General features: G+C 67.4%; 40 protein-coding genes and 4 pseudogenes. 14 read left to right on the plus strand and 30 right to left on the minus strand.

Going from position 1 to position 40,997, the window contains the following annotated elements; translation table 11 throughout:
- Positions 1-568: 568 nt before the first annotated feature.
- From MOQ72_RS45840 to MOQ72_RS36370, 3 genes are all read right to left on the minus strand, one after another.
- On the minus strand, positions 569-754 hold the full coding sequence (locus MOQ72_RS45840; protein ID WP_372495622.1) for an alpha/beta fold hydrolase: 186 nt from the start codon (positions 752-754) through the stop codon (positions 569-571).
- The gene (locus tag MOQ72_RS36365; RefSeq protein WP_242190378.1) at positions 685-1,404 is read right to left on the minus strand and encodes an NAD(+)/NADH kinase; all 720 of its coding nucleotides are present in this window, start codon (positions 1,402-1,404) and stop codon (positions 685-687) included. The genes MOQ72_RS45840 and MOQ72_RS36365 overlap by 70 nt, the downstream gene beginning before the upstream one ends.
- 202 nt (positions 1,405-1,606) lie before the next feature.
- The gene (locus MOQ72_RS36370; RefSeq protein ID WP_242190379.1) at positions 1,607-3,124 is read right to left on the minus strand and encodes an MFS transporter; all 1,518 of its coding nucleotides are present in this window, start codon (positions 3,122-3,124) and stop codon (positions 1,607-1,609) included.
- Positions 3,125-3,310: 186 nt separating this feature from the next.
- On the opposite strand from MOQ72_RS36370, the gene MOQ72_RS36375 reads away from it, so the two are divergent.
- Positions 3,311-3,697 carry a response regulator transcription factor gene (locus MOQ72_RS36375; RefSeq protein WP_242190380.1) on the plus strand — a complete coding sequence of 129 codons (387 nt, stop codon included), beginning with the start codon at positions 3,311-3,313 and terminating at the stop codon, positions 3,695-3,697.
- Here the strand turns inward: MOQ72_RS36375 and MOQ72_RS36380 are convergent.
- From MOQ72_RS36380 to MOQ72_RS36400, 5 genes are all read right to left on the minus strand, one after another.
- The gene (locus tag MOQ72_RS36380) at positions 3,675-4,328 is read right to left on the minus strand and encodes a response regulator (RefSeq protein ID WP_242190381.1); all 654 of its coding nucleotides are present in this window, start codon (positions 4,326-4,328) and stop codon (positions 3,675-3,677) included. The two genes, MOQ72_RS36375 and MOQ72_RS36380, sit on opposite strands and share 23 nt — an antisense overlap.
- Positions 4,329-4,486: 158 nt before the next feature.
- Complete coding sequence (locus tag MOQ72_RS36385; RefSeq protein WP_242190382.1) at positions 4,487-5,968, minus strand: sensor histidine kinase; 1,482 nt, start codon at positions 5,966-5,968, stop codon at positions 4,487-4,489.
- 395 nt (positions 5,969-6,363) lie between these two features.
- Positions 6,364-7,284: a serine/threonine-protein kinase gene (locus MOQ72_RS36390; RefSeq protein WP_277955226.1), complete on the minus strand. Its 921-nt coding sequence runs from the start codon at positions 7,282-7,284 to the stop codon at positions 6,364-6,366.
- Positions 7,285-7,703: 419 nt separating this feature from the next.
- A complete protein-coding gene (locus tag MOQ72_RS36395; protein ID WP_242190384.1) occupies positions 7,704-7,865 on the minus strand; it encodes a hypothetical protein in 162 nt (53 codons plus the stop codon).
- A gap of 42 nt (positions 7,866-7,907) precedes the next feature.
- Positions 7,908-8,060 (minus strand): DUF1275 family protein, encoded by a 153-nt coding sequence (locus tag MOQ72_RS36400; RefSeq protein ID WP_277955227.1) that lies wholly within the window; start codon positions 8,058-8,060, stop codon positions 7,908-7,910.
- A 244-nt stretch (positions 8,061-8,304) separates the two neighbouring features.
- Between MOQ72_RS36400 and MOQ72_RS45410 the strand changes: the two are divergent.
- From MOQ72_RS45410 to MOQ72_RS36430, 5 genes and pseudogenes are all read left to right on the plus strand, one after another.
- Positions 8,305-8,634, plus strand: a pseudogene (locus MOQ72_RS45410) (hypothetical protein); the annotation flags it as partial.
- 38 nt (positions 8,635-8,672) lie between these two features.
- Entirely contained in the window at positions 8,673-8,939 is a 267-nt protein-coding gene (locus MOQ72_RS45415; RefSeq protein WP_242190420.1) for an NAD(+)/NADH kinase, read from the plus strand.
- A gap of 389 nt (positions 8,940-9,328) precedes the next feature.
- Entirely contained in the window at positions 9,329-10,300 is a 972-nt protein-coding gene (locus tag MOQ72_RS36420; protein ID WP_242190386.1) for an aldo/keto reductase, read from the plus strand.
- Positions 10,301-10,469: 169 nt separating this feature from the next.
- A complete protein-coding gene (locus MOQ72_RS36425) occupies positions 10,470-11,033 on the plus strand; it encodes a type 1 glutamine amidotransferase domain-containing protein (RefSeq protein ID WP_242190387.1) in 564 nt (187 codons plus the stop codon).
- A 439-nt stretch (positions 11,034-11,472) separates the two neighbouring features.
- Complete coding sequence (locus MOQ72_RS36430) at positions 11,473-11,919, plus strand: cupin domain-containing protein (protein WP_242190388.1); 447 nt, start codon at positions 11,473-11,475, stop codon at positions 11,917-11,919.
- Positions 11,920-12,074: 155 nt separating this feature from the next.
- Here the strand turns inward: MOQ72_RS36430 and MOQ72_RS36435 are convergent, their stop codons facing one another.
- The gene (locus MOQ72_RS36435) at positions 12,075-13,400 is read right to left on the minus strand and encodes an MFS transporter (RefSeq protein ID WP_242190389.1); all 1,326 of its coding nucleotides are present in this window, start codon (positions 13,398-13,400) and stop codon (positions 12,075-12,077) included.
- A gap of 674 nt (positions 13,401-14,074) precedes the next feature.
- Here MOQ72_RS36435 and MOQ72_RS36440 point away from each other — a divergent pair.
- Positions 14,075-14,824, plus strand: coding sequence for an HAD family hydrolase (locus MOQ72_RS36440; protein ID WP_242190390.1), 750 nt, complete (start codon positions 14,075-14,077; stop codon positions 14,822-14,824).
- 10 nt (positions 14,825-14,834) lie between these two features.
- The gene (locus tag MOQ72_RS36445; RefSeq protein WP_242190391.1) at positions 14,835-17,240 is read left to right on the plus strand and encodes a glycoside hydrolase family 65 protein; all 2,406 of its coding nucleotides are present in this window, start codon (positions 14,835-14,837) and stop codon (positions 17,238-17,240) included.
- A 77-nt stretch (positions 17,241-17,317) separates the two neighbouring features.
- Here MOQ72_RS36445 and MOQ72_RS45420 read toward each other — a convergent pair.
- From MOQ72_RS45420 to MOQ72_RS36465, 4 genes and pseudogenes are all read right to left on the minus strand, one after another.
- A pseudogene (locus tag MOQ72_RS45420) lies at positions 17,318-17,983 on the minus strand (hypothetical protein); the annotation flags it as partial.
- Positions 17,895-20,042 (minus strand): xanthine dehydrogenase family protein molybdopterin-binding subunit, encoded by a 2,148-nt coding sequence (locus MOQ72_RS36455; protein ID WP_242190392.1) that lies wholly within the window; start codon positions 20,040-20,042, stop codon positions 17,895-17,897. The gene MOQ72_RS36455 and the pseudogene MOQ72_RS45420, both read right to left, overlap by 89 nt.
- A complete protein-coding gene (locus tag MOQ72_RS36460; RefSeq protein ID WP_242190393.1) occupies positions 20,039-21,016 on the minus strand; it encodes an FAD binding domain-containing protein in 978 nt (325 codons plus the stop codon). The genes MOQ72_RS36455 and MOQ72_RS36460 overlap by 4 nt, the downstream gene beginning before the upstream one ends.
- A gap of 3 nt (positions 21,017-21,019) precedes the next feature.
- Positions 21,020-21,622 (minus strand): (2Fe-2S)-binding protein, encoded by a 603-nt coding sequence (locus MOQ72_RS36465; protein ID WP_242190394.1) that lies wholly within the window; start codon positions 21,620-21,622, stop codon positions 21,020-21,022.
- A gap of 246 nt (positions 21,623-21,868) precedes the next feature.
- Between MOQ72_RS36465 and MOQ72_RS36470 the strand changes: the two genes are divergently transcribed.
- Complete coding sequence (locus tag MOQ72_RS36470; RefSeq protein ID WP_242190395.1) at positions 21,869-22,027, plus strand: hypothetical protein; 159 nt, start codon at positions 21,869-21,871, stop codon at positions 22,025-22,027.
- A gap of 14 nt (positions 22,028-22,041) precedes the next feature.
- On the opposite strand, the gene MOQ72_RS36475 is transcribed toward MOQ72_RS36470, so the two are convergent.
- Positions 22,042-23,259: a lactonase family protein gene (locus MOQ72_RS36475; protein ID WP_242190396.1), complete on the minus strand. Its 1,218-nt coding sequence runs from the start codon at positions 23,257-23,259 to the stop codon at positions 22,042-22,044.
- A gap of 110 nt (positions 23,260-23,369) precedes the next feature.
- Positions 23,370-24,611, minus strand: a complete 1,242-nt coding sequence (locus MOQ72_RS36480) for an SLC13 family permease (RefSeq protein WP_242190397.1) — start codon at positions 24,609-24,611, stop codon at positions 23,370-23,372.
- Between the two features lie 136 nt (positions 24,612-24,747).
- Here MOQ72_RS36480 and MOQ72_RS36485 point away from each other — a divergent pair, with 136 nt between their 5' ends.
- Genes MOQ72_RS36485 through MOQ72_RS36495 form a run of 3 tightly spaced genes read left to right on the plus strand, consistent with a single transcriptional unit; the run spans position 24,748 to position 27,374 of the window.
- Positions 24,748-25,848 carry a CaiB/BaiF CoA transferase family protein gene (locus tag MOQ72_RS36485; protein WP_242190398.1) on the plus strand — a complete coding sequence of 367 codons (1,101 nt, stop codon included), beginning with the start codon at positions 24,748-24,750 and terminating at the stop codon, positions 25,846-25,848.
- Positions 25,845-26,615: an enoyl-CoA hydratase/isomerase family protein gene (locus MOQ72_RS36490; RefSeq protein WP_242190399.1), complete on the plus strand. Its 771-nt coding sequence runs from the start codon at positions 25,845-25,847 to the stop codon at positions 26,613-26,615. Before MOQ72_RS36485 ends, MOQ72_RS36490 begins: the two co-directional genes overlap by 4 nt.
- Positions 26,616-26,624: 9 nt before the next feature.
- Entirely contained in the window at positions 26,625-27,374 is a 750-nt protein-coding gene (locus MOQ72_RS36495; protein ID WP_242190400.1) for a short-chain dehydrogenase/reductase, read from the plus strand.
- Here MOQ72_RS36495 and MOQ72_RS36500 read toward each other — a convergent pair.
- The 10 genes and pseudogenes from MOQ72_RS36500 to MOQ72_RS36540 form a co-directional block, all read right to left on the minus strand.
- Positions 27,371-28,105: an IclR family transcriptional regulator gene (locus tag MOQ72_RS36500; protein WP_242190402.1), complete on the minus strand. Its 735-nt coding sequence runs from the start codon at positions 28,103-28,105 to the stop codon at positions 27,371-27,373. The two genes, MOQ72_RS36495 and MOQ72_RS36500, sit on opposite strands and share 4 nt — an antisense overlap.
- Positions 28,106-28,400: 295 nt before the next feature.
- The gene (locus tag MOQ72_RS36505; RefSeq protein ID WP_242190403.1) at positions 28,401-28,634 is read right to left on the minus strand and encodes a helix-turn-helix domain-containing protein; all 234 of its coding nucleotides are present in this window, start codon (positions 28,632-28,634) and stop codon (positions 28,401-28,403) included.
- Positions 28,635-29,134: 500 nt separating this feature from the next.
- Positions 29,135-29,716, minus strand: coding sequence for a phage integrase central domain-containing protein (locus tag MOQ72_RS36510; RefSeq protein ID WP_242190404.1), 582 nt, complete (start codon positions 29,714-29,716; stop codon positions 29,135-29,137).
- A gap of 311 nt (positions 29,717-30,027) precedes the next feature.
- A pseudogene (locus MOQ72_RS45425) lies at positions 30,028-30,123 on the minus strand (IS481 family transposase); the annotation flags it as partial.
- A 309-nt stretch (positions 30,124-30,432) separates the two neighbouring features.
- On the minus strand, positions 30,433-30,576 hold the full coding sequence (locus tag MOQ72_RS36520) for a hypothetical protein (protein WP_242190406.1): 144 nt from the start codon (positions 30,574-30,576) through the stop codon (positions 30,433-30,435).
- A 302-nt stretch (positions 30,577-30,878) separates the two neighbouring features.
- Positions 30,879-32,111, minus strand: a complete 1,233-nt coding sequence (locus tag MOQ72_RS36525; RefSeq protein ID WP_242190407.1) for an epoxide hydrolase family protein — start codon at positions 32,109-32,111, stop codon at positions 30,879-30,881.
- A 17-nt stretch (positions 32,112-32,128) separates the two neighbouring features.
- Complete coding sequence (locus MOQ72_RS36530) at positions 32,129-32,566, minus strand: nuclear transport factor 2 family protein (RefSeq protein WP_242190408.1); 438 nt, start codon at positions 32,564-32,566, stop codon at positions 32,129-32,131.
- Positions 32,566-33,672, minus strand: coding sequence for an MFS transporter (locus MOQ72_RS36535; RefSeq protein ID WP_372495623.1), 1,107 nt, complete (start codon positions 33,670-33,672; stop codon positions 32,566-32,568). Before MOQ72_RS36535 ends, MOQ72_RS36530 begins: the two co-directional genes overlap by 1 nt.
- A pseudogene (locus MOQ72_RS45845) lies at positions 33,659-33,865 on the minus strand (MFS transporter); the annotation flags it as partial. The pseudogene MOQ72_RS45845 and the gene MOQ72_RS36535, both read right to left, overlap by 14 nt.
- Before the next feature lie 166 nt (positions 33,866-34,031).
- Positions 34,032-34,616, minus strand: coding sequence for a TetR/AcrR family transcriptional regulator (locus tag MOQ72_RS36540; protein ID WP_242190409.1), 585 nt, complete (start codon positions 34,614-34,616; stop codon positions 34,032-34,034).
- A 904-nt stretch (positions 34,617-35,520) separates the two neighbouring features.
- Here MOQ72_RS36540 and MOQ72_RS36550 point away from each other — a divergent pair.
- On the plus strand, positions 35,521-36,069 hold the full coding sequence (locus tag MOQ72_RS36550; RefSeq protein WP_242190410.1) for a GNAT family N-acetyltransferase: 549 nt from the start codon (positions 35,521-35,523) through the stop codon (positions 36,067-36,069).
- A 135-nt stretch (positions 36,070-36,204) separates the two neighbouring features.
- Here MOQ72_RS36550 and MOQ72_RS36555 read toward each other — a convergent pair whose 3' ends face one another.
- The 3 genes from MOQ72_RS36555 to MOQ72_RS36565 all read right to left on the minus strand — a co-directional run bounded on the left by MOQ72_RS36555 (position 36,205) and on the right by MOQ72_RS36565 (position 38,065).
- Entirely contained in the window at positions 36,205-37,056 is an 852-nt protein-coding gene (locus MOQ72_RS36555) for an alpha/beta fold hydrolase (RefSeq protein ID WP_242190411.1), read from the minus strand.
- Positions 37,057-37,190: 134 nt separating this feature from the next.
- Complete coding sequence (locus tag MOQ72_RS36560; RefSeq protein ID WP_242190412.1) at positions 37,191-37,373, minus strand: hypothetical protein; 183 nt, start codon at positions 37,371-37,373, stop codon at positions 37,191-37,193.
- A 440-nt stretch (positions 37,374-37,813) separates the two neighbouring features.
- Positions 37,814-38,065, minus strand: coding sequence for a hypothetical protein (locus tag MOQ72_RS36565; RefSeq protein WP_242190413.1), 252 nt, complete (start codon positions 38,063-38,065; stop codon positions 37,814-37,816).
- 8 nt (positions 38,066-38,073) lie between these two features.
- Between MOQ72_RS36565 and MOQ72_RS36570 the strand changes: the two genes are divergently transcribed.
- The gene (locus tag MOQ72_RS36570) at positions 38,074-39,228 is read left to right on the plus strand and encodes an AraC-like ligand-binding domain-containing protein (protein ID WP_242190414.1); all 1,155 of its coding nucleotides are present in this window, start codon (positions 38,074-38,076) and stop codon (positions 39,226-39,228) included.
- Positions 39,229-39,295: 67 nt separating this feature from the next.
- On the opposite strand, the gene MOQ72_RS36575 is transcribed toward MOQ72_RS36570, so the two are convergent.
- Entirely contained in the window at positions 39,296-40,510 is a 1,215-nt protein-coding gene (locus tag MOQ72_RS36575; protein WP_242190416.1) for an acyl-CoA dehydrogenase family protein, read from the minus strand.
- 246 nt (positions 40,511-40,756) lie between these two features.
- On the minus strand, positions 40,757-40,997 hold a 241-nt coding region (locus MOQ72_RS36580; protein WP_242190418.1), incomplete at its 5' end, for a hypothetical protein.

Below are 40,997 nucleotides of genomic sequence, written 5' to 3' on the forward strand. Positions count from 1 at the left end.
AGCCATGGCCCGTCCCCGCAGCCGGGGACACGGGGACGGGCCATACCCACAACCCAACACCGAAAACGCCGCCGTCCGGCCAGGAGCACGGCCCTCACCGACGGCGGCGCGGCGAAAGAGGTGACGATCGGAAAGGGCGGAGGCGCCGTGCTATTCGCCCCGGCATCTCGTGTCCGGTCACCGACTCTGACGCCGCACCATCGAACCAAGGACCCAAGCTCTCGACCGACGCCGCATGTTTCTGGTCGCCCTGACAGCATTCCGTCTGGGTAGTTTGAGGTTCCGGCCGGTTGAGTCGCAGTTCGCTGGGATGCGGGTGCTCGCAGTGGCCTCGGGCAGCCGGGTCCACGGCTTGCATGCTGGGGCGTTGATGACGCGGTTGCGCAAGGTGATCACGCGGCGGGTGCCGGAGCCGGTCCCGCCGGGAGGTCGCTGGGCACGGCGCGAACGGCCGATCTGGTGCAGCCGCAGCTGTACTCCGTCCTCGTCCCCCACACGAAAGACCAAGCCCGGACCCGTGAACCCGGCGCCCACCCGACGTGACAACCGGGCCGAAACCCAATCGATGTCACTTCCGTGATCGGGATTCGGAGACAGCGTGTCCGAGGACGACGGCGGGTCCGTGGCCGAGTTCGTTGATGACGTGCGCGATGTCGGCACCGAGGTCGTCGATGGTGACGCCGGTCATCGGTCCGGTCGATCGTCCGATGCCGCGCGGTTGGGGACGTAGGACGCGGTAACCCGCGCTGGCCAAGGCGGCGGTGAACGCGTTGAAGTCCTCGCCGCCGTCCCGGCCGTAGACGGCAGGATCACCACGTCGGGTCCGGCGCCGTCGACGTCGGTCTCGATCAACGCACCATCCGCGGCAACGAGTTCCTGTGCCGGTTCATGACTCGGCCCGCCGGCGGCGAAGCTGTAGGCGGTGGACCCGGTCGGGGTCGCGACGACGACGGCGTCGGCGGCGTAGCGGACGAACGGGTGCCCTTCGATGTGGATCTCGACCGCCGCCATCGGGCGGCCAGGAGCGCGCACCAGAGCGATGTCGTTGAACGCGACCGCACAACCATCCGCGCTGGTGATCTGCAACCCGGATCGCTCCTCGACGGTGAAGCGGTTCTCGTCCACAGCGCACAGCGCCGAATCCAGGTCCGAAGGGTCGATCTCGGGCAGGAAACCCAGCCGCCCGAGGTTCACCCCGAGCACTGGCACCCGGTGTGCCTGGGCAAGCGCAAGAGCGCGAAGCATCGTGCCGTCACCACCGAGGCTGACCAGGAGATCGGCGCGCTGGCCCACCAGGGCGGTCTCCAGGGGCGTGATCGGGTACTGGTAGGCGGCGACCTCCTCGGCCAAACCGCAGACCTCGATTCCTCGGGCGACCGCCCACGCCCCGATCGTCTCGAGCACCTCGGAACACCGCCGACTGGGATGCAGAACGAGACCAACGCTCTTGACCAATCCCATGACCGGCCCCCTTTCACGCCACCGGCCCCGACCAACTCGAACACAAGACGCCGGTCGGCCGGAACATTCGGGCGAACTCGGCGAGAGCGGACTCCATGGGTCTGCGCGGGGTTCGGGGATGTGGCAGGAGGCGGCGGCATCTTTGTTAGAGATGGTGGCTGGCGCGTTCCGATGATCGTGTCGGCGCGGCGGTGGACCCCTCTCGTGATCGATGCATCACCGTCTCGATGATCGCCATTACCAGAGCCAGCAGCATGAATCCCGCTGCGCACAACAGCGCACTGGATATCGCCACGGCGTAGTGGCGTCCGGTCGCGGACAGCACCGTGTAGAAGACGCTGGCCAGCGCGGCGGTCCCGATCGCCGCACCGATGCGTTGCGCGGTCTGGAGCGCCCCACCGGCCGCGCCCGCCATCCGCACCGGCACCCGCTCCAGTGTCAGGGTGATGTTCGGCGAGGTCACCGCGCCACTGCCGAGCCCGGCCACCAGCAGTAACACCGACGTCAGCCACACCACCGGACCGCCGTCGGCAAGGCGCAGGGTCAGCGCGGTTCCCACCAGCCCGGACACAGCTGCCACCAGACCGATCACCGTCAACCAGCGTCCCAGCCGGGCCACGAGCCCTCCGGCGACCACTGCGGAGACCGCGACGCCCAACGCGAACGGAGTGACCATCAGCCCCGAACGCAGCGGCGAGTAGCCCTGTCCGTTCTGGAAGAACAGCGCGAATACCAGCCAGATGCCGGTGAATCCCATGTAGTAGGTCAACGCGATGCCCACCCCGGGTGGATAGCCCGGCGTGCGGGCCAGCCGCGGATCCAGCAGGGGCTGCATACCCCGGTGCATGGTCCTGTGTTCCCACCACAGGAACGCGGCGAACAACACCGCAGCCACCAAGAACGACCACCACAACTTGCTCAGTCCACCGCTTTCGGAACTGTCCACCAGTGGCAGCAGCAGACCGAGGACTCCGCCGCCGAGCAGTAGCGAGCCAACCAGGTCAAAGTGCGCCGAACCCCAACCGGAGCGCGGTGTCACGGGCACGAGTCGGCTGGCGAGAACGAGCGCCAACAACCCGATCGGCACGTTGACGTAGAAGATCAAACGCCAGTCACTCGGCCCCGGGACCGCGGCCAGGATAAGACCGCCGACCACCGGACCAACTGCGGTGGCCAGCCCGGTGGTGGAGCCGAAAACACCGAACGCCTTCCCGCGCTCGGCACCACGGAACAGCTCCTGGATCAGGCCCGAGGTTTGCGGGGCCAGCAGCCCGGCGGCGACGCCCTGCAGCAGCCGCGCTACCACCAACAACTCGTGACTCGGCGCCGCCCCGCACAACGCGCTCGTGGCCACGAATGCCACCAGCGCGATCAAGAACATCCTGCGCCGCCCTACCGTGTCACCCAACCGTCCCGACGGCACCAGCACGAGACCGAACGTCAGGGCGTATCCGGAAACCACCCACTGCGCAGCGCCCGGTGATGCACCCAGATCGCGCTGAATAGACGGCAGCGACACGTTGACGATGCTGACGTCGAGCAGGCTCATGAACACTGCCGCCTGGGTCACCGCCAGCGCCCACCACCGCCGCCGATCGGGGACGTAATCCTCATCCGACGCTCCCGCCGCCGACCGTGGTGGGCGCGCAGCTTCGGATGTCATCGGATGCCCCTCGTCTGCGGTGTCCAAATCCGGCCAGTCACCTTGGAGAGCATGCGCCCGCCACAGACGGGAAGTCCTCGGCGCCAGCACCCGTCCTCGCTGGGGGCTAGCTGCAAACCAGACCCACGAACCGTGCGGTTCCAGTTAGCAGGGATGCGTGCGGCGGGCCGCGGTTGCCATGCTCAGGTGGTGGTGGTGCGTTGTGTGATCGTCGATGACAGCCCCGGCTTCCTGGCCGCGGCTCGCCGGCTGTTGGCGGCGCAGGGGATCACGGTCGCCGCCGTGGCGTCCAACGGTGAGGAGGCGCTGCAGCGGGTCGAGGAGCTGCGACCGGATGTGGTGCTGGTCGACATCAATCTCGGCGAGGAGAGCGGTCTGGAGCTAGCCGGTCAGCTGTCCCGTCGGACAGATCCGGCGCCGTGGATCATTCTGATTTCCGCCCACGCCGAGCAGAACTATCGCGACCTGGTCACTGACAGCCCGGCCATCGGGTTCCTACCCAAGGTCGCCCTGTCCGCCCGCGCCATCGACGACCTGCTCGGCGATGCGGCTACCGGGCCTCGAGAAAGGTGACCACGGCCAGCACCCGGCGGTGGTCGTCCTCGGTCTCCGGCAAGCTCAGTTTGGTCAGGATGCTGCGGACGTGTTTCTCGACCGTCCCCTCGGTGACCCAGAGCTGGTGGGCGATGCCGACGTTGGACCTGCCCTCGGCCATCAACGCCAGCACCTCCCGCTCCCGACTGCTCAGCACGGCCAGGGGGTCCTCGCGGCGCCGGGCCGACACCAGCTCCTGCACCAGCGCCGGGTCGACCACCGTGCCCCCCTCGGCGATCCGCTGGAGCGTGTCGAGGAACTCGGCGACATCGGCAACCCGGCTCTTCAGCAGATACCCCACCCCGGAGCCGCTGGCCAGCAGTTCCATCGCGTGCTCGACCTCGGCGTAGGCGGAGAGCACCAGGATGCCCGCGGAGGGGAGTTCCTGGCGGATCACCCGAGCTGCCTCCAGGCCTTCCGCGGTATGGGTCGGGGGCATCCGAATGTCCACCACCACCAGATCGGGGCGGTGATCCCGAACCAACGTGAGGAGTACGGAGGCGTCGTCGGCCTGCCCCACCACCTCGAAACCCGACCGATCGAGCAGGCTGGCCAGACCCTCGCGGAGCAGGACGTCGTCTTCAGCCAAAATCACCCGGGTGCCGGTCATGGCCGCGCCTCCACCCAGTCGCGGTTTCGCGCCCCCGTCACGCCACCAGTATCGGCCAACCTGCGCCTTTATACGGACCGGAGGCTGTATGGGGAGCGGACTCACCCTTCGCCTGGTGGCCGCTAGCTGGCATTCGGGGCTAGCTGACCGGCGTCGCCTCAGGACGGTCTGCTGTTCGCTTGCTCGACGGGAAGCGACACCTCGATCACCGTGCCTTGGCCGACGGGGCTGGTGATGTCGACAGATCCGCCGATTGCCTCGACCCTGTCCCGCAATCCGATCAGACCCGATCCCCCTCGCGGTTCCGCCCCGCCGGCACCGTCGTCACGGACGCACAGCCGCAGTGTGCTGTCGTGCCGCTCGACGGTTACCTCCACGTGTGATGCGTCGGCATGCTTGATCGTATTGGTGAGCGCCTCGGACACGACGTAGTACGCCGTCACCTCCACCGGAGGTGCATACCGACAGCTGGTGTCGACGTGCAGCTCGACCGGGACAGCGCTTCGCCGGGCGAGTGCACGCAGTGCCGGGCCGAGGCCGCCCTCGGACAGGATCGCGGGGTGCAGACCGCGCGAGATCTCGCGTAGCTCCTCCAGCGCTTCGGCGAGTCTCCCGGTGATGCGGCCGATGTGGGCGTATAGCTCCGGTACCTCCTCGGACACCGCATCCTGGACCATGCGCAGCTCGAGCGCCAGCGAGATGAGCCGTTGTTGCGCACCATCGTGCAGATCCCGCTCCAGTCGCCGCCGCGCCTCGTCCGCGGCGGCGACCACCCGCGCGCGTGACGCGGCGAGCTCAGCCCGGGCCTCCGCGTTCTCGATGGAGACGGCGATGAGCTCGCTGAAGCTCGCGAGCTGTGCCTCCGTGTTCGCCGGGAAGGGTTCGTCGTGCTTCCGCGAGGCCGCGATCACCCCCCACGGCCGCCCGGCCACGAGGATCGGGCAGCCAACCGACGAGCGGATACCCAGCTCACGCGCTTCTCGGGCGATCGCACCTGTGGCGTCGGCGAAGCTCTCGACCCGAACCGGACCACCGCTGTGGCCCGCGTAGCGGGCGATGCTCGGCCCGTCGAGGGTCCACCGCGTGCCGACGGCCGGTTGGACTTGCACCCTGCTCCAGACGGCCACGCCGGTCACGGTCCCGTCCGCTTCGAAGTGCTCTAGGCGCGCGAGATCGGCACCTGCGAGCAGGCCGACCTCGCGAGTCACGGCCTCGAAAACCTCTGACGGCGGGGCCGACCGCGCGATCAGTGTCGCGATTCGGCGTAACGCGGACTGCTCCTCCGACAAGCGGGCCGACTCCAGCGCCGCCCGCCGCTGCCGGGACGCGAGCCGGCCCACGACGACCGCCGTGACGAGGAAGACGCCCAACGCGGCGAGGCTCTGCGACTCCGCAACGCTGAACGAATAGCCGGGGGAAAAGAACGCATACGCGTAGACCGCGGTGCCCAGGAGCGCGGTGATCGCCGCAAGCACGGTATCCCACAGGATCGCCACTGACATGACCGCCAGCAGGTAGAGCACCAGCAGGTAAGGCGCCGGAACGATCGGATCGAGGAGCGCGACCACGCCGGTCACCGCCGCGACCATCGCCACGCTGGCGAGCAGCCCGTACAACCAGCGTGCGACGGGCGACCTCATTCGCCGCCGCGCTCTCATCACTACCCGCGCGGCACCCCAATGGATCACGCGGCACCCCAATGGATATCGCCTGCGATGCGCACCACCATACGCACGGGATGCCACTACGGCCTCCGCGGAAGTGGGGAGCGTGGCTGGCCGCAGTGCACCTCTCCGGTCAGGAACTGGGCTTGGCCCGAAGGGCCGGTCTTTCGCGTCGTTCTTGCTCATCGAGACGACCAGATCGGCCGGGACAGCGCGCAGTCACTCGTTCGCCGAGGTTCTCGGCCTGAGTCTGCCCGGTCACGCGGCCATTGCCTTCATCTACGAGATGCCGCCGCGACCTTCGTGGGTGATTTTCATGCGCACGAGCTCTTTCGTGGCTGGCTTCCCGGCTCGCCACGGTCACCTGGTGGTCATGTTGGGCTCCTCCGGAGGGCGGCCTCGGCCTGATCGGCCGTCAGCCGCTGGTGCGGCTGCTTGGCCAGCAGGCCTTCGATGACCGGGCGCAACGGGCCCGCAGGCAGCAACGGTGCGGGCTCGTGCTCGTCCTCGGTCATGTCGGTGATGGTGGCCACGAGGTCGTCCTTGTTGAAGGGCGTTCTGCCCTCGACGGCCGCGAACAGTGTCGCGCCGAGTGAGTACAGGTCGGACGCCGGCCTGGCTGGATCCTTGTGGAGCTGCTCGGGCGAGGCGTAGGCCGGGCTGCCAGCGAACATGTGCGGACAGTCGGCGCCGTCGGCCGCGGCGCACGCGATGCCGAAGTCGGTGAGAACCACACGCCCGCCATCGCAGAGGTACACGTTGCCCGGCTTGACGTCGCAGTGGACGATGCCCGCCCGGTGTGTCGCCCGCAGCGCCTTCAACAACGACAGTCCGACACGGGCCACCTGCTCGACCGGGAGCGGCCCGTCAGCCTGAATCGCCTCGGCAAGCGTTCGCCCCGACAGCAACTCCATGACGATCCAGGGGTGCCCGTTCTCCATGACCAGGTCATAGATCCGGATCACGCCGTCGTGTTTGACACGCGCGGCCGCACGTGCCTCGCCGAGCGCCCGCACCAAGGCCGCCTTGCGGCACTTCTCGGAAACGGGATCGCTCACAGTGAGCTGCTTTAGCGCCACAGACCGGTGCAGCAGCTCATCCACGGCGGCCCAAACCAGTCCCATTCCCCCGCGACCCAGTACCGACCGCAAGGTGTAACGGTTGGCCACGAGCCGCCCGGCAGGCCCTGACACGTGACCTGCTGCGGGAGCGGTCTCGGCACACGTGGTCGCCGGTCGCTCCGCGAGCGTCGGACGTAAGTCCGTATCGGGTGGGTCCGCGAGCGCCTTCATAGGGGTAACGATGCGCTGGTGTCCGCCTGATGTCGTCACGGCGAGCGCCCAACCTCGCTACCGGCTAGCCGGAATCCTGCCGTGCACACGAGTCGGCATCGATGGTGCGTCGAGTGGCGCCTTTTCCTGAACCTCGTTGTACCGTACTGAACTGCACGGGTTTGTCCCGAGCTTCGTCTAGCTTTTTCGCAGGTGAACGTCCTTTGTGGACAGCACTGGCGTCAATGGGTCGTGGGTGCGATCTCGCCGTCCCTACCGCGAGTTGACCCAGTGCGTGGGGCGCCACCCCGGACATCTCCGGCGTGGCGCTGGTGGTGACATGGTCGTCGGGAAGGGCTTCGTTGCCGTTCTCGCAATAGCGTCCGCTGACTCTCCCTCGACCAGCGGTGACGCGGCCAGAAGCACCGACGTCGCCGCTGCTAGGCCGCCACCCGCGCGAACAACGCGAAGCGCGAGCCCAACTCGCCGGCGCGGGCGATCCCGCCCAGCAGACTCCACGGCAGGAACGCGATGTCCATTTCCGCGCACAGGTCGCGCTCCGACTCGCTGAACCGAAAAGCCGGTGAGAACTGGTTTTGCACGCTGACCAGACGACCGCGGCAGCGGGCATCGAACGGCAGGTTTCACTTGAGGTGACAGACGTGCGAGCACCGCGCCGGAGAGGAACCGACGATCGCGACCGCGGATACCGCTGGGGACAGTCCGGTTCCCTGTTGCAGGGCGAAGCCCAGGAACACCACGTTGCCGGTCATATCGGCGACGAACACGTGCCCCAACGACAGCTAGCTCACCGCATCGATGAGCCCGGTGGCCGCGGTCAGCACTAGGAGGAACGGGGCCAGCACGCGGTGGTCGAACGGGCTTGAGCGCCAATCCCTGCCCGTTCGAACCGACGCGCGTCGGCGTGCCGAGGTAGGGGTTGCCGCGGCCGGTGAGGTCGCCGCTGTCCGAAAGCCCTTCGGAGAACGCCATGCTGACGCCTGCCCCGATCGCTGTCGCCAGCCCCGCCAATAACGCGTAATGCGGGCGGTGCGTGGCGAAAGCGACGGAGAAGATCGGCGCCAGGGTCGACAGCGAGCCGTCGATCAGCCCGGTCATCGCGGGCTGCACCCGTTGCAGAAGGACGGACCTGGCTGTTGTCGAATCGTCAAGCAGCATGGGAACCTCCGCCGTGGATCTGGTCTTGTCCAGCTTCGCGACGCGCCAGGGTTCTGTCGTCACGGCCAGCCGTCGTCCTCGCCCCCTGCTGACTGGAAGCCTGGGGTGGGATCTGCTGCAATCCGCCCTCGGACAGGGCGATGTTGCGCTGCGGACGCCGTCGTTGTCGCGACCCGGACCGGGTCCACCGCCTACAGCTTCTTCGCGGGCGGGCCGATCGTCTCGCCCCGGTGGAAGGGCTCCTGGTCACGCCGGTGGCGCCACACTCCGCCTTCAACCGCGCCCTGTTCCTGTCCCAGCATGAGAAGCTCGCGTTGCGAATCCTGCCCACCAGTGGCCACCTCGGGGTGGAGGTCGACGGCCAGCTCGTCGCGCACCCGCAACCCGGCAAGCTCATCGACATCACCGTCGACGCCGCCGCGGCGCGAGTCGTACCCCTGCTAGCCGGAAGTCGGAGAGTGCGGTCTCCTGCAACCGCGCTTCCTCGCTGGCAGTGATGACTACCACCGGCCGCAGGCGGACGCTGAACGCATGCGATTGATGTCGCATCTCGGCAGGAGATGGCCATTTTCCTTTTAATGGCTGGTGGTGATCTCCTCGACGGGGCGTAGCGCGGGGGGCCGGTTCGCGGCAAACCCACGTGCCACCGACCTCAACGACCAGGCCGTTGGCACGCAAGAGGAAGCCATGAGCGCGACCAGCCTGCGGGCTCGGGGGCCGCCGTGGCCGAAGCTCAACGTTTCATCGCGGACCTGTACCACAGCGACTGCGACGACGTCGCGGTGGTACCGCTCGTTGATCGCCCTCGCTTTGGTGGCTTTCGGAAGCGACACCGCCGAGGTGCTCAGCAAGACAAGCGATCGAGCGTCGAAAGAACGGATAAGACATGCAGACGACCATCCTTGGCAGGACCACCCTTCATGTCTCCCGGATTGCCTACGGGACCTGGCAACTGGGTGGGGACTGGGGCAGTTTCGACGAAGATGGCGCCACTTCCGCCATCCGCCACGCACTGGACCTGGGCATCAACTTCTTCGACACCGCCCAGGGTTACGGCTTCGGCGCATCCGAACGCCTGCTAGGCAAGGCACTGCGCAAGGAGATCACCCACGACCGCGACAGCGTGGTCATCGCGACGAAGGGCGGCATCCTGCCCAACGGCGGTGGTCGCGACGCTTCGGCGGACTACCTGCGCCGCGGTGTGGAGGAGAGCCTGCGCGCGCTCGGGGTCGACACCATCGACCTGTACCAGGTCCATTGGCCGGACAAAAAGGTTCCGGCCGAGGAAACGGCGGGCGCGCTCCAGGAACTCGTCGAGGCGGGAAAGATCCGGTACGTCGGCGTGTCCAACTACGACGTCAGGCAGATGGAAGAGTTCTCCGAGGTGCGCCCGGTGGACACGCTGCAACCGCCCTACCACCTGTTCCGGCGAGGTATCGAGGCGGACATCCTGCCGTACACCCGTAAGCACAACATCGGTGTGCTCACCTACAGTCCGCTGGGCAGCGGACTCCTCACCGGCCGGTTCGACGAGAGCACGACCTTCGAAGACGATGACTGGCGCAGCAAGGCGACCGCGTTCACCGGTGAGGCTTTCAAACGCAACCTGGCCGTGGTGCGAAGGCTCGAAGAGTTCGCGGCGGAGCGCGGCATCAGCGTCAGCCAGCTCGCGATCGGGTGGGTGCTCGCGCAACCTGGCGTGGATGTCGCCATCGTCGGAGCCCGCAGCAGCGCCAACATCGAGGCCAGTGCCGCAGCCGCCGACGTCAAGCTGAGCGAGAACGACCTCTCGCGAATCGATGAGATCATCGCCGACGGTGTCCCAGTGGAGGGCGCAACACCCGAGGGCGTGCTCTAGCCGCGACTGACCTCAACCAGCGGTCCACTGCGCGAGGGGATCACACGGAACACGCTGCTCGCCCTGGTTCGGCTACCGCCCCAAATGATCATGTTTTTCGGTTGTGGCGATGTGGGTAGTTCAAACGCAACGGTCGCGCACTTGCGCTAGCGAAGGTGGGGAGGACGTCATGGCGAACGAGCTTCGTGGTCGGAGGGTGGCCATTCTGGCTGCTGACGGGGTCGAGCAGGTGGAACTGGTGCAACCGCGCCAGGCGGTCGAGGACGCGGGCGCGCAGACCGAGCTGGTGTCGATCCGCTCGGGCGAGGTCCAGGCGATGAACCAGGACATTCATCCGGCGGACCGCTTTCCGGTGGATCGCGAGGTGTCTCAGGTCAACATCGATGACTACGACGCATTGTTGCTTCCCGGCGGGGCGGTCAACCCGGACAACCTTCGTCAGAATGCCGCGGCGGTGGCCTTCGTGCGGGATTTCGTCAACTCCGGCAAGCCGGTCGGAGCGATCTGTCACGCTCCGTGGAGCTTGGTGGAGGCCGACGTTGTCAGGGGTAGGACAGTGACCTCGTTTCCCAGTGTGCGCACGGATCTGCGCAACGCAGGGGGAAACGTCGTGGATCAGGAGGTAGTGACCGACAGGGGGCTGGTGACCAGTCGCGGACCCCAGGATCTTCCCGCGTTCAATGCGAAGATCGTTGAGGAGTTCGCCGAGGGAAGGCACGCGGTCCCCGGCTAGGCAAAGAGCTCCACCGACAGGGGTTGTTTGACAATCCGGGACTGCTGTTCGGCGCCTCTGGTACCGGCGTTTTCAGTCTTGGAACCGGTTACCAGGGGCAGCCTGCGCGACCGAGCCCGGTCGACCTGCTCGCTCAGGACCATAGGCCCTGGGCGCTGCCCAACCGGCGGCGCTGTTTCGTTTAGTCGTCGGTCTGGTTTGTCGATCTTCGACTTCAAGACGGTCTGGGCCGTCAGCAGGCCTGGTACGCGAAACTGCTTCATGGCGCCGTCGATATCGAGGAGCCGCTCGACATCCGATCCTGAGAGATAAATGGCAGGAAACACTCGGAGTTCATGGACCTGGCAATCGTCTGGCTAACTCCTCTTCGCAGTCGGCGGTCGTCATGGCCCGGTCGCGAGCAAATGAGGAGCACTTGACACCGGGAGAACCGACAATCATGAATGACATCTCCGCCAAGCACGTCAGGATCGTGCACCGTCAAGCTCTCGAGGGCGATACGCCGCAGACGTCCGGGCTCGTCCGCGAGGTAGCTTTCGATGCCCGCAACCCTGATGCGGACCATCTGTCGGCGTTCCGGAGCACCGTGAAGCCCGGCGCGGCCACTGGCGCCCACCATCACGGAGACCAGGAGACAGTCCTTTACATAATCAGCGGAACGGCCCGGTTCCGGTGGGGGGACCGGCTGGAACACTTCGCCGAAGCTGGCCCCGGAGACTTCGTGTTCGTCCCCGCTCACATCGTTCACCAGGAGATCAACGCCTCCGCCGAGTCCGAGACGGTCTGGGTGGTGGTGCGCTCCGGCACGGACCCGATCGTTGTCAACCTCCCCGACCTCGATGAATACATCGAGCAGCCCGCGATCGAGTACACGGCGCCGGGATAGAGCGCTGTCACCGCAGCGGGCACGCTATGCGTTGACCATTGGCGGTAACCACCGCGGTGCCCGCAGTACCCGCCGCACAACGTGACGACGAATCGATGCGCTCGTTACGAGTCGTTGCCGTTGCGTTGCGGGCGTCGGTGGGCGTGCGGTGTTCGTCACCGGTGCCCTGGGGGTGTACGGGCCAGCAGGATCAGGACGGTCGCTGCCAGCACGGCCACCAGGGTGGCGAGGATCAGCCCTGCTGCTCGCACGCCTTGCAGTTGGGCAATGACGCCACTGGCAACGACTGGCGCGGAAATCGCCACGTAGGCCACGACGAAGAAGCTGGAGGCGACCTCAGCTCGTTGCCTCGGCGGCGCGGCCTGGTTGACTGCCGCCAGGCCGGTGCGGAAGCTCAGCCCCTGGCCAGCTCCGGCTACGACCGCACCGGAGACCACCAGGACCAGCGATGCCAGTGCGAGGCCGAGGGCGAGCAGGCCCATACCCGCGATCAAACCCACGCAGCCGACGACCAGGGCGCGTGTCCTGAAGACGGCAACCAGCATGGTCTGACCGACTGTCGATGCTGCGAAAACGGCGAACACGACCAGACCGACGATCGCGTGGTTGTCGATGCCGAGCACCAAGGCGAGGAAATCCGGCGCCACCGCCGTGAACAGGCCCAGCACGGCGAAGCCCGCAAAGGCCGCCAAGCCGGCCCGCACGAAGGCCGTCCGTGCCTGCGGAGGAACCCGCAGGCGCTGCGGACGCAGGCGAACACGGCCTTCAGCCCGCACCGGCTCCGGAACGGCCCACACGAGCACCATTGCCGGGATAACGAGAGCAAGGTCCACCCAGAACGTCAGCCGCAGCGGTGCGACGGCGAACTGTGCGAGCAGACCAGCTAGCAGCGGACCACAGCCCAAGCCGCCGATGTTGGCCAACGTGGCGACCACCGTCGCACGCTCGGCCCCCTCGCGCGGCGCGAGGTCCGCCAGGGTCGCCGTAGCCGTGCCCGTGAAGATCCCCGCCGAGAGTCCCGAGAGTAAGCGGCCCACGAGCAGCAGCCCGATCCCGTGAGCGACGAGGAACTCCACAGTGCTCAGTGCGGACAGCGCCAACCCTGTCAGCAGCACCCTTCGCCGCCCGACCTCATCCGACATGCGCCCGAAGAGCAGCAGCGCGGCGATCACGCCGACCGCGTAGGTCGCAAAGATGACGGTGACCATCAGTTCGGAGAAGCCGAACTCGCTGCTGTAGATCGGGTACAGCGGCGTGGGCAGGGTCGTCCCGATCATGGTCACTGTGAACGCATAGGCGACCACAGCGAAACCGCCGCGTCGGCCGAACCGCGGCAAGCCACTGCCGGAGAGGAACCGGACCACCGGGTTGATGAACGTCATCGTTTGACACCGTCCTTCGGTGACGCCAAGCGTCGGAGCGGCGTCGACGACATCCTGAGCCGTGTTCCTCGCCGCAGGTCGATGATCGAGCGGCCACATGGCCGTATACCGACGATGGACCACGGCAGCAGTGCCAGCACAGCGAGCCTGCGGGCAGTGGAGGCGGAGTCGTTGACCCCTCGTAGACGAGAGAGTTCACAGCGAACGTGGCTTTGGTCTGGCCACCACTGGTCGATCGTGGCCGTGCTCACCGGGCGCGTTCTGCGACCGAGTCCATGCTGACCGCTGAGACCGCGTGCGAGCGGAAGCTCTGCGGCGACGTGGAGAATCGCGGTGCTGCCTTCTCACGACGAGGTCGTTTTGGCCTCCTCGGCCGTCTCCCCGGACTTCATCCGCCAAGCCCCGTGGTCTTGAACGGTGTCGGCATCGGCCTGCATTAGCTGGGCGATCACCGACACGCAGTTCCCACCAACCCTCATGCGCCGATCAACAGGCCGTTCGCGCCGTCGGGATGGCAGGGCCCGATCCGCGACCCCTCGCCACCAGCGCAGTCCACAAGAGACAGTGTCCGTCAAGTCCGGACGGCCAGGCCAACCTGCTCAGCGGAACCATCCGAGCAGGGACGTAGTGCTCTGGGCCGTCGGGCGCTGTGCCTGGAGCGTTAGCGGCATCGGTGCCATCAGACAGTCGGCGAAATCCCTGCGGGATCGGCCGCCGGTGATGGTTGGGTGGGAAGGCCAGCGAGCATGGGAGAGTCAGGTCGCACGGGCAGCATGCGGGTCCAGGTGGCTCCGGATGGGATCATCGCGTGCTTGTTCGACCTCGACGGTGTGCTGACCAGTACCGCCGCACAGCACATGGCCGCTTGGAAGCAGACCTTCGACGCGTTCCTGCAGGAGCGGAAAAGCGAGCGGTTCCGGCCGTTCACCGAGGGTGACTACCTCGAGTACGTGGACGGCCGGCCGAGGGCGGACGGGGTGCGCCAGTTCCTCGCCTCCCGCAGCATCACCCTGCCCGAGGGCAGCCGCGACGACCCGCCGACGGCGGACACCGTCCACGGGATAGGCAACCGGAAGAATGAGGTCCTGCTCGCGATCATCCAGGAGCGCGGGGTGCAACCGTATCCGGGATCGGTGCGCTATCTGGAGGCGGTGCGGGACGCCGGACTCGTCGTCGGCGTGGTCACCTCCTCGGAGAACGGCGCCTCGGTGCTCGATGCCGCGGACCTGAGCCGGTTCGTGCATGCGCGGATCGATGGCCTGGTGATCAGCAGGGAAAAGCTGCGCGGCAAGCCGGAGCCAGACTCCTTCCTGGCCGGTGCCCAGGCCCTCGGCGTCGCACCGGCCGAGGCGGCGGTGTTCGAGGACGCGCTCGCCGGCGTGCAGGCCGGCCGGGCCGGTGGGTTCGGCTGGGTGGTCGGTGTGGACCGCACCCACCATGCGGACGAACTGCGCGCCCACGGCGCGGACCTCGTGGTGTCGGACCTGGCCGACATCCTCGCCGCGAAACCGACGACCTTTTAGGGGTGAAGCAGTGGCGAACCGTCCGCAAGCCGGTTACGAGGTGGCCCCGTGGGAGCTGCGGTGGGGGTGGCTGGACCTCGACGCCCTGCGCCGGACCGAGTCCACCTTCGCGCTGTCCAACGGCCACATCGGATTCCGCGGTTCGTTCGAGGAGGGCGAACCTCGCGGCCTGCCCGGCACCTATCTCAACGGCTTCTACGAGCGGCGCCCCCTCCCCTACGCCGAGGCCGGGTACGGCGACCCGGTAGACGGGCAGAGCCTGGTCAACGTCACCGACGGCAAGATCATCCGGTTGCTGGTCGAGGACGAGCCGGTGGATATGCGCTACGGCTCGGCCCCGCACCACGAGCGGGTGCTCGACTTCCGCTCCGGCACGCTGCGTCGGAACACCGAGTGGATCTCGCCGACCGGGCGGCACGTGCGGATCACCTCGGAGCGGCTGGTGTCGTTCACCCAGCGCGCCATCGCCGCGATCCACTACGAGGTCGAGCCGCTGGACGGGCAGGCACAACTCGTGGTGCAGTCCGAACTGCTGGCCAACGAGCCGATCGAGCGGGAATCCGACGACCCGCGGGTGGCCGCCGTCCTGGAAGGCGCCCTGGTCTCGGACTTCTCCATGGGCGAGGGCAGCCGCGCCGTGCTGGGCCACCACACGCGCCGGTCCGGCCTGCGCATGGCCGTGGCGATGGACCACGAGGTGGACGCGCCTGCAGGGGTGTCGACGGAGAACTGGACCGAGGGCGACCTTGCCCGACTGACGATAGCCGCCGAGGTGCCCCAAGGGCGGAAGCTGGCGCTGACCAAGTACCTCGCGTACGGATGGTCCAGCCAGCGGTCCCCGCAGGCCCTGCGGGCGCAGGTGGAGGCGGCACTGGCCGGTGTCCGGCAGAGCGGCTGGCAGGGCCTGCTCGACGAGCAGCGCGCCTACCTGGACGAATTCTGGGATGCCGCGGACGTGGAGATCGACGGCGACGCCGAACTGCAGCAGGCGGTCCGGTTCGCACTGTTCCACGTGCTCCAGGCCGGTGCCCGCGGGGAGAGCCGAGCGATCCCCGCCAAAGGCCTCACCGGCCCGGGCTACGACGGACACGCCTTCTGGGACTCCGAAACCTTCGTCCTCCCCGTGCTGACATACACCGTCCCGGACGCTGCCAGGGAGGCGCTGCGGTGGCGGCACTCCACATTGGACAAGGCGCGCACTCGGGCAGCGCAGCTCGGCCAGGCCGGGGCCGCGTTCGCGTGGCGGACCATCAACGGCGACGAATGCTCCGGCTACTGGCCGGCCGGCACCGCGGCGTTCCACATCAACGCCGACGTCGCCGATGCCACCGCCCGCTACCTCGCCGCCACCGACGACAAGGACTTCGAGGCCGAGTGCGGACTGGAACTGCTCGTGGACGCCGCGCGGCTGTGGACGTCGCTGGGCCACCACGACGCGCACGGCCGATTCCGCATCGACGGCGTTACAGGCCCCGACGAGTACACCGCGATCGTCGACAACAACACCTACACCAACCTCATGGCCCAGAAGAACCTGCGCGAGGCCGCGAGCCGCTGCGAGCAAAGCCCCGATCTGGCCCGAGAATTCGGTGTCGACGAGGAGGAGACCGCCTACTGGCGGGATGCGGCCGACCGGATGGTGGTGCCCTTCGACGAAACGGTCGGCGTGCACCCGCAGTCCGAGTCATTCACCCAGCACGCCCCCTGGGACTTCGCCAGCACACCTCCGGAGCACTACCCGATGCTGCTCCACTATCCCTACTTCGAGCTTTACCGCAAGCAAGTGATCAAGCAGGCGGATCTGGTGCTGGCCATGTGGCTGCGCGGCGACGCGTTCACCCCCGAGCAGAAGGCCAGGAACGTGGCGTACTACGAGGCGCTGACCGTGCGGGACTCCTCGCTGTCCGCGGGCGTGCAGGCGGTGCTCAACGCCGAGGTCGGCCATCTCGAACTCGCCTACGACTACTTCGCCGAGGCAGCCCTGGCCGATCTCTACGACATCCATCACAACGTGGCCCAGGGCCTGCACATCGCTTCGCTGGCCGGTGCCTGGATCGCCGCGGTCGCCGGGTTCGGTGGCATGCGCGACCACGACGGCAAACTCACCTTCGCGCCCCGACTGCCTCCCGAACTCAGCAGCATCGATATTCGCGTGTGCTTCCACGACAGCAGGATCTGCGTCACCATCCAGCGCGACGAGGCGACCTACGAGCTGCGCCGCGGAAACGACGTGCACACCTCACATCACGGCCAACCGATCACGCTCACCCAGGACAAACCGATCACCCTCCCGATCCCGCCACCGCCGCAGAATCCCGCACCGCGCCAACCCGCCGGACGCGCCCCGGCCCACCGCCGCCCGTCTCCCGTGCCTGGCCAGGAGCTGCGGCCCATCGGCCTGGTCCCCGAGCAATGACCTTCAGACCGAAATCTATCTCCGCACGGCGTCGCCAGCGTCTTCCAGATACCACTGGTTCTCAGGGACGGCTCGCGCAGGCCAAGCGTGATCACCTCGCGGTGCTGCGCGAATTTCTTACCGGAGCGCAGGTAGAACGGCACATCGGCCCAGCGCCAGTTGTCCACTTCCAGCCACAGCGCGGTGAACGTCTCGGTCTGCGAATCGGGGGCGACTCCTGGTTCGTCGCGGTAGCCGTCGTATTGGCCGCGTACGACGTGCCCGGGTTCGGTGAGCGCCGTGGTGATCACGGCGGCCGGTACGCCTTCATCGACCGCCGCCAGCACGGTCCATCGACCTTCGCCGGAGTCCGAGACGTGCCCGGTGAATTCCTCCAGCTTCGGTGACCGGGCAAGTGCGTCCGCGGTCAGGTCGACGAGCCAGGAGCCCACGACCGAGCCGCGGCGCCACACTTCGGCGACCTGCCCGACATCGATCTCGTACTGGTAGAACAACTTCGCGAGAAGCTGGACTCCGGGCCGTACCGCGTGGTCCGCATCGACAGCCACGGCAGGTTCAGCCCAGCGCCCGATGCAGAACCCATCCTTGAGCTCGCGCCAGAAGGGAAAGCCGGGCACCTGACCGGTGATTGGACCGCCCGCAAACCCGCACGAGTCACAGGAACTTGTCGAGCGTGATCGGCAGGTCGGTGACGCGCACACCGGTCGCGTTGAACACCGCGTTGGCGATGGCCGCCGGGACACCGACGATCACGACCTCGCCGAGTCCCTTGACGCCCAGCGGATCGGTCAACGGATCGCTGCTGTCGAGGAACACGGCGTCGAGCTCGGGGGCGTCGGCGTTCACGGGCACGAGGTAGTCGGCCATGTTCGCGTTGACGACACGGCCGTCGCGCGGGTCGACCGTGCTGTGCTCGAGCAGCGCCATGCCGATGCCGGCCACCATCCCGCCGATCGCCTGGCTCTGCGCGAGCTTCGGGTTCACCACACGGCCCACGTCGTAGCTGGCAGTCATCTGCCGCACCCGCACCAGGCCTAGGGACTCGTCGACCGCGACCTCGGCGAACACCGCGCCGTAGGCGTACGACGAGTAGTGGTCGTCGACGTCGCCGGGTGACCAGGTCTGCTCGGTGTCCACATGCGACATCCCGCGCCGGGCTAGGATCCGCTGGTAGGTGTCGGACCGGTTCGGCTCATCGGTGACGTAGAGACGCTCGTCGGCCGCCGAGACATCCTCCGGTTTCACGCCGTGCAGGGGTGACGCGGGGTCGACGACGGCCAGGCGCACCAGGTGGTCGCGGACGCTCGAGCACGCCGTGAGCACCGCGGAGCCGACGCTGGCCATGGTGCGCGACCCGGAGTGCAGCGGCGCCTTCGGCAGCGTGGAGTCACCCAGCCGGAACGTAACCCGCTCCATCCGCAGGCCCAACGTGTCCGCCGCGACTTGCGTCATCGACGTGTACGTGCCGGGCCCCATGTCACTCGACGCGCTCGCCACTTCGGCCGTGCCGTCGGCGTGCACGCGCACCGACGCCGACGCGTCGCGGCGGTTGTTGTGGTACGCGGCCGCGGCCATGCCCAGGCCGATCAGCCAGTCGCCGTCGCGGCGCGAACGCGGCCGGGGTGACCGCCGATCCCAGCCGAACCGGCGAGCGCCGTCGGTGTAGCAGTCGAGGATCCGCCGGGTGCTGAACGGCTGCCCAGTGGCCTGGTCCATCGACGGCTCGTTGCGTCGGCGCAGCTCGATCGGGTCGAGCCCGAGCTCGTGCGCCAGCTGGTCCATCGTGGACTCCAGCACGAACGCGCCGGACACCTCCCCCGGCCCGCGCATGAACGTCGGCGTGTTGGTGTCGATCGCGTGGACGCGGTACTCCGAACGCAGGTTCGGGGTCCGGTAGAGGAACCGCGGCACGTCGACCAGGCGGTCCTCGTACTGCTCGTAGCGCGACGTCTCGGTGTGCGGTTCGTGGACCAGGCCGGTGAGCCGACCGTCTGCGCCGGCCGCGAGGGCGAGCCGCTGCCGGCTCGCGGGCCGGAACCCGACACCGCTGTACATCTGCTTGCGGGTGAGCACCAACTTCACCGGCTGCCGCAGCTCGCGGGCGGTGAACGCGGCGAGCACCTCGTGGGGCCACGTCACGCCGGCGTTACCGAACGCGCCGCCGACGAACGGCGAGATGACGCGCACGTTGCCCGTGGGCAGCCCGAACGCCTTCTCGAGGTCGGCGGCCGTGCCCTGCACCCACTGAGTCTTGTCGTAGACCGTGAGCCGATCCCCTTGCCACACCGCGATCATCGCTGGCAGCTCCATCGGGTTGTGGTGCTCCCGCGGGATCGTGTAGGTGAGATCGACGACGGTGTGGGCCGTCCGCAGCGCGGCGTCCGCGTCGCCGCGGCGATAGTCCGGGCTCTGCTTCGCGGGCGCTGCCACCGCTTCGGGCGCGGTGAAATCCGTGAGCGGGACCTGCGACTCGTAGGTGACTTCGACGAGCGACGCGCCGTGCATGGCCTGCTCCAGCGTGGTCGCGACGACCACCGCCACCGGCTGGCCGGCGAAGTGGATCTCGGCAGGGTCATAGGCGAGCCGCACGCCAGTGAAGTCGTGGAGCACGCGGAGCACGCCGGGCAGCGCGAGCGCGCGCCCTATATCCACAGTGGATATTCGACCGCGGGTGATCGTGCTGTTCACCAAAACCGCGTGGACCAGTCCCGGTATCTGGTGCTCCGCGGAATACGTCGCCCCGCCGGTGACCTTGAGCCTGCCGTCGACCCGCGAGCGCGGCTGTCCCACCACTTCGGTCACGACCGGCCTCCGATCACCGAGAGCTGCCGCGCGACGGTGCGCTTGAGCAGCTCGACCTTGAACCTGTTGCCCGACAACGGCTCCGCGCCGTCGGCGGCCCGCGCCGCCGCGTCCTCCCACACCCGCGCGGACGGCGCCCGCCCGAGCAACGCGTGCTCCACCGCGGGCAATCGCCATGGCACCGTGGCGACGCCCCCGGCCGCCACCCGCGCGTCGCGGACCACGCCACCGCGGAGGTCCAGCGCGACGGCAGCCGACGTGAGCGCGAACTCGTACGACTGCCGGTCGCGGACCTTGAGGTAGCCCGAACGAGCCGTGTGCGGCCCCGCCGGAACCTCGACGGCCCGGATCAGCTCGCCAGACCGCAGGTCGTGCTCGACCTGCGGGGTCGTGCCCGGCTGCCGGAAGAACCGCGCGGCCGGCACCCGCCGATCGCCCGACTGCGAGCGCAGCACGATCTGGGCGTCCAACGCGACGAGCGCCACCGCCAGGTCCGACGGGTGGGTCGCCACGCAGTCGCGGCTCGCACCGAGGATCGCGTGGGTGCGGTTGACGCCTTCCCGCGCCCCGCAGCCCGAGCCGGGATCACGGCGGTTGCACGGCGAAGCGACGTCTCGGAAGTACACACACCGCGGCCGCTGCATCAGGTTGCCACCGATCGAGGCCATGTTCCGGATCTGCCCGGACGCGCTCAGCTCCAGCGCCTGCGAGATCACCGGGAACTGCGACCGCACGAGCGGGTGCGCGGCGAGGTCACTCATGCGCACCAGCGCGCCGACGACCAACCCACGGGTGTCGACCCGGATCTCGCGGTACGGCAGCAGGTTGATGTCCACAAGCGACTCCGGACGTTCGACAGTCTCGCGCATCAGGTCCACGAGCGTCGTGCCGCCCGCGATGTAGCGCGCACCCGCGGCACCGGCGGCGAACGCGTCAGCCTCGGACGCCGCAGCGGTAAAGGTGAAAGGGAACACAGCTCACCGCCCCGCCGCAGTCCGCTCGATCGCCGAGACGATGTTCCGGTAGGCGCCGCACCGGCAGATGTTGCCGCTCATCGACTCCCGGATCTCGTCGCGCGAACCCGTGTGCCCCTCGCGGATGCAGCCGATCCCCGACATGATCTGCCCGGAAGTGCAATAGCCGCACTGGAACGCGTCCTCGTCTATGAACGCTTGCTGCAACGGGTGCAGCCGGTCGCCGTCGGCCAGACCTTCGATCGTGGTGATCTCGGCGCCCGAGTACATCACGGCCAGCGTGAGGCAGGAGACCACGCGGCGGCCGTCGAGCAGGACCGTGCAGGCGCCGCAGGCTCCCTGGTCGCAACCCTTCTTGGTACCGGTGAGGTGCAGCCTTTCCCGCAGGAGGTCGAGGATCGACGTCCGACTGTCCACTGCAACCTCGTGAACCTCACCGTTGATCGTGACCCGGATCATCGGCGGCTCCTGCTCGCCGGCCTCGGCCTCGTCGCCAACGAGCGTGGGCACCCCCACCGCGCCGCCCACCGCGGCCGCGGCCGTGACGAACTGCCGGCGGCTCAAAGCGCCGAAAGGGGTTTCGGAGATTTCGGCATCGGACGTCATCCGTCCGCCTCCTCGGTGTTTGCGGGACTGACGTTTCACAACCGACGTTTCAGCGAGTCCGGGATCGATACGCCCCGGTGACCACGGCCACGTAAATCCTGCGGCGGCAAGAGAAGATCGACAACGGTGTCGTGCACGGCACGCTGTGCGTGCCCGGCGGCGCGAAAACCGTGATGGTGCTGGCACCCGGAGCGACTTGCAACTCCACGTACTGGGACTTGCCGTTACCTCACCACCACGTGCACCGTGGGCATCCTGCGCGAAGAGGGGCCGTACTATGCGTCTGCTCCCCCGCTCGACGCGTTCGTGCTCCCGACGGCTGGCCACGACTTCAACCTGAGCCCGCGCGCAACCGAGCTGCACACGGCCGTCGCCGCCTGGGTCGGGCACGTGCTGCCCGGCTGAGCTTCCGGTTTTCATCAGCGCACCAACAAGACCGTGTGCGGGCCGCGTTGCACCGGGATGCGGTGATCGGTCCGCACCAGGACCGGACGCGGGTTCAGCGGGTCACCGGTGACCCGCCAGAAGTCCACGCTGCCGCCGGGCACGCTGTCGTCGAAGTGGTCGAAGTTCGTGACCGCCAGGTAGCGGCTGGAAGCGTCGAACACCGCCGACTCGGGCAGCATGCCGTCGAAGGGGAATTCACCAGCGTGCCCGAGACAGCCGGTGTCCGGCGCGAAGGTCAGCAGGGACAACGACGAGTACTCCGTCCGGCGCGGATCACCGGCGGGGACGTAGCTGCGTTCGAGGTTCGTCGTCACGACCGAGCGGCCGTCCGGACTGATCACGAGCCCTTCGGGAGACACGCCGGTCGGGGCGCGGTCGACGACCTCGTGGTGCTTCGCGGGCCCGTCGTCGAACCGCACGCTGGCGACGTTCCCCGGCGGCGCCTCGGTCCAGAACCCGTTGACGTCCGGGCCCCACTGGAGGTTGTTGACCAGTGCGTAGTGGCCGTCGGGTGACCAGACGAGCTTGAACGGGTACTTTCCCGTCGCGAGCGAATCTCCCCACGGCTGCAGGGACACGGTGTCGGCACTCCGCTGCAGCTGGGCGAACACGGCGCGGCCCGTGTCGCACAGCGTCGCGCCGAGGAAGCGACCATTCGGGTGCCAAGTCACGTCGCAGATCCGGGTGTCACCGGTGACACCCGGGAACTGCGCGTAGCTCGGGGTGCCGAGGCGGCCGTCGTGGAAGGGCACGAACGCGACCCCGCGTCCGTCGGCGGGGTTCAACCCGACCGCGAGCAGATCGCCAGCGGGGTTGATGTCCACGGTCTCCAGTCGTTTCCCGACATGGATCCGTTGGAGAACGCGGGGTGCCCCGGTGTTGCGGACGTCGACGAGCGTCAGCGTCGTGCCCGGGGCGAGGTCGCTGGACCGCTTCGCACCGGGCCCGGCCTCGCCGAGGGTTTCGGCGACGAACGCGTAGCGACCGTCCGGGGACACCGTGAGCGCGGCCGGTGCGCCGGCGACCGAGTTGCTCACGTCGGTCCGATGGGCGACACCTTCGCTGAGAGGAATCGTCGAGAGGGCGTCACGACCTTCGCGCGGCCCGAGCACTCCGTCCACGTAGGCCGACGGAACCTGGTCGGCGTCGGAAATCAGCGTCAGCGCACGGCCTTGGAAATCGGCGGGCACTTCATCGGTTCGTGCTTCCGCGGGAGCACCTGCCGCCGTCAATGCCGTTCCGAGAAACAGGGCCAGAGAGCGTCGAAAAAGTGACATGAGCACCTCGAATACCGTTTTCCTCAAAGCCAGCCCGGGGCGATGAGCACCGCCCACGAGACGAGGGGTGCGACCACGACCAAGGTCAGGCCCACGCGCAGCAGGCTGCGGTAGACCGCAGGACGTTGCTCCTCGCGCGCGCTGGCGATCGCGACCGCGCCGACCGTCGAGAACGGCGAGGTGTCGACGAGCGCAGCTGACAGCGAAAGCGCGGCGGCGAACCCGAGCGTCCCGAGGTGGCCGACTCGGAGCAGGGGGATGCACAACGGGACGAGCGCGCCGAGCATCCCGGTGGTCGACGCGAACGCGGAGACCGCGCCCGCGATGTAGCAGATGACGAGTGCCGCGACGAGCGGAGTCCCGATGGTGCTGGCCCGCTCGCCGAGCCAGCCGATGGTCCCAGCCTTGTCCAGGACCCCGACGTAGGTCATGACCCCGCCGAGGAGCAGCACCACGTTCCAGCTGATGTGGTGCGTGGCTTTGGTCAGCGTCGCGGAGAACGCGAGACCCAGCACCGCGGCGAGGGTGATGGCGAGCAAGCCGATGTCGAGGTCGAAACCGACGGTGCCGGTCACGAGCACGACGATTGCGGCGATGGTGCACTTCTGCTCAAGAGAGGTGGCGAGCTTCGGCTTGGTCGCGTCGACCTCGGCCCGCACTCGCCAGAGCCGCGGGCCGCCCGCCGTGAGGTACGCGATCACTCCGGCCAGCAGCGCGGCGACGAAGACGACGATGGCCAGTTCGCCGCTGTCGATAGGCATGCCTTCGGACTTCAGCGACTGCGTGACGATGATCCCGTAGATCCCCAGCGGCGCGAAGCCACCGGCAACGGCGCCGAAGCCCACCATCGTGGCGATCAGCGTCGGCTGGATCCCGTGCGTGGCGGCGACGGCCATGCCGACGGGGAACAGGATCGAGATCACCGCGGGCCCGAGGGCGCCGATTCCGCAGAGGACCGTCGACAGCACGAACAGCAGCCATGGCAGAAACGCGACCCGGCCGCGGATCAGTCGGACGCTCGCGTCGACGAGCAACTGCACCGTGCCGTTGGCCTGCGCGATCCCGAAGAGCAGTGTGACGCCGACGATGATCACGAGCAGATCCACGGGAAAGCCGGCGATGGTCGTCCTGGCCGGTTGGTGGACCACCGCGAGCCCCACGACGAAGGCTGCGGCGAAACCCAGGATGCCCATGTTGACCGGGCGAATGACCGAAAGCACGAACAGCAGCACGAAGACCGCCAAGCCGATTATGTGGACCAGCACCGGCGTAGCCTCCGTTCCCGACGCGAGGGGCCGCTCACGGTCAGTTGACGGCCGTTGCCGCCGACCATACGGTGGTTCTCATCACGGCACAACCTATCAATTTGTTCCGAATAACGGCACAAGGAGGTGTTCGACAGTGCTTCCTCTGAGCGGCATCCGCGTCGCCGACTTCACGCAGGCGCTCTCGGGGCCGTACTTCACCATGCCGCTGACCGACCTCGGGGCCGACGTCGTCAAAGTCGAACGGCCCGGCCACGGCGACGACTCCCGCCGCTGGGGGCCGCCGTTCGTCGGGGACACAGCGGCGTACTTCCTCTCCGTGAACCGGAACAAGCGCAGTGTGGTGCTCGACCTCAAGACGGAGGCCGGTATCGCGAAGGCGCTCGCGCTGGCGGCCAGGTCCGAACTCGTGGTGCAGAACTGGATGCCGGGCACGGCCGACCGCCAGGGGCTGGGGTACGCCGAGGTGGCCGAGCGCGCGCCGGACGTCGTGTACTGCGCGATCTCCGGCTACGGCCTGGACGTCGCGTTGCCCGGGTACGACCAGGTCGTGCAGGGCACATCGGGGTGGATGAGCCTGACGGGCGCACCGGACGGCCCGCCGACCAAGATCGGGGTGCCGGTCGGCGACGTGGCCACCGTGATGTTCGCGACGCAGGCGATCGTCGCGGCGCTGGTGTGGAGGGGCGCGGGCGCGCACATCGACGTGGCGATGCAGGATTCACTGGTCGCGATGCTCGCGTACCACGCGGGGGCGTTCCTTTCGACCGGCGTGTCGCCGCACCGCAACGGCAATGAGCACAGCACGGTCGCTCCTTATGGGACGTTCGAGGTGTCGGACGGGCACATGAACCTGGCCGTGGGAAACGACCGGCAGTGGCAGCGGTTGTGCGCGGAGCTGGCGGCGGATGTCCGGTTCGCGACCAATCCGGCTCGGTCGGTGAACCGGGTGGCGCTGTACGCGTCTCTGGTCCGTCTACTCAGGACGATCCCGGCTGCGGAAGTCCTCGCGGCAGCACGGGCCGCCGGGGTGCCGGCCGGGCGGATCAACACCGTCGCGGAGGCCGTTGCGGACAGCGACCTGGTCACCGAGGCGTGCCATCCTCGGCTGAGGGTGGTGCGGTCGGTCGGGTCGCCGTGGCGGTTCGACGGCGAGGCGCCTCGCGCGTACTCTCCGCCGCCGAATCTGGGGCAGCACACCGATGAAGTGGTGCTGGATTTGGGTTTTCCGCTGTGAATGCGCTGGAGTTGACCGTCTCGAACGGAGTGGCGACGCTGCGGATCAACCGCCCGGAGAAGCGCAACGCGATGACGTTGGCGATGTGGCGTCGGTTGGCCGTCCTGGCGGGCGAGGTGGCTGCCGACGATGCGGTGCGCGTGGTGGTGGTGACCGGGGGACCGGATTTCTGCGCGGGTGCCGACATCGGGGAGTTCGGCCAGGTGCGTGGGGATCCTGCTCGTGGCCGGGAATACGACGGCGTGGTGGAGGAGGCGGAGCAGGCACTGACGCGGCTGCCCAAGCCGACGATCGCGGCGGTGCGCGGGTACTGCGTGGGTGGTGGGTGTGAGATCGCGTTGGCGTGCGACATCCGGGTCGCAGCGGCCGACGCGCGGTTCGCGATCACGCCGGCGAAGGTGGGGCTCGTGTATTCGCTGACCGGCGTGCAGCGACTCGTCGACACGGTGGGGTCGGCGTGGGCCAAGCAGATGTTGTTCACGGGATCGCAAGTGGACGCTTCCACGGCGGAACGCATCGGACTGGTGAACGAAGTGGTGCCAGCGGATCAGGTAGCTGCGCGGGCGTTTTCGCTCTCGGATTCGATCAAGCGTGGCGCCAGGACGTCCGTGACCGGGAGCAAGGTCCTGATCGAGCGACTGCTCCGGAGCCGGGCCAGTCCGCCGGGCGCGGACACGGACGCGTTGTACGACAAGGCTTATAGCGGAGTGGACTACGCCGAGGGCGTGGCGGCGTTTCTCGAGAACCGACCGCCCAGTTTCGAGTGAAGGAGAATGATGGATCTTCAGCTTCGCGGACTGCGTGCCGCGGTGACCGGTGCGAGCAAGGGCATCGGCGCGGCGATCGCGGAGGCGCTAGCGGCGGAGGGAGCGAACCTGGTGCTGGTTTCGCGGTCTCCGGTCGATGGTGCCGAGTTGGCTGCTCGTCATGGCGTCGAGGTTTCGACGGTCGTTGCGGATCTGTCCACTCTGGAGGGTCGTCGGGAGGTGGAGCGGACGGTCGGCTCGCTGGACATCTTGGTGAACAACGCCGGGGCGATCCCGCCGGGTTCGCTGCAGGACGTCGGCGAGGACGCGTGGCGCGAGTCGTGGGACCTCAAGCTGTACGGGTACGTGTTCCTGACGCAGAGCCTCTATTCGAAGCTCGCTGCGTCTTCGCACGGGGTGGTGCTGAACATCATCGGGGTGGCGAGCGAGGACCTGCCGCCGGGGTACATCGCGGGAGCCGTCGGAAATTCCGCCTTGGTGGCATTCACGAAGACGCTGGCGAAGGCGGCGTGGCAGGACGGCGTGCGCGTGGTCGGCATCAACCCCGGCCCGACGGCGACGGATCGCCATGAGCGTTTGCAGCGCGCTCGCGCCGCCGAAACGCTGGGTGACGCGGATCGGTGGCGCGAACTGGACAGTGCGCTGCCGTTCGGGCGGGCGTGCTCTCCCTCCGAGATCGCTGATTCCGCGGCCTTCCTGGTTTCCCCGCGGTCGTCCTACACCAGCGGCACGGTGCTGACCATCGACGGCGGTGCCTAGAGCCGCGCGGAGATCTCGCGGGCGGCCTTCGTGAGCTCACGGCGGAAGTGCGCGCCGCCGTCCTCGGGGAACCGGTACCGTGGGACGAACACGCTGATGGCGCACAGGATCAGCCCGCTGTGGGAGAACACCGGCGCGGCGAAGGAGGCGATGTCGTCGCGGAGCTCGCCCTTCACCATGGCGCAGTTGCCTTCGCGGATCTTGTCGAGCTCGGCGCGGAGCTGACCGGGATCCGTCACCGTCGCGTCGGTGAGCTTTTCGAGACCCACCTCGATGATCTCCTCCCGCTGCTCGGGCTCCATGTGCGCCAGCAACACCTTCCCGGTCGCCGTGGCGTGCAACGGCGACCGTGTCCCGAGCGGGATGTAGATCCGCGTGGGGTTCACTGTCTCGACGACGTCGATGATGACGACCTCGTGGCCCTCCCGGATGGCTAGGTGCACGGACTCACCGGTGGCGTCGCGGAGCTCCGTCAGAATGTTTCGGGCGGCCTCCCGCACGCCGACGTCCGCCGCCACCCGCTGCGCGATGTCGATCGCCTTGGTGGTCAACACCCACCCCCTCTTGGCCACCCCGGCCTGCCTGATCCAGCCAGCCGCTTCGAGCGCTTTGAGGGCCCGCTGCGCCGAACTCTTGGGCAGGTCCATCCGCTCGGCGAGCGCCGTGACCCCGACGGGCTGCGCCCTGGCCACCTCGTCGAGCACCCGCAACGCCGTGAGAGCAGTCGACATCGGCGATCTCCGTTTTCGATATTCGGCACAGGCAGGACAATTGTGCCAGATATCGGGTGCGCTCGAAGTTGCAGCGTGGGTGCACGACCCAGTCCGATATGCGCACTAACCACACCACCGGGCCCGGGCAAGTACCGTGAGCGGCGAATCCGGAGATCAGGTTCGTCTCGACACGTCACACGGCGGGCACTTCCTCACCCCGCAAGGTCGGCTTCTTTTCGTGGCCTGCTAGCGGATACCGGCCGCACGCAGGATGGCGCGGACCGTCTCGGTGCTGATGACGATCCTTTACGCCTCAGCCAGATCGTGGGACCAGCTTCGACAGGCTCCGCGTCGTGAACGGCAACTCCAGCCGCTGCGGCGGGGTTTTGGCCACCTGGCAGATGATCGTGCGGGCGACCGGACCGAACCTAGGTCGCCGACCGCCTTTCCATTTTGGGTCCAGTGCCGCGAATCCCTGCTCGTTAAACGCGCAGACCACCTCCCACGGGTACAACGGCTCGATGATCGCCCACTGGGCACTGGTCATATCCGACGGATATCCTCGTGACCTGCGGGAAGACCGGTGCGAGGTGACCACTGCCTACCCCACGCGAAGCATCGACGAACTGGGGCACGATGACGCCCGGGACTCCTGGGACCAGCTGACGATTAGACACCAACGGCTCTACCAGGAGCCCCTTCCTGTCTCCGTACCCACCCCACGACCAAGATCAGTTCAGGGACAGGCTCTCACATCCCGAATTCACGCAAGGTTGCGGATAACTCAGCCGGGTCATAGGGGATCGACGGCTGCTTCTAGCCGGAAGGCGGAGTCGAGGATGGCCGCGGCAACCGGATTGACCGATCCACGCCCCTAGATAGTGGTCCAGGGTTGTCGACGGCCGGGAACGACCGAGGACGTCGGCGATTTGCCGTGCGGTCAGCTTCTCGTCGTCGGGAATAGTGGCAGCCATCCTCCGGAACACGTGCGGCGTGACCCACCCGAAGCCAATCTTTTCACGAATCACCCGCCAGCCGCGCCGCAGATTATTCGGGGCCCGCGAACAGCCGACGCCTCTCGTCAGGGGTGAGTGCGCGAACCTTCCGCAGACGGCCCTCGATCGGGCTGACCTCCCGAACCGGATTGCTATCCAACAGCCCATGGCGAACGGCGACCTGGAGAGTGCCCCTGACAGTCGTACGGACCGATCGCCGGTAGCTCGCCGAATACCCTTCCGCTTCAAGCTTCTCGACGAATTCTTCGAGGACCGGAACGCTGATCTCCCGGAGACGCAGGTCGCCGATGCGGTCGAGCACGACGCTCTTCAGGGTCTGCTCATAGGTGTCGTAGGTCGTATCCGCCCTGTGCCTCGCGATCTTGCCCAGCCATACCTCCGCCACGTCACGGAACTTAAAGTCGACCGTCAGCCGCGCCCTAGCTTTCTGCAACTGCTCGATCGCGGACTCCAACCGCTCGACGGCCTTCTCCTCCGTCGGGCCGGAGCGTTCGACCAGCCGCGTCTTGCCGTCGAAGGCCCGGAACCGCGTGCGCGCCCGCCAGGTGACGTCATCCAGCCGCGTCGTGTTGATCTTGCCGTGGCTACTGATCTGGAGGGGTGGTCGAGCCATCTCCAACTCCCGTACCGAGGGACCAAAGCGATGAGTAAACGATGGATACCTCCACCGCCACGCTAGACCCGAAAAGAATCCACACGGCTCTGACCTAGGAAGATGGCCAGTGCCCCCGGTCGGGTTCGAACCGACACTTGGACGTTGTCAGATCCCTCGATGCTGGAGTGTATCTCATCGTGGTGTGCGGCTTCGTCCGCCACGACGCGTGGCTCGCGGTGGTTCGTAGCGGCTCGTCGCGCGCCATAAACCATGGATACACGCTGGCCTCGGCAATGCACGTATTCTCGCCTACGCCGCCACAACGTGTGCTCGGCAGCTCGCCGCAACGGCCAGCCGTCGTCCACGACACAACGGGCCAGGCGCAATCTGCCAGTCGGACTCAGCGGGGCATTACGGTGTGACACGAGGACCTCCGTGGCGTGGTGCAGATTGTGGTGATCCACACCAAACCCGGAGGTCCTCCCTCAATCCAAGATCATCAACTACGTGTCATGCGCGTTCGCAACCTTCCGAAGCAGTACACCAGGGACCAGCACCAGGTGTCGGCGGCTACCGATCCGAGACCATGCGGGGCCATTGCCAACGGGGCCGGGATCGGGCATCAGCGGTTGCCCGCCGATGCCCGATCCCGGCCTTCCGCTGTCCGCACTTCGCAGCCCACCTGCCAGCGGTTGTCTGGAACCGGGGCTGCTTCGCGCGTGTCCACATCGGACTCACCGCGCGTTCGTCCACGGACCAAGATCTGATCCGAGCCTGGTGTGACCGCCTGCGAACGACGATCGCACTGGACGGGTGTGGATGGCGTTGACGACGTCGGCGGGCTTGTTCATGCCGCTGGTGTCGTTGCCGACCTGCATCGTGGGTGTCTGTCGGGCCGAGGTAGGCACCGAGCACCTGGACACCCTCGGGTGCGAGCTCGAGCCGGGCGTTGGTGGCCATCCAGAACCCGGCCTTGGAGACGCTGTGTGCCGTGCCGATGGCCAGCCAGCTCAGCACCGAGCCCACGTTGACCAGGGCGCCCTTGGCCGAGCGCAGTGCGGGTGCCAGCTTGCGGGTCAGGACGATCGGGCGATGCGGTTGAGCCTGGTCGCTTCGCCACGTTGAGACAGCGTCGTGAAGCCGTTGCGGCCGGGTCCCGTCGGCCGCCACGGTCATCGAGTCAGGTCGTGGATCCGCCGCGGAAGGTGCGGCGCAGGTCGTCGACCCATTCGTCGGGTACCTCCCAGGGGATGAAGTGCCCGCCGCGGGGGTGCGCGGTGACATTGACGTGGTTGTACCACGGCTCCCGCGGGCTCTTGAGGAAGTCCGCGACCCGGTTCTCGGTGGTCACGCCGGGTGGATTCTCGTACCCGACCAGCGTGATCCCCGTAATGGCCTGCACCGGCGGCTGCAGGTCGTGCGACGGCGTCCACGGGTACCGGACGGCGTTCGCGTAGGCACGCATCGACGTGCCGATCGAGTTGGTCACCCAGTAGATCATCGCGTTGGTGAGGATCTCGTCCTTGCTGAAGACGTTTTCGACGTTGCCGTCGTTGTCGCTCCAGTTCGCCCAGCGCTCGAGAATCCAGGCGAGCATACCGGCGGGCGAGTCGCTCAGGCCGTAGGCGAGCGTGCTGGAGTCGAGCGTGTGCACTGCGACGTGGGCCGCGAACCGCTTGTGGAACGACTTGATCTCCTGCCGGATGTTCTCCGGCGTTCCGTCGGGGATCTGCGCGCCGCCCGTGAGGTCCCAGGCCCGGTCACCGTTGAACATGTTCAGCGGGATCGGCGAGCCAACATGGATCGCGTACAGCTCGTCGGCGTACTTGTGACCCAGCTGGGCGGTGACGAGCGAGCCCATGTCCGAGCCGGCCGCGGCGTACTTCTCGTAGCCGAGCACCTCGGTCATCAGCTTGTGCCACAGGTCGGCGATCTTCCAGAAGTTCATGTCCGGGTGGTCTGGCAACGGGGAGGAGAATCCCCAGCCGGGCAGCGTCGCCACGATCACGTCGAACGCCTCAGCCGGATCGCCGCCGTAGGCGCCCGGGTCGGCGAGCGGGCCCATCACCTTGGTCCACATCTGGTCGGTCCACGGCCACCCGCCGCTGCAGATGAGCGGCGTCGGATTCGGGCCCACGCCCGGCTTGCGCATGAAGTGGATCGGCACGCCGTCGATCACGACGTCGTACTGCTCGTACTCGTTGATCTTGGTCTCGGCCTTGCGCCAGTCGTAGCTTTCGAGCCAGTAGTCGACGAGCTCCGCCAGATACCTCCTGCCGACGCCGTAGTGCCAGTCGTCGTTGCCCGCGTCGACTGGGAACCGGGTCGCCTTCAGCCGCGCCCGCAGATCGTCGAGGACCTCGTCGGGCACATGGATCGGATTGGGTTGGAGTGGAAACGGTTTGCCTGACATGTTCTTCCTTCCTTGCGTCACCTGACGAACTGGAGACGCAGCCGGGTCAGCTCGCTGCCACTGATGCGCCAGCCGTCCGGGGTCTTGCGGTAGGTGTCGTGGTAGTGGCCGAGACCGTGCATGGAGTCGAACGGTGCATCGGGGTGGGCCTTCCGGTCGTGGAAGATCAGGTCCTCCATGGCCCACACGCCCTTCGCCGTCGTGGCGGTGGTGAACTCGATCTCGTGCGAGAAAAGGTGGTGGATCGGTTGCCCGGCGCCGACGCGCTCGCCGATTTCGGCTGCGAACTGTGCGGCGGTGACCTGGTTGAGGAGGCCGCCGTCCACGTCGTAGAAGCGCATCATCGCGTCCTCGGTGAACAGGTCGGCGACCTCGTCCCACTGCTTGGCGTCGGCGAATCGGCAGTAACGGGCCTTCAGCTCGCGGATCTGGTCGATGTCGGAATGGGTTGTCATCACCGTTCCTTCCTGGTGTGTTCCGGGATGAGGAGGCAGGAGGCGAGGCCGAGCAGGCCGACGACGGCCAGGATCGCGAACGCGGTCGTGTAACCGGTTTCGCTCGGGAAGCCGCCTGAGGAGTGTGCGGACAGTACGGTCGCGATCACCGCGGCGCCCAGCGCGCCACCGATCGTGCGGATGTTGGCGTTCATCCCAGTGCTGACCCCGGTGTGCCGGTGGGGAACCGCGTGCACGACCACCGCAGACAGTGCGGAGAGGCTGATCCCGAAACCGGCGCCCGTGACGGCGGTCGCGAGTACGACCTGCCAGACCTCGCTGTGGGCGAAGGCGAGGACGACGAACCCGGCGACGACGGGCAGCGCGCCCAGTACGAGCAGCACCTTCGGTGGCATCCGGGCGGCCAACGGCCCGGCCGCCAGGCCACCGGCGAACTGGGAGACCGTCATCGGCAGGAACAGCAGCCCCGCAGTCGTGACGGATTCGCCCAACCCGTAACCGGTTCCAGGCGGCACTTGCAGGAAGGCCGGGATGAAACCGAAGGCCGAGTACAAGGTCACCCCGAACAGCAGCGAAGTGAGATTCGCCGTCCACACCGGACGAAGCCGGAACACCGCCATGTCGATCAGCGGCGAGTCCGAGTGGGTCTCGATGAACACCCACAGGACTCCCATCGCCACCGCGGCCGCGAACAGGACGATCGTCACCGGCGACCCCCAGCCCCAGTCCCCGCCGAGGCTCAGCGGAAGCAGCAGGAGCGCGAGAGTCGCGGCCAGGGCGACTCCGGCCTGCCAGTTCACCCGGGCCTCCGCGTGCGGGACCGAGCGGGGGACGACGGTGAGCACGCCGAACCCGACGACACCGTTGGCGATGGCGGGCAGCCAGAACAGCCACGGCACACCCAGCGTGGTGATGATCGGCCCGGTCACCAGGATCCCGATGGCGCCGCCCACGGAGCTGATCGCGGCGACCGCGCCGACCGCGGAACCGACGCGCCGAGCCGGAAGCGTGTCCCGGATGATGCCGAGCCAGGGGCAACGTCGCGCCCCCCACGCCCTGCAGCAGGCGGCCGACGATGAGCAGGGCCAGGTTCGGTGCGAGAGCACACAGGACGCTGCCGATGGCGAGCAGGCCCATGACCGCGACTAGCACGCGCTGCTTGCCCATGTGGTCGCCGAGCTTGCCGAAGATCGGCGTGAACACCGCACTCGACAGCAGGAACGAGGTCAACAGCCAGCCGACGCCCACCTGGTCTGTGTGCAGGTAAGCGCGCAGGGCATCGAACGCCGGGCTAACCATGGACTGGACGAGTGCATAGGACACCGACGCGATGGCCAGGGTCGCCAGGGCGAGCCCGGTGCCTCGCCTACGGGAAAGCTCGACCTCGCCGGTTCTCGAGGGAACCGCAAGAATGGATAGCACGGTCCAATCTTGTGTCGCCAAAATTAGACCGGCAAGTCCAGAGTTAGGTGGTCGTGGACCTCAGCGGTTCAAGTGCGGCGTCGAGCGCGGCCTCGAGGTAATCCAGGCGGCCGGTTCCGCGGAGCATCATGACACCGCCCTGAACTGCGGCAAGGATGCTGCGGGCGCGTTTGCGGGCGGAGAGTGCCGAGCCCGTGGACGCGGGAACACCCCGCAGCAGTGCCGCCTCCCATGTGTCGTACATCTCCGTCACGACGGCGGTCGTCTCGGGCGAGGTCTTGCCCAGTTCGGACGTGAGGCTGCCGAGGGGGCACAGTTTGCCGAACTCGGCGTAGTGCGCCAGGAGGTTCTTGCGCCAGATCTGCCAGGAGTTCCAGGTGGACAGATCGTCGAGGTACGGCCGCTGCACCTCGAGCACCTGCGCGGCTTCGTACTCCGCGACGGCCACGAGCACCGCGGTCCGTCCCTCCGGGAAGTAGTGGAACAGCTGGCTCTTGCTCGTGCCGGTCGCGGCCCGAATGTCCTCCAGTGTGGTCTCCGCTGCGCCGTGCTCCCGGATGAGCAGCGCGGTCGTCTCCACGATCCGGCGCCGGGTCGCGGCCCCTTTCGCTGTCAGACCTCGGTTCATGTCCCCATCATCCCCCATCGTCGTTTGGTTGTCGGCGATTTGTAGACGTTCCGGTGGTGCGCTAGAAGCACCATCACGAGGAGGGACAACGGTGAGCGTCGACGTGCGGGCCGAGCCGGAAGAGTCAACGCTGATGGTCGGCCTGCTGCCCCGCGAATCTGCCGACCGATGTGTCACCTGGGACTTCGGTCGTCCAGCGCAAGGTTGCCGCAGGAAAGCGTGCTCCCTATCACCAGTTTGACGGGTGACTAATTACTTGCACAAATGCGTAACCATTCCCACAGGTTACGTATCGCGAGTCACCGAAAAAGGGCATTCCGAAAGAGACGAAGAGGAAATCCATGAGACGCCTTGTGTTGTGCCGTCGTCTTTGGCGCGCTGCAGCGCATCGTGCAGGTCCGGAGCCTGGGCGGGCGAGCACCTCGATGATCTCGTCCAGATAGCGGTAACCGGTCGCCCGGGAGATGCCGCAGTCCCGCGCCAGCGCGGGCACGTCCCGATCCTCCCGAAACCACCGCAGCCCGAACACCGCCTGCCGAAAACAGGTCAACGCAACCGCGCGCACGACGCTCGGCGTTCAGCAGCCAGCTGAGGTACTGGGCCAGTGCACGCGGCACGTCCAACATGGCACGATAGGCGATCACGTGGGGTCCTTCGGTCGAAGATCACTATGGCAAGCGTTCTTCTACCAAGGACTCCACGCCCGTCTTCACACCGGATCCCATGCCACCACCCAGACCAGCAGCTTCGTGCTCCCCAACCCGATCTTGGTGAGATCACCTCACTGAGATCACCTCATTGGCCACACGTGCACTGAGTAGAGTTATCGGGCGTTGATCAGGCAGTAGGCCAGGGAAGTTCCCCTGGATGGTCGGGCTTTCAGTCGTGCCGGGGAGGTTTCCGGATGATCAGCTGGCGTAAACTCACCGAGGAGGACTTTCCGCTGCTGAGGCAGTGGCTGCAGCAGCCGCACGTGGCCCGGTGGTGGAACCACGAGACCTCAGCCGAGGCGGTGGCACGGGATTTCGGCGCCGCCGCCAGGGGCGAGGAACCCTCGGAGGACCTGCTCGTCTTTTTCGATGGCCAGCCGGTCGGCCTGGTACAGCGCAGCAGGTACGGCGACTATCCCGAATACCTGGACGAGCTCGCCCCGATCCTCAACGTGCACAGGGAGGCGGTGAGTATCGACTACCTGATCGGCGATCCGCAGCGGATCGGTAAGGGACTGGGCACCCGCATGATCCGATCGATCGTCGAGGCCACCTGGGAGGACTTCCCCAACGCCCCCTCGGTCGTGGTGCCCGTGTCCGCAGCCAATCGGGCTTCCTGGCGAGCGTTGGAGAAGGCGGGTCTGCGCCGAGTCGCCGAGGGCCAGCTGGAGCCGGACAACCCGATCGACAACCGCGACCACTACGTCTACTTGATTGACCGGCCATCTCCAGGCCGTTACTAGTTATCGTATTTTAGCGCGATCGTCCCGTACTGTGGCGGAACGAACACATCGCCACCAGCGGAAACCGTGCAGACCGGCCTGACCTTGCTGAGATCACCTCACTGTTTGCGTCGATTGCGAAAGCGTTTAATCGTCCTATCTGTATGCGTCTGTCAGGAACTGTCGAATGACGGAGTTGAACAACTCAGGGTTTTCCCAGAAAACCAGGTGGCTGCCGTGCTCGGCCTCGGAAAAGATCCGCAATCGTGCGTCCGGGATCTGCGACGCGACCCATTCCGCAACGCTAGTGGCGAAGAAGCTGGCCTCACCTCCGATGACCAGCGTCGGGACCGTGATCCTCGGCAATACGTCGCGCCAGTCGTTGCCGTAGTGGTCGAGGTACAGCGTCGCGGCGTGTTCAGGGGGCAAGAGCGCGTTCTGGTCACTTATCCACGCCAGGTCCTCGCCGCTCAACGACGGGCCGTGCATCATGTCGAGAGTGGGTTTCCATGCGGTGGCCGGGTTCGGGCCTCGCAGACCGGCCACGATGCCGGTGGCCATTTCGTGGGTAAAAATGGCGCCGAGTTCCTCCGCGCGACCCGGGGGTGCCAACTCGGCCGCCGCGATCGCTGCCTGGTCCACCAACACGAGCCGACTGATCCGCTCACTACCGAAGAGATCCCAGTAGGACCAGATGACGGTGCAGCCAAGCGAGTGGCCCACCAGAGTCACCTCGCTCAGGTCCAGTGCCTCGAGCAGATCTCGTAGATCGGCGGCGAGACGGGAAACGCGGTACCCGTGGCTCGGCTTGTCCGAGTTGCCATGCCCGCGCAAGTCCATCGCGATTACCCGGTAATCATGACTGAGCTCATCGATCTGCTTACCGAACTCCGCAGCGCTCTGCGAAAAGCCGGGAATCATCACCAGTACGGCCCCGCTGCCGGCCATGGTGTAACGAATGCGTACTCCATCATTGGTCGCGATGTCGCCGTTGAACTGCCCAGTCATGTCTTCTCCCGCCTCTCTGCTTGCGGCAATGCGCAAGTGCCCCTGCCCGGTCCCGAAGGGAGAGCTGACCCCAGTGGCGTCACCCAAGGCGGCAGGCAGACAGGTCACTCCGGCAACGACCGAAAGGGCAACGGCTACCAGCATCGGCCATTGACGGCCGAGTTCAGATCCCGCAGCGGCGGACGACGACGGCGAACTACGCCGCACCGAAGACGACGTGACGGGGCGAAGTACACGCGGTCCATCACCTCCGCGATGTCCACGAGCTTGTCGACGACCAGGTCCGGCAGGGCCTGGCTGACGCGCGCTCGATTCACGCGGAATCCTGTCGTGCTCGGGGCCGGTCAGGGGCACCCACTCATCGAACCGAGCACGCGTTGATGGAGTGTTGACGTTGGTTCAACGGGCCCGGGCGCCGCGCGCGGCGGGTGATCCTCAGCACGTTGCCCAGCATGCCGTCGCGGTGCGCGCGCTTTCGACCCTGTGAGAGCCCCAAGGGCAGGATGCTCGACCGATCCTGCCGAGACGAAGCGCCCGCACGGTGTCGGAACGCACTTCGCGCGCCGGAATGCCGTTCTCTTTGCCCGGTTGAATGAAGCGGTCCCCGCTGCGACGCTCAGTCCGGAGTTGGTCACATGCAACCGCTGGACCGCGGCCGTCCGCGATCCAGCGGTAGCGCAGGGCAATTCCCCACATCAACATGGGTTCACTGTCCTGGCCGAATTTGCAAATGATCCTCAGTGCGTGCTCAGCAGGGTTACGAGGTCAGGTGCGATGCGCTGTTCGACAGGCCCGGGACTGGTTGGCCTTCAGCTGCGAGGTTGTGGGTGACGACGCAAGCGAGGCTACGTGCTTGGAGGGTGAGTCCCAGGTCCATGGCTTGGACCGGATTGCCGTTGGCGGCGGTGAGGTTGATCATCCGGCCATGGTCGAGGTGGACGAGCTCGCGCCCGTCGGTGAGGCGGATTCCTGACCGGCGGCCCGGCTCTGCGTACTCGGTAACGGACACGACCGCACTTGCCGCCCACCATCGTCGCCCGCACGCCGCCGGTGCGGGTGACGCCAGGCATGGCCAATCTGCCGTTGCGGCCACCGGTGACGTTCGCCGAACTGCGGCCACCCTCGGAGTATCGTGAGTTCATGGTCTTGAGCGAGGACAGCGCCACATCAGCCGCTGTCGTCACGCCACCCGAACAGGCTTCGGCAAGATGGTCGACCCAGGGGATCAGGCCGCAGGACGCGTTCGCCGTGTGGCGGGAGATGATCAGCAGCACATTCGTCCCGCTCGCCGCCACACCGCCGCGCAGGGATGCGTTCCGCGCCAGTATCGATCACTCCGGTGGACCCGACCTGCAGCTGTCAACGGTGCGGGCCGACGCCCACCAGATCAGGCGCACCAACGAGCTCATCGACCGCGCAGACGACGCCTACCTGATGGCGACCGTCCAGGTGACTGGGCGGAGCAGGGTGGAGCAGGATGGCCGGGAGATCGAACTCGTTCCGGGGTCGATGGTCTTCTGTGACAGTACGCGCCCGTTCGGCTTCACCTTCGCCGATCCGTTCGAGCAACTGGTTGTCCAGATGCCCAGGACCGTGCTCCAGGCACGCAGCGGTCTGAGCGACCGAGCCACGCAGCGGGCGACGGCCGTGCGACTGGACCCGACCGGCCCGATATCGGTGATCACCGGGTTCATGTCGTCCCTGGCCTCGGCCTCGCTGCGGGACCCGGACAATGCAGCCGTCCTTGGCCAACACGCCTTGGGACTGATCGGCGCGGCGCTCGCGATGGCCGGCGGCGACGGACCATCCGAGCCGGACGCCCACGAGCTGGCGCGGGCGCGGGTGCTGGAGTACCTGCGCGCCAACTTCGTGGATCCGCGACTCGATGCCGACTCCGTCGCACATGCCTGCCACATGTCGCGCCGTTCACTGTTCCGGCTGTTCGCCGACGCACCGCTCTCACTCGCCGACGAACTGCGCCGGATCCGGGTGGACCACGCCTGCCAGCTGGTGCGGGCGCGGCCGGCGCTGCCCGTGGCCGATGTCGCCGCGGCCTCGGGTTTCGCCAGCGAGACCCAGCTCTATCGGGCGTTCCGCACCGTGCTTGGCATGACTCTCACCGCATACAGGGCCGGTCTCAGTCCCCGGCCGATGGCCGACAGGCGCCAGTAACACGCATGTGGGTCTTTCGCTCGGCGGAGAAGCGGCGTCAGGGTGAGCGGCCGGGAGCCGAACCCGGTCACACGAGGGGCGTGACCCCTTCGCCCAGCCCGAGCAGTGCGCGGCCGTAGACCTGCGCACCGATCGCCGGGTTGGCCACGGCATGTCTGCTGGCGACCTCGCTGTCACGCCAGATGCGCTGCAGCGGGCTGGATTCGGCGAACCCGGCCGAACCGTGCACGGAGACCAGCTCCCGGATCGCCTCGCGTGCGTTCACAATCGCCTGGGCGACGTCCATCCGGCAGCGCGCACGAGTGCGACGGTCCGGGAAGACGCCGAGCCGCCCGGCCTCGTCGATCTCGGCAACCGCCCGGAACGTGAGCAGTTCCGCGGTGTCGATCAGCGTCGCCGCCTTCGCCACCGCGAGTTGAACGGCCGGCGAGTCGACCTGAGTGGTGTATTCGGTGTAGGCGATCCCGCGCCGGGAAGCCTGTTCCAGGACGAATTCAAGCGCCGCCCGTGCGAGTCCGAGCTGCGGACCCACCAGATCGGTCATCGCGGCGACCACGAACGGGACGCGGTAGAGCTCTTCGCCGGAGTAGGGGCTGTCGTTCCCGCCCGTCTGCAGCCTCCGCAGCGAGATGAACCGGTGCGGCGGGACGACGACCTGGTCCGCAACCACAGTGTTGGAGCCACTCCCCCGCATCCCCGCGACGAACCAGGTGTCCTCGATCGTCACCTCGGCCGCGGGCACGAGCACCAGCCCGTGGTCGACAGAATTCCCGTCGACGTCCACGACCGGGACACCGAGGTACAGCCAGTGGGCATGCAGGCAGCCCGTGCAGTACGACCACCGCCCGGAGACTGTCAAGCCATCAGGGCCGGCCGTTGCCGTACCGGTCGGGGCCAGCACCCCGGCAACCCGGGCCTCGGAGTCCTCGCCCCACACGTCCTTCTGCACTTGCTCGTTCCACATCCCGATGAACCAGGTCCCGCCCGTGAGCAGGCTCGTCGTCCACCCCGTCGACCCGCAGCCGTGGGCCAGCTCCCGGATCACCTCGATCTTGGTCCGGAAGTCGGCCTGGAACCCGCCGAACCGCTTCGGCTGGGTAAGCCGGAACAATCCAGCGGCTTCGATCGCCGCGACGTTCTCCTCAGCCAGGCGCCGCCCGTCCTCGGTGCGCTCGGCGTTGCGCCGCAACGTCGGACCAAGATCTGCAGCACGCGCGACCAGGTCCGCTCGCTGCTTGCGCCCCGTCTCACCTGTGCTCGGCCGGTCGAGTACGACTGCCATCTCTCCTCGATTCCCTCCACACGTTTCGGCACATTCACCACGAGCGCAGGCCCAACGGATCAGCCCGTCCTCCGACACCTGCACTCGTGCTCCACAAGGCTGCAAGCATCCGCACCAGCGCCACCACACAGGAAGTGCCGCCTGATTGACGACGAGTGCCACTCAAAACCGCCTCAACAACCGCCCACGCAAATGCCTCGAGCATGGACCCCACAAGCTCGTCAGGGCAGTGCGGATCCCGGCACATCAGGGCGTATGTCGCACTACGCCGGATCCGCTCACCGCGGAGCCCACCGAGAAGATCGAGGCGCAGGTCGACCACGGAGGGATGTTCAGAACCTCGTCGTGCCGCCCGACCCGGCCCACCATGACACCCTCCCGGCACAGCCGCTCGACCATCCGCTTCGCCTCCATGTCTCTCGACACACCAAGCTTGGCGGCCACCGCCGTGTTCGACCCGCCTTCTGCGCACGTCAACACAATCCGC

It is taken from the genome of Saccharopolyspora soli (genome assembly GCF_022678645.1).
Lineage (GTDB): Bacteria > Actinomycetota > Actinomycetes > Mycobacteriales > Pseudonocardiaceae > Saccharopolyspora > Saccharopolyspora soli.

Bases quoted from the DNA above. Each gene is read 5' to 3' on its own strand.
- MOQ72_RS36370 (WP_242190379.1), bottom strand. From the start codon at position 3,124: ATGACATCCGAAGCTGCGCGCCCACCACGGTCGGCGGCGGGAGCGTCG.
- MOQ72_RS36380 (WP_242190381.1), bottom strand. From the start codon at position 4,328: ATGACCGGCACCCGGGTGATTTTGGCTGAAGACGACGTCCTGCTCCGC.
- MOQ72_RS36385 (WP_242190382.1), bottom strand. From the start codon at position 5,968: ATGAGGTCGCCCGTCGCACGCTGGTTGTACGGGCTGCTCGCCAGCGTG.
- MOQ72_RS36390 (WP_277955226.1), bottom strand. From the start codon at position 7,284: ATGAAGGCGCTCGCGGACCCACCCGATACGGACTTACGTCCGACGCTC.
- MOQ72_RS36420 (WP_242190386.1), top strand. From the start codon at position 9,329: ATGCAGACGACCATCCTTGGCAGGACCACCCTTCATGTCTCCCGGATT.
- MOQ72_RS36425 (WP_242190387.1), top strand. From the start codon at position 10,470: ATGGCGAACGAGCTTCGTGGTCGGAGGGTGGCCATTCTGGCTGCTGAC.
- MOQ72_RS36430 (WP_242190388.1), top strand. From the start codon at position 11,473: ATGAATGACATCTCCGCCAAGCACGTCAGGATCGTGCACCGTCAAGCT.
- MOQ72_RS36435 (WP_242190389.1), bottom strand. From the start codon at position 13,400: ATGTGGCCGCTCGATCATCGACCTGCGGCGAGGAACACGGCTCAGGAT.
- MOQ72_RS36440 (WP_242190390.1), top strand. From the start codon at position 14,075: ATGCGGGTCCAGGTGGCTCCGGATGGGATCATCGCGTGCTTGTTCGAC.
- MOQ72_RS36465 (WP_242190394.1), bottom strand. From the start codon at position 21,622: ATGACGTCCGATGCCGAAATCTCCGAAACCCCTTTCGGCGCTTTGAGC.
- MOQ72_RS36495 (WP_242190400.1), top strand. From the start codon at position 26,625: ATGGATCTTCAGCTTCGCGGACTGCGTGCCGCGGTGACCGGTGCGAGC.
- MOQ72_RS36500 (WP_242190402.1), bottom strand. From the start codon at position 28,105: ATGTCGACTGCTCTCACGGCGTTGCGGGTGCTCGACGAGGTGGCCAGG.
- MOQ72_RS36505 (WP_242190403.1), bottom strand. From the start codon at position 28,634: ATGACCAGTGCCCAGTGGGCGATCATCGAGCCGTTGTACCCGTGGGAG.
- MOQ72_RS36510 (WP_242190404.1), bottom strand. From the start codon at position 29,716: ATGGCTCGACCACCCCTCCAGATCAGTAGCCACGGCAAGATCAACACG.
- MOQ72_RS36520 (WP_242190406.1), bottom strand. From the start codon at position 30,576: ATGCAGGTCGGCAACGACACCAGCGGCATGAACAAGCCCGCCGACGTC.
- MOQ72_RS36525 (WP_242190407.1), bottom strand. From the start codon at position 32,111: ATGTCAGGCAAACCGTTTCCACTCCAACCCAATCCGATCCATGTGCCC.
- MOQ72_RS36530 (WP_242190408.1), bottom strand. From the start codon at position 32,566: ATGACAACCCATTCCGACATCGACCAGATCCGCGAGCTGAAGGCCCGT.
- MOQ72_RS36540 (WP_242190409.1), bottom strand. From the start codon at position 34,616: ATGAACCGAGGTCTGACAGCGAAAGGGGCCGCGACCCGGCGCCGGATC.
- MOQ72_RS36550 (WP_242190410.1), top strand. From the start codon at position 35,521: ATGATCAGCTGGCGTAAACTCACCGAGGAGGACTTTCCGCTGCTGAGG.
- MOQ72_RS36555 (WP_242190411.1), bottom strand. From the start codon at position 37,056: ATGACTGGGCAGTTCAACGGCGACATCGCGACCAATGATGGAGTACGC.
- MOQ72_RS36575 (WP_242190416.1), bottom strand. From the start codon at position 40,510: ATGGCAGTCGTACTCGACCGGCCGAGCACAGGTGAGACGGGGCGCAAG.